Source organism: endosymbiont of Galathealinum brachiosum (assembly GCA_003349885.1).
GTDB lineage: Bacteria > Pseudomonadota > Gammaproteobacteria > SZUA-229 > SZUA-229 > SZUA-229.
Map to the genome: position 1 here is coordinate 634385 of QFXC01000011.1, position 57671 is coordinate 692055.

The following is a 57671-nucleotide window of genomic DNA, read 5'->3' on the forward strand; positions in this document are numbered from 1 at the left end:
AATGTGTGATTACTAATCAAATGACTAATATCGACGTGGAGTTTTTAATATGAGTGATGCACCAAATTGTAAATGTGTAATTTCTTTTTTATGGACCAATGCTTTAGTTGTGGGTGCGCTGGTATTTTTGATGTTTACTTTTATTGATCCAGCGGATATTGCAGTAGCCATGATGCTTGATATTGATGAAAGTGTATTTCGCATTCAGGCTTATGCATTTAGTTTTGGGTTTATGTGGTTGGCTTTTTCAGCATCTACTTTTCTGAATTGCTACTTTTCGCGCCTTAAATATAATATGAATAATACTGCAAAGTAGATATAACTGGATTTTCAAATAAGGCCGGCCCCCTGACAGGGGTCGGCCTTATTTTTTGCATCGACTTTTCCCTACCTTTATTACAGTGTATCCTATAGCGTTTAGATATATAGTCCTTAAGAATTTACTCTCTGGAGATTTAAGTAAATGACTGATCGCACTGCGAAAATCGCTCGCGACACGCTGGAAACTCAAATTATTGCCGAAATTAATATTGATGGCAGTGGTCAATCTGAATTTAATACGGGTGTACCTTTTCTTGATCACATGCTGGATCAGGTGGCTCGTCATGGTTTGATTGATTTAAATATTCAGGCTAAAGGCGATTTGCACATAGATGCTCACCACACAGTGGAAGATATTGGCATTACTCTGGGGCAGGCGTTTGATAAGGCGGTTGGAGATAAAAAAGGTATTCGTCGGTATGGTCATGCATATGTACCATTAGATGAGGCTTTGTCTCGTGTGGTTATTGATTTTTCTGGTCGCCCGGGCCTTGAAATGCCGGTGGAGTTTCCGCGCGCCAGTATTGGTGGTTTCGACGTTGATCTGTTTTTTGAGTTTTTTCAGGGTTTTGTTAATCACGCAAAAGTAACATTACATATCGATTCAGTTCGAGGTCGTAATGCACACCATGTTGCAGAAACAATTTTTAAAGCGTTTGGGCGAGCATTGAGAATGGCGTTAGAAGAAGATCCACGTATGCAAGGGGTGATGCCTTCTACTAAAGGTAGTTTGTAGTGACGCAAATTGTTGTTGTAGATTATGGTATGGGTAACCTGCGTTCAGTGGCAAAAGCAGTTGAGCACGTTGCCCCGGATAAAAGCGTTATTATTTCATCGGATAAGAATGAAATTGCTAATGCAGAGCATGTTGTATTTCCCGGTCAGGGTGCGGCACGTGATTGCATGCGTGAACTTGATGATCGTAATTTAACTCAGGTTGTTTTAACTGCCGCAAAAGAAAAACCTTTTCTGGGAATTTGTATGGGAATGCAGGTTCTGTTAAATCACAGTGAAGAAAATGATGGTATTGATTGCCTGGGTTTGTATGAAGGCAATGTGCGTTTCTTTGGTAAGGATTTGAAAAGTGATAAGGGCGAAAAACTAAAAATTCCACATATGGGCTGGAATGGTGTTGATCAGACAGTTGAACATCCTTTGTGGCATAACATAAAAAACCATAGCCGTTTTTATTTTGTGCATAGTTATTATATGGATCCTCAGGATAAAAATCTGGTTGCCGCAACAAGTGATTACGGTATCGAGTTTGTAACTGCAATTGCAAAAGATAATGTTTTTGCAGTTCAGTTTCATCCTGAAAAAAGTGCGCAGGATGGCCTGCAGTTATTAAAAAATTTCACTCAGTGGAATGGTAAGTAAAAACTAAAATATAAAAGGTAAATTAAGACATGTTATTAATACCCGCCATAGATTTAAAAGACGGACATTGTGTTCGTTTACGTCAGGGCATAATGGAAGATAATACGGTTTTTTCTGAAGACCCGGTCGCCATGGCTGGAAAATGGGTAGAAGCGGGTTGTCGCAGATTGCATCTGGTTGATTTAAATGGAGCCTTTGAAGGCAAACCTGTCAATGCGGAAGTGGTGCATGAAATAGTTGAAACCTATCCTGATGTGCCAGTGCAGATTGGTGGTGGAGTTCGTGATGAAAAAATCATAGAAACTTATCTTGATGCGGGTGTTAGTTATGTCATTATCGGTACAAAAGCAGTAACAGACCCTCATTTTATTAGTGAAATTTGTGCAGGTTTTCCGGGGCATATTATTGTTGGTCTTGATGCAAAAGATGGCAAGGTTGCGACAGAAGGCTGGTCAAAAGTTTCACGTCACGATGTTATCGATATGGCTCAGAGATTTGAAGAAGATGGTGTTGAGTCAATTATATATACAGATATTTCACGTGATGGAATGATGCAGGGTGTTAATGTTGAGGCGACAGTTAAGTTAGCGCAGGCAGTTCATATTCCGGTCATTGCATCTGGTGGTATTACTAATATGGATGATGTAATTGCATTATCAAAAGTTGAAGACGAAGGGATTATGGGCGCAATTACTGGCCGTGCAATTTATGAAGGGACATTAGATTTTGCTGCTGCACAGAAATGGGTAGATGAGCAGGAATAAAGTTAGTTGTAAATCTTAAGTTGTCAGTCTTAATTTGACAGAGTTATCGTTATTTTCGAATAGCGACAATAAAATATAAAGCTTGTAGGTATTCCTTCAGGTTAATACGTTAAGGTATAGAAAGTGTCACTTGCTAAAAGAATAATTCCCTGTCTGGATGTTAATAATGGTCGCGTTGTTAAAGGCGTGAAATTTGTTGATATCCGTGATGCGGGTGATCCTGTTGAAGTCGCACGTCGTTATGACCGTGAAGGTGCAGATGAAATTACGTTTCTTGATATCACGGCCAGTTCAGATGACCGTGACACAATTGTGCATGTGGTAGAAAAAGTTGCAGAAGAAGTTTTTATTCCATTGACTGTCGGTGGTGGAATACGGGAAGTTAAAGACGTTCGACGCATGTTAAATGCGGGCGCTGATAAAGTCGGCATCAATACTGCCGCTGTGTTTAACCCGGAATTTGTTAAAGAAGCCAGTGACCGAGTTGGTTCACAATGTATCGTTGTGGCCATTGATGCTAAAAAGGTAAGTAAAGAAGGCGAAGAAAATCGTTGGGAAATATTTACTCATGGTGGGCGAAAGCCGACTGGAATTGATGCAATCGAGTGGGCGGTTAAAATGGCAGACTTTGGTGCTGGTGAAATTTTGTTAACCAGTATGGATCGTGATGGAACAAAAATCGGCTTTGATCTGGAGCTTACAGCGGCAACAAGTGAGGCAGTCAGTGTGCCTGTTATTGCATCTGGTGGTGTTGGTAATTTAGATCACCTTGCTGATGGGGTTATTAAAGGCAAGGCTGATGCGGTGCTTGCGGCCAGTATTTTCCATTTTGCAGAGTACTCTGTAGAAGAAGCCAAATTACATATGCAATCGAAAGGCATAGAGGTTCGTCTGTAGCATATTCGTTTGCAGGGGTGCCTGTAATCGAAGGGCAAAGCACAGATTAATGTCAAAAGCATGTACATGCCACATATGTTAAAATACCCTGATGAACGATAACTGGTTAGATCAAATTAAGTGGACCGATGATGGTCTTGTGCCGGCTATAGCCCAGGATGCTGAAAGTGGGCGTGTGCTGATGTTTGCCTGGATGAATAGGGAATCACTTGGGTTAACGGTTGAAAAAGGCGAAGCGGTGTATTACTCCCGTTCACGTCAAAAGCTCTGGCATAAAGGTGAAGAATCGGGTCATACGCAAAAAGTAAAATCTCTACGTTTAGATTGCGACGGTGATGTTATTACCATGAAAATTGAGCAAACCGGCGGAATAGCTTGTCATACAGGTAGAGAGAGCTGTTTTTATCGAGAATTTCAAGATGGTGAATGGGTTGCCATTGATAAAGTAATAAAAGACCCCAAAGATATCTACTAGTGGTATCTATTAGAGATAGTTATTAAATCTATGAGTGATGTATTAAGAAAACTGGCTGAAGTACTTGAAGAGCGTAAGCAGGCTGACCCTGATTCGTCTTACGTAGCTAAACTGTACAGTAAAGGGCTTGATTCAATTTTGAAAAAAATTGGTGAGGAAGCGACCGAAACTGTGATGGCTGCTAAGGATGGTGATGCAGATCAAATTATTTACGAGACGGCTGATCTATGGTTTCACTCTATGGTTTTACTGGCGCATCAGGGTATAAGTCCTGATGATGTTTTAAATGAATTAGATAGACGGTTTGGTTTGTCAGGTCTTGAAGAAAAAGCTTCGCGAACTGAAAAATAAATCAGATTACAACAATTTTGCATGAGAGGAATTAGAGATGGGTTTTAGTATTTGGCAGTTAGCCATAGTTTTAGGTATTGTAATTTTATTGTTCGGTACAAAAAAACTACGTAACATTGGTGGTGACATGGGTTCTGCAATCAATAGTTTTAAAAAAGCTATGAAAGACGGTGCCAATGATGCTGATAGTGCTTCTGATGATAAGCTGGAAAGTAAAGACGGCAAAGTGATCGATGCTGAAGTAACCAGTAAAGAAAAAGATCAGGCATAAAATTTAATAACTGTAGATTATATTTGCTATGTTTGATGTTGGTTTTTTAGAAATTTCCGTAATTATGGTGCTGGGTTTGCTAGTGCTTGGTCCTGAGCGCCTGCCAAAAGTAGCAAAGAAAACAGGTTACTGGATTGGCAAGGCGCGTCGTTATATGGAAGGTGTTAAATCTCAGGTTGAAGCTGAGTTTGATACGAATGAAGTAAAACGATTATTGCGCAATCAGGAAGTTCAGATCCAGGAATTACAAAATAAAATTACAGATGCAGATCAATATATTAAGTCTGATGTTGCAAATCAATTTGACGATGATGATCCGGGTAACTCGCATGAAGAGGCAGTTGAATCTAAAGTAGAGTCGAAGCCTGCTGCGCCACAATATGACATCATTGAAGATGAGTTTTATTCAGAAGCCACAGAAGACAAAACTAAAGATGCTATGGATAGTGTTATGAGTGACAAGGCGCAATGAGTAAATCATCTGCAGGCAAAGCGTCTGAAGAAAATACATCCGAAGAAACACCTTTAGGAAGTCATGAAGGTGAAGAGCAGGGAATAGGTTTTATTGGTCACCTGATGGAGTTGCGTGATCGTTTATTACGTAGCGTTGTTGTTATTATCGTTATTTTTCTTGGCGCGTTTCCGTTCGCAAATGAAATTTACCATATACTGGCATTGCCATTAGTTAATAACTTGCCTGATGGCGGAAATATGATTGCGACCGGCGTGATATCTCCATTCTTAACGCCAATTAAACTCGCATTTATCATGTCGATATTTGCGGCATTCCCTTATATCATTTTTCAGGCCTGGGCTTTTATTGCACCGGGTTTGTATCGACATGAAAAAAAGCTGGCGATACCCTTAATAGTTTCCAGTGCAATATTGTTTTATATTGGTATTGTGTTTGCCTACTTTATCGTTTTGCCAAACGTGTTTACATTTATGATGTCGATGGCAATTGACGGTGTTACTCATGCACCTGATATTACTTATTATCTGGATTTCACGTTAAAAATGTTTTTTGCTTTTGGTATTGCTTTTGAAGTGCCGGTAGCAACGATATTACTGGTGCTAGGCGGTGTAACCACGCCACAAAGTCTTGCTGAAAAAAGACCCTATATTATTGTGGGTGCATTTATCTTTGGTATGTTGTTAACGCCCCCAGACCCTGCTTCACAAATTATGCTGGCCATACCTATGTGGTTACTGTTTGAGCTTGGCTTGCTTGTTTCACGTGCGATTAAAAAGAAAGATGTAGAAGATGATGAGTATCAGGCTTTAACTGAAGAAGATATGGAAGCTGAACTTGATCGTGCAGAAGCAGAAGATGATAACGGCCCGAGACTGTAATTTCCTTTAGGAAGGGTTAGCGGTTATATGATGTCCGTTTAAATCAGAGGTCGTTAGAGTCAGTGACTGACAAAAAATGATTTTTCATCTTCAAGGATATCATTTTCCAGTAAAACGCTAGCCTGCCTGTCGCTCTCTTGATATCCATCCCCACAAAGCCCTTAATATCGGGTATACTATGTGCCGAAAATAATGCACAGAACAAGAGAGAATCGAGCAAAATAATGGCTGAAAAGCGCAAGCGTAGTGTCCCCCGCCGTCCCACGGTGTTAGTAATACTTGATGGCTTTGGAGTTAATCCAAGTCGTATCAATAATGCAGTTGTCGAAGCAAATACCCCGCGTCTGGATGAATATTTTTCTAAAAATACTCACATAACACTTGATGCATCGGGTTTATCTGTAGGTTTACCGAGTGGTCAGATGGGCAATTCTGAGGTAGGTCATCTTACTTTAGGTTGTGGCACGATCATGAGGCAGGATCTTGTGCGCATTGATGACTCGATAGAGAGTGGTGAGTTTTACGAAAATGCTGCTCTGGTAGCGGCTATGGAAGACTCGGTTAAGCATGAACGACCAATGCATCTGGTCGGTCTGGTTTCAGATGGTGGTGTACACAGTCATACGAAACATTTGTGTGCTTTGATCTCTATGTGTGGGAAATACAAGGTAAAACCACTTGTTCACATGATTACTGATGGACGAGATACGGCACCTATGGCAGCAATGGGTTATCTGCAGAGTCTGGAAGATGCTTTAGATGATGCTGGTGGAGCAATTGCAACGGTATGTGGTCGTTACTATGCAATGGATCGTGATAATCGATGGGAACGAACTGAAATAGCCTTTAAAGCAATGGCCAACCTTGAAGGTGAGCAACATGAGGCTGCTCGTTATGCTATTGAGTCGTCTTATAATAAAGACATCACCGATGAGTTTATTATGCCCTGTATTTTTCCAGAGGCAGAAAAAATTGAAGAAGATGATAATGTAATCTTCTTTAATTTTAGAAATGACCGTCCACGCCAGTTAAGTGCTGCACTTAGTCAGACTGATTTTGAAGGTTTTGAGCGAGGCGCATACGATCCGGTTACGGTAACCTGTTTAACAGAATATGATCCACATTTTCTGCTACCAATCGCTTTTGCGCCTCAGCGCCCTACAACGACACTGGCTTCAGTTGTGAGTCGTGCAGGTTTTAAGCAATTTCATTGTTCTGAAACTGAAAAATACGCTCATGTCACTTTTTTCTTTAATGGTGGGCGTGAAGAAACCTGGGCGGGTGAAGAAAGAGTGATGATTCCATCACCCCAGGTTGCGACTTATGACGAATGCCCTGAGATGAGCGCAAAAGAAGTGGCAGATGCCATGATTGAAGCCATTGAATCTCATGAGCACGGTTTCCTTGTTGTTAACTTTGCTAACGGCGATATGGTTGGTCACACAGCAAAACGTGATGCGGTTATTGCAGCTGTTGAAGCAATGGACGAGCAGGTCGGTCGTTTACTGGATGTTGCGGTAAAAGAAGAATATTCTGTATTTCTGACAGCTGATCATGGTAATTGTGATGAGATGGTTGACCCTGTAACAGGTGAGCCACATACGCAGCATACGGTTTACCCGGTTCCCTGTATGATTATTGATCAGGAAAACTGGCGCTTGAATACCGGTATGGGATTAAGCAGTGTTGCACCAACTATTTTACAGCTTATGGGATTGCAGCAACCACCTGAAATGTTAGGTAAGAGTGTGTTGCTTGAAACATACGGCAGTTAGTTTTAAAAGTTAAGATCACCTGTCTCAGGTGGTCTGAGTAATATTAAATCAGTTACATTCTACAGACGTTTTCAGTCTTAAATTAGATCGTATATAACGAGATAAAATGTCTATACCAATGTTTAAAAATGCCGTGAAGGCAATTAATACCATGGCTTTATCAAGCCGAATATCTGAAATTGCACTATCGATATAAAAACCTAGAGTAGCAATTCCAAGAATTCCAAGAATTGCAGTCTCTCGCATAATAATTTCCCAGCGATAAAAAAGAAACGCTAGAAACTGCCCATAAATTCTGGGTAAAACTTCATAAAAATAAAGATTCAAACCTGAACTTAAGTCATTTCTTATGGTGAGATTATTGCTATAGCGACCCATTAAGTGAGCGATAATTGCACCGTTGTGTAAAGTAAGTGCAACCACTGCCGGTAACATTGAAGGCCCCCATAATGTTAAAAGTATGAAAGCTAGAATGTATTCAGGTGTTGATCGCATAATAACGAGAAAGCTGTGACCTGATAAACGACCTAACCGATTGAAAAATAATTTAGAAATGAGTGGAAACAAAAGTAAAGCAAGAATACCAGTCGTCACGAGAGCTAGTTGCGTTAGTAAAATAGTATTGATAATTCCGGGTAAAGCTTCGTTTAAAAATAGATCGCAAAACCAGTTCCATAGTGCATTAAATGATTCGCCATTGCGAACAGGGAAGGGGATAATATCATGGGTAAAAAAACGTTTAACATTATCAAAAGAAATTACAGTGTCATTAGCTATGATAAATGGAGATATGAGCACGTAAATAGGAAGGAGTTTAGGATGAACCCAATAACGAATGCTGGCAATCAACAGGTAAAACAGGATCAATAATGCCCAAACTTCAGAGTATTGACCTTCCAGAAAAGCTGTACTTAAATAATAACCAAGAGTTGGTAGGCCAACGAATCCTAATACGGCGCTAGAACGTAAACCACATTCTAATCTGTAACTTGTGTAAGTAACAAAATGAGACCATAAGTCAGGAAGTCTTGCATAAAAAAATGCTGAAATAACGCCTGAGTTCTGCCGAATAGAGTTATAAGCACGGTGATCGCTTTCTTCCGTTATTTCGGCATAAACTTTTGCAAATGTAGCTGCATAAGGTAAGCCTAAAGCAAGTAGGCCGGTAAGTGGGTGTAAGCCAAAAATTTGTAAAAAAATGAGTGCCCAGAATAATTCATGTACAGAACGCACTAGCGCACAAATAACTCTTATAAGTTTCCAGTGAAAAATTAAGGACAAAACAAACCCGGTTGCAGCTCCGAATGTAACACCTAGTAGAGCAAATGCAATGGTTTGAAGTAAGGCATCAAGCGGATTGTTTATATTAAGAAGGGAAGGGTTCGTTAGACCTGAAAAAACTCGACCGAGTTCTGTCATGGGATCATAAGAATGTATGTTTAAATCAGCGAAAGGGATGCAGGCAATTGCGATGAAAATAAATATCCAGCTCACATTCCAGCGTTGGGAATGATGATAAGTAAGAATATTATTCTTCATATAACTTGAGTAGTTGCTGGCGATTTAGATTTTCTGATCTGTCATCTATGACTACTCGGCCATGATCGAGACCGATAATGCGATCACAGAATTTAAGGGCGAGATCAACATCGTGTAAAGAAAAAATAATTGTATCAAATTGTTTACAAAGCAAGTTCATTACGAGTAGCGACTGCATCTCATCAAGTGAAGAAACAGGTTCATCAGCAAGTAGAAAATGACCATTGTGCATTAGTGCGCGCGCAATAGCTGTGCGTTGCTGTTGCCCACCAGAAAGTTGCGCTACGGGTTCAAATAGTTTTTCACTCAACTGCAGATTCTTTAGGATATCACTAACCTGTTCGACCTGTTCTGAAAAAGGCTTCATTAAATTAATAAGGTTATACAAGGTTGAATGTTGACCGAGTTGTCCCATATAAACATTATGGTAAACAGACAGGTTTTGTACCAGACCATATTCCTGTGGAACGAAAGCAGTATCGTTTGATAGTTTGTCAGTGGTTTCGTAGAGTAGGTTTAATAACGTAGACTTGCCCGAGCCGCTACGACCAACAAGTGCGAGTTTCTCCCCCTGACTTACGTGCAGGGTAATATCTGAAAGAGCTGTCTTTCCCTTGTACGCAACATTGGCAGATTTAAGATGAATCATGTCTAGTGTTGGCGTATGTGCTTAATATGTAAAGTTAATCAATTAGACCAATTTTTTTTGCGGTATGTAAGATCGGTAAATAATCATCATTGTCAGCGCTAATAAAAGCACTTCTGGGAAATGCTTCGAGTAGTGCTGGATCTTTCATATTAAGCAGTGCATTTTTTATTTTATTTTTAAATCCTTTTCCCCAGACTGTATCAATATCACCTCTTACAGACCATTGGTAGTCTGGGTAGGATGGTGTTTTCCATATGATACTTACCTTTTCGGGATCAATTTTTCCATTGCTTAATTCATTTTCCCAGACTTTATAATTAACGGCACCCAGTTGGTAAGCACCGGTTTGGACTAGTGCAATAGTACGAGAATGATTGCCGCTGAAACCAACCCGGTTAAATAATTCGGATGGGGATTTTTTGAACCGTTCACGTAAATAGAATTCAGGCATTAACCTGCCTGAGGTTGAACCTTTTGAGCCGAAAGTGAAATTTTTACCTGCAAAAGAATCGGGTAATTGCGCAGATTTTTTAAGCCCAGTACTGTGATGAGCGATAAAATAAGTAACGAATTCGGTATCTTCTTTACCCTGAGCAATTGCTTCAGAATCTACAACACTTGATCTGGCTCTAACACCAGATAGGCCGCCAAACCAGGCAAGCTGTACCTGATTATTACGAAAAGCAGTTATAGCAGCGGCATAAGATTTAACAGGAACATACTTTACCGGTATATTAAGTGTTGTAGAAAGATAAGTCGCAATTTTGGTAAAACGCTGATTGAGTTGAGACTGATTTTGGTCAGGAATAGCAGAAAAAATTAATGTCCGATCGTTAGCGTTAGCTGTGATTGTAAAAAATATAAAGAATAAAACTAAGAAGCTGCGTAATATATTATTGATCATTTTATCTCCTATGACCTGAATGCTGACAGGTCAATCCATAAGAATCGTATAACCCGATAATAACGGGAAAATACATTAAAAAATATACAACTATAGACGATGGTATATGCGGGGGAAGTATTTTATAAGGTATTATATAAGAGCTGTTAATTCAAGCCTTAATGCAGGCGAATTAACACTGAATTGTATGTTTAAATAATTACTAATTATTTAGCAGCTAAAGCTTTTAGTTTGTCTATTAATTCATCAGAGTCCCATTCAACACCACCAAAAAGGGTGTAACGAATTTTTCCCTGTGGATCGATAATGAAATTTGACGGTGCAGCAAATACTCTCCAGTCTGCAATGCTTTTACCCGATTCGTCCATTAAAATGCTAAATTCGGGTTTAACTTCATTAACAAATTGTGTTACTTCTTCCTTTGTTTCGCCCATATCAACGGCGAGAATTTTAAAAGGCACATCAGCCATTTTTTTCATCATATTGTTCATTGATGGCATTTCTTTGCGACAGGGGGTGCAATAGGTTGCCCAGAACTGTACTAAAACGATCTGGCCTTTGTAATCGTTTAAATCATGTGTTTTACCATTCAAATCGGTAAGTTTTAATGGAGGTGTTGGTGTGTTGGCTGTAAATGCTTTTAAATTTGCAGCATGGATATTAGTTATACCAAAAAATAAAATCGTTAATAAAAGTACTTTTTTAATCATTACTTTCTTCTTCCTCAAGATAAAATATACTAACTTTGATTAAACCGGCCATCTGTGAAGTTACAACATCTTCTGAACGATTTGCGTCTTTTCGTTTGAAAAAGTATCCGCGAACATTAGGAATAACTTTGGATTTTACATGGCTACCACTTTTTTGTAATTCATGGCTAAGGGTGTTTAGCCCCCATCGGTTTGGTGTGCGTTCGCCTTCAAGGAGTAATATTGGCAGTTGAGTTTTGCCTACAGCGTCCTGATATTCGGGTACTTCACCCGGTACAGGGGAGTCCTTGAACAGGCGAGGAAACATTAATACCGCGCCTGCAAGTTTTGTATGTTTGTCGTTAGCTTCCCACTGACTGGCGCCTCTTAAAATCAGTTCGGTGTCAGGTCCGCTGGCAATCAGGTAAACTTTTTTACCCGTTTTAGTCGCTTCGTTTATGATAGCGGTAAGCGAATCAGTAGAAATGTGTGAAAGGCTGCTGCGAACCTTAGGTAACATAAAACCAGATAACATATCGGGCATCCACACTTCTATGCCATCCTCAGCCAAAGACATGGCTGTTTTTTCCTCAGCAATGCTTTTACCCTCGTCGCAGGGGAAGCCTAATAAAAGTGTATCGCCTTTCGCGGGGAAGATACGAATATCTATTTCAGTATCGCTGCTTTCTATTGTTCTAACTTCTTTTGCTAAAGCTGTATTAATAGAAACATGACTGATAATGGTCAAAATAGCTAAAAACGTAAATTGTATTCTTAAATTCATAATAAATTGATCTGGTCTATTAAAATTAACAGGCTAGGGATGTTAAGCTACCTTCATGATTAAAAGACATTTTATAACAGCTAGCATTTTAGTGCTAACCAGCCTTGTTGTTCCTTGTGTATCGTCAAGTCCAGAAGAAATAAACGAGTCGTTAACGCTGAAGCCTGATTTGGACAGGGGTAAAAAGATCTATCCATTATGCGCTACCTGTCATATGAAAACAGGCTGGGGTAAAAAAGATGGTAGTTTTCCGGTTATTGCAGGTCAGCACCGTAATGTGTTGATTAAGCAACTGTCTGATATTAGGGCAAAAAATCGTGAAAACCCGACCATGTACCCATTTACCGACCCTAAATCTATAGGTGGTTCACAGGCTATTGCAGATGTTACAGCGTATATTGCATCAATGGATAAATCCCATGATGTAGGTGTGGGTAATGGTCAGCAACTGGCTTTAGGGCAGTCTATTTTTGAAAAACGTTGTATGGTGTGTCATGGAGATAAAGCTCAGGGTAATAATGACGCCTTTTTCCCCAGGCTTAGTGGGCAACACTACTCTTATTTATTTCGTCAGTTAAAGTGGATCAGGGATGGTTATCGAAAAAATAGCAATCCACAGATGGTTGCTGAAGTTAAGGCCCTGTCTGATAGTGATCTGGATGCGATAGCAGATTATTTATCTCGCTTATAACGTAAGTGTTCGAAATAAGTTGATTTAAAAAGCCATATTCTTATATGGCTTTTTTATTGATAGATATTTTAGTGTAATGCGTAGCATTACCTGTTTCTAGTGTATTTTATGCTAATCTTTTTATACGTTAGTTTTAAATCATGGACATCACGATGAGGAATGAGAATGAGCAATGAATCAACAGGTAGTAATCCGTATGAAAGCCCACAAACCTCTCCGAATATTGAGCAGTTAGCAGATTATAAACCCGTAATATTCAGTACAAAAGGACGAATAGGACGGTTAAGATATTTGGCGTACTCAATGATTTACAATTTCTTAATTATGTTTTTAGTTGGCATTTTGAGTGCAATATTGATCCCTATGATTGCTGGAAATGGTGAAGAGTCCGGCGTGATGATGGTAATGGTGATGGGCTTAATTTATTTGCCTGTGTTTGCGATTTTCTTTATTGTTGCCAGACGTAGATTACATGATTTAGATCGAACAGGATGGCTAACGTTATTAATGTTTGTACCATTGATTAACATAATTTTTGGCTTATATCTGTTGTTTGGACCTGGTAGCCCCGGGGCGAATAAATATGGGCCGGCTCCTCAGGCGAATACAGCATTAGAAATAATTATCGGGCTGATAGCGCCGATTGTTATTATCGGCATTCTTGCGGCAATTGCGATTCCCTCTTATCAGGAATATGTAGATCGAGCACAGGTGATAGAGCAGCAGGCACAGGAGGCGCAACAACGTGCTCTGGATGCACAACGACAGTAAGTATGATCACTCACTGATTGCACGATTTTTTAAATCGTGCAATTTTCCCTGCTAAGGTGAGAGAGTTTGTCAGTTTCTCGTTTTGGTTATCAATTGTCTCAGTGCAGGCTTTACAAAAGGGAGTGATGATTAATTTAGTGAGTAATCAATATTTTTAAATGGCCAGTCATTACTTAACCATATCTTTATATCGCCTAATAATAGATTGTGTAACTTTTGTTCAGGTAAATCCTGCCTTGTCCAGATAAAAACAGATGCGTCAAATTTTTTGTTAGACGATGGCTTGATATAGATACAGCCTAGTACTTTGTCTTCACTGCTGTTTAATACGGTATAAGTGAAAAATACTCTTTTGTTAAAATTACTCTCGTCATAACTCAGTCCTTTTCTATTTTCATCGATTGTAAAATCGTCATCGGGCCAGCTTGAATTCAGTTTAGTTCGAATATAAAAACGAGCGCTCATTAATGCGTCATAATCAAGTTCAGTGTATTTTGGACTGATTTTTTTAAGCGTATAAGTTGAGAATGTTTTTGAAGCAGGAACATTAAATGTTGCGTCAACTAAAGTAGACGCACTCGAAGATTGAAAGAAAAAGTTTATTACTACTAAAAGAACTAGCCGCTTGAGTTGCATGTGTTTATTGCCGGGAAAAATAATTTCAGGACATAAAAATTATTGCATTAAATCATTCATGTTAATAATAGGTAATAAAATGGACAGTACTATAATTAATACAATGCCACCCATTGCCACAATTAGTAGAGGTTCAAACAGTCCCATAAAAGTTGCAATCAGAAGTTCAAGTTCTCTCTCCTGTTGCTGTGCAGCTTTATCTAACATGTCTTCCAGGTTACCAGACTTTTCGCCACTGGAAATCAGATGTAATGTCATCGGAGGGAATAGTTTGCTGCGATCAAGCGCAGCGTATATGCTAGATCCTTCTCTTACTTTTTCTGCGGCAGTTAAAATGGCATCCTGCATAGGTAAGTTTGCGACTACGGGAGCGGCAAGTTGTAGAGCATCTAATACGGGTACACCGCTAGAAGAAAGTATACTGAGAGTGCGCGAAAAACGTGCTGTATTTAAACCTCTAACAAGTTTTCCCAGTACAGGTGTTTTCAAGAGTAATAAATGGAAGCGACGTTTGTTGTAGGGTATGGATAAAAATTTCTGAATTCCAAAAAATGCTGCAACGGCAAGTAATAATAATAACCCCCACCAGTTTTGTAAAAACTCGCTAATCCAGATCATCATTTTTGTGATGCCGGGTAACTCCTGACCGGATGTTTCAAATACTTCTACAATTTGTGGTACGACAAACATTAATAGACCGGTAACAACAAGAAAAGCCATAACTGTCAGGATGGCAGGATAGATTGTGGCCTGAGCAACTTTAGATGCCATTTGCTGTCTGCTTTCTGTGTAGTCGGCAAGTCTGTCAAGCACGATATCTAAATGCCCGGATGATTCGCCTGCTGCAACCGTAGCTCGGAATAACTGTGGAAATATTTTTGGAAAATCTGCCAGGCCTGCTGCGAGTGTGTGGCCTTCTAAAATTTTGGAACGTAATGCAAATACCATGCTTTGAATGCGTGGTTTCTCTGTTTGTTGACCAACAGCAGAGAGGGCCTCATCTAAAGGTATTGCAGCACGAACCAATGTTGCTAACTGACGGGTAAACAGGGCAAGATCGGTGGCACTGATACTACGACGTGAAATTTGTACGGGTTTGTCCTGCTGCTTTTTTTCAACATTGGCTGCAGTTTCTATTTGTAAAGGCATCATGCCTTTATCGCGCAACACCTGTCTTACCTGACGAGGTGTATCACCTTCTATAATACCTTTTTTCTCGCGACCTTTATCGTCGAGAACGATGTATTCAAAAGCTGCCATTACGATGTTGTTTGTTGAAAATTAGTCTTCACGGGAAACTCTTAAAACTTCTTCTAATGATGTTGTTCCTTCAAGTACCAGACGTTTTCCATCCGTACGCAAACTTGATGTAAATCCACGTGCATATTTTTCCATTGCCTGTTCACCTTCTCCATCGTGAATCATCTGTTGTAACCTGTCGTCAATAGGAATCAGTTCATATACACCTGTACGCCCCCCGAAACCAAGATGATTGCATTTATCACAACCTTTAGGTGTGTAAATTTGTGGAGCCTGTGAAGATTTAATGCTTAACCATTCGCACTCACTCTCTGTTGCAGTATGAGCTTCTCGGCAGTGTGGACAAAGTTGTCTAACAAGGCGTTGTGCTAATACACCAATTAAACTTGATGCTAATAAAAAGGGCTCAACACCCATATCACGTAAGCGTGTAACCGCACCAATAGCGGTGTTTGTATGCAGTGTTGATAATACCAGATGTCCGGTTAAACTTGCCTGAACGGCAATAGAAGCGGTTTCGAGATCACGTATTTCACCAATCATTACAACATCCGGATCCTGTCGTAAAATGGCGCGTAAACCTCGGGCAAAAGACATGTCAATTTTACTGTTAACCTGAGTTTGACCAATTCCATCTAGATAATACTCGATGGGATCTTCTACGGTTAAAATATTACGGCTATTATCATTCAGGCGGGTAAGACCCGCATAAAGCGTTGTCGTTTTACCTGATCCGGTTGGACCGGTGACTAAAATAATGCCGTGTGGATGATGTAGTAAATCACTTAAACGATCACGGTCATGATCAGACATGCCCAGGTGTTGTAAATCGAGACGCCCAGCCTGTTTATCTAATAAACGTAATACAATTCTTTCACCATGCCCGGAAGGTAATGTGGATACACGAACATCAACAGACCTGCCAGCAACTTTAAGAGAAATACGTCCGTCCTGTGGTAAGCGTTTTTCAGCTATATCAAGTTTTGCCATTACTTTAATACGAGAAATAACCAAAGGTGCGATATTTTTTGGCGGTTGTAATATTTCACGCAATACACCATCAACACGAAAGCGAATCCGCATTCTATTTTCAAATGCTTCAATGTGTATATCTGAAGCATTTATTTTTATTGCCTCTGTTAATACAGCATTTATTAACTTGATTATAGGTGCATCATCTTCAGCTTCTAATAGATCTTCGGGTTCTATTGTTTCGGCTAACTGGTCAAGGTCAAGTTCATCACTCACGCCTTCCATCATTGCCATAGCCTGATCAGAATTCTGTTCGTATGTTTGTGCAAGAAGGGCGTCGAATTGTTCGTTGCTAATGCTGGATAACTCAACTGGTCGACCGGCTATGCGTCGGACTTCAGAAATTGCCTGAGGGTTTAAATTGCCGTGATAAAATAACAGTGCTTTATCTTCATCTATTTGACCCAGCATAACACCATGACGTTTTGCAAAAGCATATGAAATACTTTGAGCCGTTAAGCCCATGTTTGGGGTTAACGGCTCATCCGATTCACTAGATGATAAATTACTCAAAGTCTTCGTCTTCAAGTTCAGAAGTTTCGTTCTTGTTATCTGCTTCTGTTTTATTTAGTGGAGATCGCAGTTTCTCGTCGGATGCATCTTCTGGTACAACCAGATTTTGTAACGGAGGTAATAAAGGATTTTTTTCATCTTTTAATAAACCAAAGCCATTTTCACCAGCACTTATTTGTTGAGCGCGTAAATAATTGTATTTCTGATTGGTGTGATATGCAGCAGCTCCCGCATCACGCATTATACTGGGGCGCATAAATATCATCAGGTTCTGTTTTTCTTTTGAGGTGGTATGTGAACGGAACAACCAGCCAAGTAGAGGGATATCACCTAAGATAGGAACTTTAGAAACGGTATCACGTAACGTATCATCAATTAAACCACCAAGTACTAATATCTCACCGTCTTCTACCAGAACAGAAGTTGTAATCTGACGTTTGTTGGTGACAATTCCGCCATTTGCTGCAGCACTTGCTGAAACGTTTGAAACTTCCTGGTCTATTTCAAGTTTAATAGTGTTGCCGTCATTTATCTGGGGAGTTACTTTAAGAGTGATACCAACGTCCTGACGTTCAACCGTTTGAAATGGATTGGATGCACCATCTGCCGCAGTTGTAAATGAACCGGTAAGGAAAGGAACATTTTGAGCAATTACAATTGTAGCTTCCTGGTTATCCAGAGTAACAACACTGGGTGTTGATAAGATATTTGTTGCCGCATCAGATGAAAGTGCTTTGAGTAAAAAAGCAAAACGCGTACCGCCATCACTGCCGAAACCAAAGGTAATGCCATCACCAATTGAACTACCTATGGTTGATGCATCACCGCTGAATAAACCAATTATGCCGCCCGCGCCACCAAAGTTACCAACACCTATTGGTACGCTATCGCTGGTGCTATCTTCAGGTGGTCCAACGACAAACTGTGAAGAAAATTCTTTACCTGTGTTATTCGAAATTTCAGCAATAATCGATTCAACCAGCACCTGAGCACGACGAATATCTAACTGACGTATAATGGATTTCATTCTACGAACAACATCCGGGCCTGCGGTTATTATTAATGAATTGGTTGCTTCGTCTGCCTGTATGTCCACATCAGCTTTTTTTGTAGAGGTAATTGCTTTGCTGGTCTTTTTGGTTGTTTTGGACTGATTTTTTTGAACACCTGTTAATATGGTAACAATGTCTTTAGCTTTGGCATACTTCAAATAAATAACATGTGTATTACCGGCTTCATTTTGCAAAGGTGTATCGAGATGGGCAATTGTTGCGCGAATTTTTAATCGACTGGAACGTTCACCACTCATTAAAATACTATTTGTGCGGTCATCAGCAGCTAAGGTTATTTTTTTAGTAGAGGGTGACTTTGCACCAATTCCACCAGATTGTAATGAATTAAGTATACGTACCAGCTCAGAAGCTGAGGCATGTTTTAATGGAATGATTTCAAGCTCGTCACTTTCAGGTCGATCGATGTGGCGAATGATTTGTACCAGACGTTTTATATTTGCTGCATGATCGGTAACAATCAGTGTATTAGTTGGGTTATAAGCCGCAAGATGTCCCTGCTGAGGAACCAGAGGTCGGAGAATGGGTACTAGTTGAGCTGCGGGCACATGATCAAGAGTAATGACCTTTGTAATAAGTTGATCACCTCTGTTTTTAGATCCACGTACAACGGGTAATGGTCCCTGTTTCGCATTGACCTGAGGTACAATTTTTATAATGTTACCGACAGGGACAGCCGCATATCCATGTACCTGTAAAACAGATAGAAAAACTTCATAAACTTCAGACTCAGACATGGTGTTAGAAGACACCACGGTTACTTTTGCTTTAACTCTCGGATCAACGACAAAGTTTTTGCCCGTGAATTTTGAAACGGTGCTGATTAATGCGCGTATATCTGCCTGTTTTAGATTCAGAGTGATTTGATTTTCTACGGCGATTACATTCTGAGTTGTAAATAAACCAGAGCCCAGTATGCAACAGATTAAAAATAATCGTATAAGACCAGACTTTGTCTGAATATGTTTATAATTTGTGCCCTGATATTTCAAAATAGTTGTCTCTTTAAGGTATATCAAAATGTAATGGCAGTTCTGCACCATTACGTAATACGGTTAAATCAATTGATTTTGCTCGTTGTAATGAACGTAAAGCTTTAAGTCCCTTAGTCGGGTTATTTAGTTCAACCCCATTTACCGCGATAATGACATCGTCAGGGTCTAAACCGACAGCATCAAATAACGAGCGATCTCCCTGAGGCTGTAATCGATAGCCGACTGTACGACCATTTTTGTTAACAGGTACTGGAATAGCATATTTACCAAATGAGGTTGGATTTTTTAGTATCTGTTTACGAATGTCGGAAAGTACGGCGCCCGGGCCTGTTGCAGGCTTTGATTGTCTAGTGCTTGATTGAGGAGCCGATTTGATCAAATTATCACTTTTGTCTTTCGGCATGCGAAGGGTTTCAAGTTTACCGCTGCGCTCCAGAATAACCCTGTCAGCATATATTTCTTTTACGGTGGCACTGGATACCTTGTCGCCTATTGAGTAGGTTTCTTCTTTGCCATTTTTCCCCATTGCTATAATGGCATTGCCATATTCCATTGGTTTGGTGGCAAGTACACCTTTTAGAACCAGATTTAAGCGGGTTTCAGGAGCGATGGTCTGAGTGGGTTTGCTTGTGCTCTTCTGAAAAACACCAAAAAGATGCGCATTCGTAATTTCATTATAATTTCTGTTTTGCAGCTTTTTAGCATTGCCAGATTTGAAATTGCGGGGAGCAGATTGTTCTTCTTCGCCCGGGACTAATAACCAGGTAATTTGTGAAAGGGTGTAACTACAGGCGATAATTAGAATAATTGTGAAAACAGGAGGAAATACCCGATTTAACTTTATCAGGTTAACTTCGCTGAGATTTAATGATTTGGGTAATTTATCTGCCAGAGTATTCATATTTAATGCATTATAGAGAGTAGCGTTAGCAGTTCCAAATAGCTTAGGGGGTTTTTATACCTATTATGTCTCGAAAATGTATAATAAATATGTAACAAATGTTCATTTTGTAGTGTTTTTTTTGTCATTAAAGCAAAAACGGAGCCATATGACACATGTTTATTGCCACGTAGCTCCGTTTTGATAAAGCATAAGACAGGGCTTAAACCATATCTTTCAGGCCTTTAAGTGGTAATACTTTAACCACTTTACGTGCAGGCTTTGCTTTAAACATCATTTCTTCGCCAGTGAAAGGGTTAGTTCCCTTACGAGCTTTAGTAGCAGGCTTCTTAATGACTTTGATTTTTAACAGACCGGGTAGTGTGAAGAAGCCGGGTCCACGTGCCTTGATATTTTTCTCGATCAAACCAGATAAACTATCCAGTACCGCAGTTACTTCTTTACGGCTCAGATCTGTTTCAGCAGAAATATGATTCAGAATCTCACTTTTGGTTGGTGGCTTTTTAACAGCAGATGCTGCTACTTTCTTTTTGGCTACTTTTTTCTTTGCAGCTTTCTTTTTAACCGCCATACTAGGATGCTCCTAAAGTTATTTAATTTCATCAATTGGAAGAATAATTACAATTAATTATTCGATGACCTGATTGTTAGTGCTTTTGCACTGTAATACAAGGGTTTTTATTAAAAAGTTTAAGAAAAATGCATGAATTTACTTATATAACAGCATTTACCGTTGGATTAATGGGCGGAGTGCATTGCGTTGGCATGTGCGGTGGCATTGTTGGTGCTTTAAGTTTTGCCAGTCGAAGTGATAACAATACGGGAACTGCCGCATTGTTTAATTTATTGCTTGCCTATAATTCTGGCCGGTTAATCAGTTATACAATAGCCGGTGGATTGATGGGGGCATTAGGCTGGCTGGTTACTATCTGGACAGATATACAATTCATGCAGGGTTTATTGCAGTTATTAGCTGGCGTTTTTATGTTAATGATGGGCTTGTATATTTCGGGCTGGTGGATGGGGTTGCACAGGCTTGAAAAAGCAGGCTCAGTTGTATGGCAAAAAATACAGCCTTTTGCACAAAAATTATTACCGGTTAAAACGCCTATACATGCTCTAGCGCTTGGGTTGCTGTGGGGATGGTTACCTTGCGGTTTAGTTTATAGTGTTCTGGTGTGGTCAGTATCAGCTGGTAGTTTTCAGCAAGGAGCATTGCTTATGTTGAGTTTTGGTCTGGGAACTTTGCCTAACCTGCTGGCGATGGGGTTTTTCGCAGAGCGCCTAAAACAGTTTGTACAAAAACAGGCCGTAAGAAATCTGGCCGGCGGTCTGGTGATACTGTTTGCATTATGGAGTTTGTTTTTAGCGACAAATTTGTTGATGTCGAATTAATTTCATGTCTTATCGTGGATATTTAGTTAGCCGTAAATAAAATGGCCTGTGTACGCATTTAGAAAGTAATATAAATGCGTGGTATTATTTTTAATATATGTTTTTTGAATAAAATCTAGCTTTACTTTCTCCTGTTACCAGATTGCCTGTTTTTGTTTTCTGTTCCTGTTCTTTGCCACATCTGAAATGCTTCACCCTGTACGGGATGAAGCATTTTATTATGCTGCATCCAGCGTTCAGGTTTAATGGAGCTTCGGCCAAGAGGTATATTGTCAGGTTTAATAGTTTGTTTAAGTTTAAGTTGATCGGTGTTCGATTTTTGTATATTCAAAATTCTGATATTAAGGTGATTTTCAGGTGTCATTGAATTGTCATCTATATCGAGAGAGTGAGTAGAACCCTTGAGTCGTAAAACTGCTTTGTCCTGTGCATGCATTTGTATTAACCAGTTTTGTGTTTTTCCGACAAAGGGTAAATCTATATTCATTCTTACAAGATTCTTTTCGCCACTAGAAGGCGTTACTCTAGTTGATACAATTGTTTTAGCATTGACGCGATAACCGGAAACTGCAACGGTTGTTCCTGGTCTCGGTAACGAACCACTACCTATGGGTTGTATAATAGTTTGTCCGTTAATAATAAAACTAAATGTTTCAGCTTTAGTTTCTTCAACCTTTCCTATGATTTCATGACGTAGATTAATGCTTACGGCATGAGTATGGTTGTTTTTGTCTAAAGTAAGGACTTCAACAATGTCACCAATTTTTAGCTGATTAATAGATCCGGGTTTGCTATCAATAGTGAAGGGAGTTTTGTCATTGTATTCAATCTCAATACCATTAACAAAAATACTGCCATAACCTGTTATTTTACCGATAATTCCTGTGCCACCCAGGCCGTTGTCATTATCTTCATTATTCTTACTTAATAAGCCAGTACCACCGAGTCCGATATCACTGTCTTCATCATTACCCGCATTTATTTGTAATGGTGTTATTGTGCAGGCAGTAATGCTGATAATAAGTAAAAAGCTAAAAATCAGGCGAAGTGCTTTCATTTTTCAGCTCCTCTGTCTTCATTAAGTTCAGCTTGATACCAGTAAATACCTAGTCGCATTCTATAATTGGCATCATCCTTATGTTTGTCTGTTTCATGGAATTTTAATGCCTGTTTATTTAAATTCTGTAGTAATTCATTGCCCTTTTTATCTGCAATACTACGTAACTTTTTCACCGAGTTTTTACTTAGCGATGCATAATAAACACTGCGCTCCAACATGGGCGTTTGTTCGTCGAGTATATTATTGACACAGCTAGCCATGTGATCATGGATGTGATGGCCGAGATAATATGTCATCTCTTTAAATTCTTTATTGGTTATAAAAGCAGATTTATTTAACACAATATCATCATCTTTTAATCGCACAATTTTAAGGCGTAGCCATTCTTCAAGAATGACTTTGGGGCGGACGTCTTTGCTTACACCTGAAACCAGCTGTTCAAAACCCGGTTGATTATTATTTGTGTTTTTGGATAGTATTCTGGGTTTGCCTTTTTCATCGAGGTATTCAGGTAAACCACTCCATCTGGCAATAATTTCACCACTGAGTGAAGCACTGCTGGTGATGGTTGATTTTTCCTGTTGAGTGTTTTGACGAATTCGTTTGATGTCTTTTCGGTGTACCCCGGTAAGTACAAAAATTCGACTGTCACTGGGTTTTTTATCATCCAGTGAAAACTGTTTATCAGCTACATCTACATAGAGTTCTTTAATCAGATCGCGAAACTGGGGAAAGGTCATGCCTTTCTCTATCATCAGGCGAACCAGTGGCCTGCAAAGCATCATTACTGCTTTAACCAGTGCAGCCTGTGTTTTGTTATAAGCGTTCTGACTCATAGCGGTTATGTCTCTATTTTTCCCGAGGAGTGGTTTGTTAAGCCGATCACAGATTATTGATCTGGGTCAGTTTCCCGTTGAGTATAGCTTGACGTGGGAATAATTACCACATAATCTATTTAGATCGTGGGAATATTTCCCACTTATAGAGATTAAGGTGACTTGATCAGTAAATAACAGGACAAATTATGAAAACAGTTAAATTTAAAAATCAGATAAGTCGGTTGATAAGCGCGCATAACAGACAGCTTTTGGTTGTTTGTTTAAGTGGTACGTTGATGCTGGGTTTGAGCGCATGTAATGAAGATGCGGTGAGTGAAATCAGTGAACTAATTGATGATGCAGAAAACTTATCAAAAACAAATTCAGCAGATCTGAGCCAGTTTCAAACAGCTCATAAACACCATGGACCATTTGGTTATAGACAGCCGGGTTATGTTAATCAGGACGCGTATATTACAGAAAATGTTTATGGGGTAGAGAATCTGGCTTATTACGGTGATTGGGACTCTAACCGGGTTTACATCATTGATGTTGATAATATGGAGTTGTTAAAAACAGTAGAAAATACAGGTGATGGTCCTTACGGGATTGATCAGCAGGGTGCAAATAAAGCCTATGCATTGACGCGTAAAACTGAATCTTTAACGGTAGTTGATAATTACACTATTGAAAATAGCGGGTTGATTGAGCTAGAGCACAAGCCTCGTTCAACAAATTTTAATGCCAATACATTGCTATCACTTGTTTCTGGCGGTGATAAAGCCATGACCAGTATTATCCGTACAGATATGGACAGGGTTACTCAGGTTGTAGGAGAAAATATATTAACAACACCCCATGATTTTGGTGGTTCTTTATCAACAGGGCATCCGCTCTGGGTGAGTGACCATCACTTTTTTATGCTTGATCGTGCAGCACGTGAAATTCAGTTATGGAATCGAGCAGGTGAAAAGTTATCAGTTTTAGATACACCAACTTCGATTCATCATATTTTTCAACCACCAGCTTCTACTATGGATTTGGCAGATAAAAACATTTTTTATGCAGTGGTTGAAGGTAACCAGGCAGAAAATATATCACCCGGCTTGATTCGTTTTAGCATTAGAAGAAACTCACTACATCAAACAGCGCAGGTTGATCTGCATGATTACGATCCGATAAATCTGGATGTTACAAAAATGGGTTCACATCACGCTGATTTTCATCCGGATGGTGAGTTAATTTATATAGGTTCAGCTGAAGGTCATGTGTTTGTAATTAATAAAAACACGATGCAGATTGAAGCAATGGCAGAAACCGGTTCTGGTGCTGGGCATACCACATTCCTGCCGATGCGTAATCAGGCCATTATTACAAATCATAATGCTACGTATATGAGTGTAATTGATACGATTAATCATGAGTTAGTTAGAAATATTGTAGTTGCAGATTCTGCATCACCAGATTACAAGTCACAGGCGCATACATCGGGTGTGAGTCTTGATATGAAATATTTTTACAGTGCAGCCAGTCATGATGGTGTGTTTTTCAGAATTGATCTTGATACCTGGGAAGTAGATAAAACCTATATAGGAGGAAATATTTTAATGGGGAGTTTCATCTGGAATGGTGAAGGCATAAATATGTAATTTATTTTTAACCGAATAAGTAAACTTTATAAATAATAGAGGAAGATGTTATGAAAAATTTTAAAAAATTATCAACTTATAGTGTAGCGATATTAATGTTTGTGTCGGTGAGTGCAGCGGTTGCTGAAGAGGGTGATATGACCCGTACTCGTACACAAACTCAAGCGCAGGAACATGAGTATTCAGGTGACTCTTCGCAATCACAAAAACGTGCGCAAAACCAGAATAGATACAACTACAGAAACAATTTTCAGACACAAACGCCATCAATGAGTAGCGGATCTATGAGTCGTCAGATGAATGGTAGTCGTTCAGGGGGAGGCGGGCGTCGATAGTCGATGCTAAGGAACATATCCATCGGGGAAAGATATCTGCTTTTTGATGTCTGTCCCCTGTTTTGATACCACAGGAACTGTACAGAGTAGTTCATCACTCTGCCAAACTTATCGGAATTACTACAGGGGACAGAGAGACAAAAATCGGCGGTCTATCCCCGAGTGAGATGTTCCACAGCAGTGCACATTTTAATCAGTAATTTAAATTGAAATAAATCTGTTTCAGCTTATCAAAAATTATTTAATATAAAAGAAGGCAGAATCTTCGGTTTGGAAATTCTAAAGCGTTTTTCACGACACGCTTCTCTGCTTAACAGTTCAACCTGCGATTTACTTACTTTAAAATTTTTTGCTAAAAATTTTTATCAAATGCTGATTCGCCTTTCCGTCTACTGGAGGTGCTGTAATTCGTATTTTCAGGTAATTACCCATCACTTCACAAAATTCATCTTTACTTGCTTTAGGTTGTACTTTTACACGCAAAATAAGCTCTTTATTTTTCCATTCGTAAAAGTCGTTATTCAAAGGCTAATGCCAAAAACCGTAGCAAATATATAACGAACAGAATACTGTACAAACATTAAAGCAATAATCGCAAATACAGGTGAAATATCCATGCCACTCATGGGTGGAATAAGGTTTCTAAAATGTTTGAGTATCGGGAATGTCAGGCTGTTCAGTAGTGCGACAGCAGGATTGTGAGGGTCAGGGTTTACCCAGCTTAGAATGGCCTGAATTATAATTGAATACAGGAAAATACTTATAACGAGTACAAGTGTTTCACCAAGAGCAATAAGGCCTACGGTTAATGGTTCAATTGTCTGATATATCAGCATGGCTTTAATTGCCAGCACTAAAAATGCGAGTAACAGTGTTGCAACATCAATGCCACCAAAACCGGGAATGACTTTTCGTAAAGGTAATACAGGAGGGTTAGTTATTTTTACAATAAACTGTGAAACAGGATTATAAAAATCGGCACGAACCCATTGTAATAAAAGCCTGATGAGTAATGCAGTCGCGTATAGCTGAAATAAAATATCTATTAAAAATATAAATGGGTTCATGATTAATCTTTTCCTAATTCATCCGCTAGTTCAATTGCACGATCTCGTGCGGCAGTGAGTGCCTGGTTGATTATGTCGTTGAAATTATTATTCTCAAATGATGCTAAAGCCGCCGCCGTTGTACCACCTTTTGAAGTGACTTTTTCTCGTAGTGTTGTCGGGTCGTCGTCACCTTCCAGTGCCATACGTGCGGCACCCAGGGCCGTTTGTTTTGCAAGTTTTGCTGCGGTGCTTTCATCCAGTCCAAGTTGTTTTCCCGCTGCCTGCATGGCCTCCAGAAACAGGAAGAAATAAGCCGGTCCAGAACCGGAGACTGCTGTCACTGCATCGAGTTGTGCTTCGTTATCTACCCAAAGGGTAATGCCCGCTGAACTTAATATTTGATCAGCGATGTTTTTTTGATTATCACTGGTACTTGTATTGGCGAATAAACCGGTAGCACCAGCCTGTATCAGTGCCGGTGTATTGGGCATGCAGCGAACTAAAGCGTTATTACCTCCTAACCAGCGATCAATATCAGTGGAGCGTATACCGGCAGCAATAGAGATCAATAGAGGTTTTGTTTTAAGTGTGGCAGTTTTGATGTTGTCGCAAACGACTTTAAGTACCTGTGGTTTTACTGCCAGTACGATTACATCTGAAGCTTCAACAGCTTTAAGGTTATCGATTTCGGTGTTAATGGAAAACTGACGTTTAAGCTGATCCAGCTTTTGCTGGTCAGGGTCGGTAACGGTAATTTTATTAGTCGGGTATTGATTACTAATCAGGCCGCTGATTAAACTGCCAGCCATATTGCCGCCGCCGATAAAACATATATGATTTGTCATAATTTTTCTTGTTTGTGGTTGTTATGGTATTAATTTATTAATAGTTTGTTTTTAGTCAGACGTAGAAGTTTTTTGCCCTGTTATGGCTCATATCCATCCCCGAAGGAGATGTTCTACAGCAGCACGCATTTTTACCAGTAATTTAAACTGAAAAAGACCACTTCAGGATTAATAATTATTTCATTATAACCCCACAACGTTTCTGGCACCAAAAATTGCAGTGCCAATTCTAATCATTGTACTGCCTTCTGCTATAGCTGCTTCCATATCTCCCGTCATACCCATTGATAAAGTATTAATTTGCGGGTGTTTTGTTTGTAATATTTGAAGAAGTGATTTCATTTCAGCAAAAGCTTTGCGTTGTGCTTGCAGGTTTTCGGATTTGGCAGGGATGGCCATCAGGCCTCGCAGGTTTAAATTGGGTAAAGCTATAACTTCATCAACTACAGTTTCAATCTCGTTTATTGTGAAGCCGGATTTTGATTCCTCTTCACTAATATTGACCTGCAGGCAGATATTTAAAGGGGGGAGTGCATCTGGCCGTTGATTACTCAGCCTTTTTGCAATTTTAAGTCGATCAACACTGTGTACCCATGCAAAGTTTTCGGCAAGTTCACGTGTTTTATTAGACTGGATGGCTCCAATAAAGTGCCATTCGATATCAATATCGCTCAATTCGTGTATTTTGCTGATTGATTCCTGAAGATAGTTTTCACCAAAACAGGTTTGCCCTGCATCAAATGCCTTGCGAATATCCTCTGCAGGTTTTGTTTTACTTACCGCGAGTAATTTCACATCTTGTGGATTACGTTGATATTTTAGACAATATTCTGAAATATTAAGCTGGATTTGAGTTAAATTCTCTGCAATATTGGACGAGTTGGAAGACGTTTTGGTCATTTGATTGAAGCCTGCTAATTTATTGACTATAAATAGGAATACTATTGTAGTTTTATAATACATACCAGATTAAACAAAAAAGGCCACAAATATAAAAGGGTCTGAGCTCTACATCGTAGTAATGTGGGGTGTTAAGGGGAGAATTAATGGATATTGCACAATTATTGGCGTTTGGTGTAAAAAACGGCGCATCAGATTTACACCTGTCGGCAGGTCTGCCGCCCATGATACGTGTTGATGGTGATGTGCGACGTATTAATATAGATGCGATGCCTCATGAAGAGATTCACGCCATGGTGTATGACATCATGAATGATAAGCAGCGAAAAACCTTTGAAGAGTACTGGGAAGTGGATTTTTCCTTCGAGATTCCTGGTCTGGCTCGATTTCGTGTGAATGCGTTCAATCATAATCGGGGGGCGGGTGCTGTATTTCGTACCATTCCTTCAAAAATTCTGACACTGGAAGAACTGGGTGCGCCAAAAATATTCGAGGATATATCGAATACACCTCGCGGTATAGTGTTAGTAACCGGGCCAACCGGCTCGGGTAAGTCTACAACTCTGGCAGCTATGGTAAATCATGTAAACGAAAATGATTATGGTCATATTCTAACTATCGAAGACCCGATTGAATTTGTTCATGAAAGTAAAAAGTGCCTGATGAATCAGCGGGAAGTTCACAGAGATACGATGGGGTTTAGTGAGGCGTTGAGATCCGCACTACGTGAAGACCCTGATGTTATTCTGGTGGGTGAGATGCGTGACCTTGAAACCATACGTCTTGCATTATCAGCGGCAGAAACCGGACATCTGGTGTTTGGTACATTGCATACCAGCTCAGCGGCAAAAACAGTCGATCGTATTGTTGATGTGTTTCCAGCAGCAGAAAAAGATATGGTTCGAGCTATGTTGTCTGAGTCATTACGTGCAGTTATTGCGCAAACGCTGCTGAAAAAAATTGGTGGTGGTCGTGTGGCTGCACACGAAATTATGATTGGAACGCCGGCAATTCGTAATTTGATTCGAGAAAATAAAATAGCGCAAATGTACTCATCTATTCAAACAGGTCAGGGCATAGGGATGCAGACATTAGATCAAAATCTAAAGGAGTTGGTTGAACGTGGTATTATTACTAAAGATGATGCTAAAACAAAAGCAGTTAATAAAGACGCTCTGTAAGTTTTGAGTGACTGAGTTGTTAGTTTGATTTTTAAAATGGTTGTCGTAGTAAATAGATAACTGACATTTATAATTAAAATATTACTGGAGTTTGGGAATGGATAGAGATAAGGCCATCCGATACATGCACGATTTATTGCGCATGTTAGTGCAGAAAGATGGTTCTGATTTGTTTATTACAGTGGGTGCTGCACCATCAATGAAAGTTGATGGAAAAATGACTCCCCTGTCAAATCAGGCGCTTTCACCGGCACACACTCAAACCCTGGTTAGATCTATTATGAATGACAAACAACTGGGTATGTTTGAAGCTGAGCAGGAAGTCAACTTTGCGATTAGTTTGCCAGGTGTTTCACGTTTTCGTGTGAATGCATTTACCCAGCGTGGCTCAATGGGAATGGTGTTACGTGTCATTCGTTCTGAAATCCCAAGTTTTGATGAGCTTAGTTTACCATCCGTATTGCAGGACATTGCCATGACTAAGCGAGGTCTGGTTATCTTTGTTGGAGCAACAGGCTCAGGTAAATCAAGTTCACTCGCTTCGATGATTGGTTATCGTAATGAAAATTCGTTCGGACATATTATTACAATAGAAGACCCTATTGAATTTGTGCATCAGCATAGAAACTGCATTGTTACTCAACGAGAAGTTGGTGTTGATACAGAAAACTATGAAGTGGCCTTGAAAAACACATTAAGACAGGCACCAGATGTTATTTTAATTGGAGAGGTGCGTGATCGTGAAACAATGGAATATGCAATTGCTTTTGCAGAAACAGGTCATTTATGTTTAACCACTTTACATGCTAATAGTACAAATCAGGCACTTGATAGAATAATTAACTTCTTCCCTGAAGAGCGACGTACTCAGTTGCTTATGGACTTGTCATTAAATCTTAAATCATTAATTTCTCAAAGACTAGTCCCATTGAAAGGTGGTGAGGGTCGTATCCCTGCTGTAGAAATAATGCTGAATACGCCCTTAATGTCTGATTTAATATTTAAGGGAAATGTTCATGAAATAAAAGAACTTATGAGCAAGTCTAATGAGTATGGCATGATAACATTTGATCAGGCGTTGTTTGAATTGTATGAGGAAGGTTACATAACATATGAAGATGCATTACGTAATGCAGATTCCATTAATGACCTGAGATTGCGTATTAAGTTAAAAGGTAAGGACGCTAAAAATACAGATCTAATGCAGGAAGTGTCAGGGCTTAAAATGGAAGAAGATGTCTCTGATAACAAAAACCTTTTACGTTAAAAATAACTAAAGTTGAATTAAATTGAATTTGCAGCCCTATCTAAAACTAATGGCCGAACGTGGTGGTTCCGATATTTTCTTTACCACCGGCGCGCCGGTGAGTATGAATATTGAAGGCAAAATGCACCCTATTGGAAAAACACCATTAGAGCCGGGCATGACAAAAGAAATTGCCTACAGTGTTATGGATGAAAACCAGAAAATGGGTTTTGAAGCGACCATGGAAATGAATCTGGGTATGTCTTTAAAAGACATTGGTCGTTTCCGTATCAATATTTATACACAGCGCGGTGAAGTCTCTATGGTAATCCGATATATTAAATCGGATGTGCCTACGCTTGATAAATTAAATTTACCTCCAAAGTTAAAAGATCTGGTTTTTAATCGAAAAGGCCTGGTGTTGGTTGTTGGTGCGACGGGATCAGGTAAATCAACAACACTGGCGTCGATGATTAATCACCGAAGTCTGAATATGCCAGGGCATATTTTAACTATAGAAGATCCTATTGAATATATGTTTGATCATCAAAAGTCCATTGTTGGTCAGCGAGAAGTAGGTCTTGATACCCTGTCATATGAAAATGCATTAAGGGAGGCGATGCGAGAAGCGCCTGATGTTATTATGATTGGTGAAGTGCGCGACCGTGAAACCATGGAAGCAGCAATACAATATGCTGACACTGGGCATTTATGTTTAACAACTTTACACTCGGTAAATGCGAATCAGACATTAGATAGGATTTTAAGCTTTTTCCCACCCGATGCGCGTAATCAAATTTTGATGGATCTCTCTCTAAATTTGCAGGCCATTGTATCTCAGAGGCTGGTTGAGGGATTAAAGGGAAAGCGAGTAGCTGCAATTGAAATATTAATTAATTCACCTTATATTTCTGAATTGATTCGTCGCGGCGATTTTCATGAAATAAAAGAAATAATGGAAAAAGGCGAAGCTGATGGTATGCAAACATTCGATCAGTCATTGTATCAACTGTTTTCAGATGGAAAAATAGATATTAAAACGGCGTTATCTTATGCGGATTCACGTAGTAATCTTGAGTGGAAGATTAACTTCGGTGGAGGCGTGAAAGAGATGAGTGACGAAAAAGAAAATGAGACATTACAGTTCTCAACTAACCCGGATGATTTGCCGGAAGTTAAGTGAATTAATTATAACAAACCAGTATATTTTAGTAAAAATACTGGTTTGTTTAATTGTAAACAATAACTAAAACATAACCCCAATATCTAATCTATAAATAATAAAGTCAGGTGTGCTTCCGGTTGTCTTACCAAAATCAATCCATTGTTTTCCTGCGCTGCCTTTTAAAAATAATTGGTCATTAACGTCAAAGCGTAAACCGGCAATAGCGCCATAAGTTAGTTCAGTTGTGGTTTTTGTGGGTATAAATGTGTCGCATACATAGCCCCACCATGGGTCGTACCAGCAAACAGTTTGCGGAAGTCCGTCGGGAATATTTGTGTCAACAAAGGTCCAGCCCACGGAAGCGCCTACAAAAGGTGTAAAGCGTTTTGCAAGAAAATTATAGGTGGTACCGAAATTCATACTGCTGGTATATATGTTGCCTGAAACTGATTCTGGTGTGTCGTTATCATCTATACGAGTACCGGAATAACCTGCATCACCCCATCCCATATCAAAATTAAATGCCCAGTGCTCGGAGTAGTTGTATCCCAGACCAATTGCCCAGTTGATGTCTTCATTGAGGCTGGCGCTTGCTCCACCTTCAAACTCTAAATCAATTGACTCAAAATAACGGGTTTGAAATGATAACTCCCAGCGATCCTTACGGTCACTGAGAGACATCAGGTTGTCAGCTATTGCTGTAATCGTGAAGAAGCTTAGGAATGTTATGTGGGTGAAAAACTTTAATAAACTCATGCCTTTATACATCAATAATTACTCTTATTAAAAATATTTAGTCAAAACTGGAATAAAGAAAACCGGTTACTTAAGAGGTGAAGTGAAATTTAAGCATAATACAGAGCAATAAAATTATTGCTCTGTATTATGTTTTTATTTAGGTAGTGAGCCGAGCATACTTTTAACTGCGTAAGCCAGACGATTTTTTGCCGTGTCTCCGGTATTACCCTGTATGTCTGCTTTTGCCGTGCTTGCCCAGATAACAACACCTGTATCTGCGTCTATCATTAAGATAACCAGCGCGCCTTTTGGAGCTGCTTCAAGTGTTTTAAATGACTTGTCTGGGTTTGACTTGTATTCAATGTTAGTCATATTAATGCCCAGTGCATAACCAATAATTACATCAGGTTTACGGGCTGCTTCAGTCATGCCTTTAGAGCGTAACTGGCTATCAATAAGAAATTTAATTTCAGCATTGGCATCAAAGCCCGGCGCTTTCCATTGAGCGGTTGGGTCATTCATAATAGAAGCTGAACCCATCCATGAATAAGTTTTATAACCTTTGAAATTGGCTTTCGGATCTATTTCAGTTTCAAATTTAATGTCATTGTTTGAAGCGGATGAGCCCATAGTTGAGCAGCCATTAAGTGAGATGAATAAAACTAAAGTTAGAGCGGTTAAGAATGTTTTCATAATTTTCCTTTTATGGGCTTTTTAAAAAAATTTTATAAGTAAAAGTAATTCAGCTTAATCTGGTGGTTATTTAAAACCGAAATCGTAAGCCGGCATTAACATCATATTGTCTCATAAAGCCACTGCCAGTCACGACGCACTGTCCACCGCTACCGCAGAATGTTTCGGTGCTGCCTAATGAAGAAAAGTATGCGCGAAACTCAAATCTTAAACCAATGTATCTGGTGATTTTATAAACCACACCACCTCCCAGGCTCATGGCAAAGCGTGATTTAGATGACAGGGATGAGTCATTCGGATCTAAATGTATAGCGCCTAGTGTAGCGCCAAAAAATTTATCTACTTTTTCCTCTACCCATATCTGGCTTCCACCCACCTGAAAATACTCAACATCTATGTTAGCTAATTTTGTTTGGGGTGCTGTGTTTGTATCGTAGAGGTCGGAATTCTGAAATGAGTATAAAAATTCCATTACATGTTCAGGGCCGTAATCAGTACCGATAATAATGCCGTAACTGTCTGTTTCATCAAGAGAAACCTTATTGCCTGTATTGGCATTTTCCAGTTCCCCTCCCGTTCTATAGCCGCTGAATATGTTAATCTCAGTCCCTTCAGCCATTGGCTGGGAAGATATTAAAGTAAAAATCAGGAAAGCGAGTATTTTTTTCATATTGAAGTCATAATCATTTATATTTTCGGATAATGTAGCAAATATCAATCTTTTTTTAAATGATTAAAATCACTCTGTCGAAGTTAGTATGAGCAAAGAAGGTTATATAGGTGTTTTTAACTAACGTAAACGTTATGATTCGAGCAATATCACTAAACTACAAAATGGATGGGTTGTTGTAATGCGTTTATCAGTAAGTTTCTTAGGTTTGTTGGTTACAGTTGTAACAGGTCTAAACGGTTGTGCCAGTTTTACAGATTTATCGCAAGGCGGTGCCGAAATGGCACAGGTTGCGATAACAGAAAAGCCGAGTGGTAAAAGATATCCCGGAAAATTTGTCTGGCATGATTTAATTACGCCCGATTTTAAGTTGGCAGGAAGATTTTATGAAAAATTATTTGGCTGGCAAATTGAGTACCGTGATAGATACGCAGTCGTACGTAATGGCAATAAACTGATTGCGGGTATATTACAGCTTGAATCAACAGATGAATTTGCCAGAGAAGGAGTCTGGTTACCTTCAGTATCAGTGACGGATGTAAAAGCTGCTATTAACAGAGTAGAAGCAAATGGTGGAAAAATTTTAAAAGGCCCAGTTGAAATGCAGAGACGAGGTGAAGCTGTTTTAATTAGTGATCCGCAACGTGCTGATCTTGTATTGCTGAAAGCAAAAGGCGGAGACCCGGTTGATGTTGAAGCAGCTATAGGTGACTGGTTGTGGGACGAGTTATGGACCAATGATGCTGAGAAACTGGAGTTATTTTATCAGCGTGTGCTGGGGTACGATGAGACTGTTTTAGGTGAAGGTTATGATGTATTTAAAAGTCAGAAAAAGTGGCGTGCAGGAATACGTCATGTAGCTGACGATGTGAAACATATGCTCTGGGTGCCCGTTATTAGAGTTGTAGACCCGGAGTTAATCGTTCAGCGTGTTGAAGAGCTTGGGGGTGTTGTCTGGATAACGCCTGAAGAGGCACCCGGAAACGGGGATATCGCTTTAATTAGTGACCCTACAGGGGCGCTTTTGTTGATTCAGCGCTGGGCATCAAAGAATGTTTCTACTGAAACTGTTAAAGAGGAGCTGTAAGTTATGATGCGCAGTTTTAAATTACTATTCACACTTCTGGCGGTTTTGTTATTAAATGGTTGCGGAACGTCAGGATCTGCATCCGGTTCAGTTCATGTTAGTGCGGTTTATGGGGGCTATGGTTATCCGTATTATAATTATGGATACCGAGGATGTTGTTACGGATCCCCCGGCCGCCCTGATAGGCCAAATAGACCTGTTAAACCTGATCGTCCGGCTAAACTGCCATCGACCAGACCCAGACCGTCAGGTGGTATGGGCCGCCCGGCTCGAATGCCGAGTGGGCGAAGACGTTAAGAAAGAAGATGCATTAGTATTGTTTTTAACGGCGTCCACCCGCTCTGGGTCTTGCAGGCATGTTAGAGGGCGGAGGGTTAATGCCGGGGCGATTAATCGGTGGACGAGGTACAGGTTTTGTTCCGTATTTGCGGTTTGATCCGCCTGCGTTAATGACTGGTCTATCTTCTTCAGATGCTGTTTTATTCGGAGCCTGTTTTTTTGCTTTTGGCTCAGGGGTTAAGTCAATTTTTTCAGCCTGATTTATGTTTTTCCGGGCCTGCTGCTGTGCAGCATCAATTTCACTTGCGCTGGGGCCTGCTTTTATTGGTACTTTCGTAACAGCCTGAGCACCGGCTACAGGTTTGTCAGAGTAGGTGACATTACCAGCGCTATCAACCGACTTCACCGGGCTGTTTGCAAATAAACTAACAGGAGAAGTGATTAATATACATCCCAGTAAAATTTTATAAAAACTATCTGTTTTGTTAAGATTCATTTTAGGTGTCCCTTTTAGATGTTTAACTGAATTTAATCATAATCTATCGAAATTTCAAACTTTACATTTTTTATCGGGTAGAGGTTGAGCCGACAGAAACATGCCAGGCGGTATTCTCAACTCTGAGTTCTATCTAATTTCATATCTAAGTCATATATCAAATTATTTCATTGTGAGAACCTGCACCAGTGAATCGCGATATATAATAAGGAAAAGAGTTTGATAGCTACAGTTTTTATTTAATACTTAAATGTAGCATAAATTTGAACACCGTCATGAGACCAGCCAAGTGCGGTGCTACCAATAATGCCTATTGCTTCAACATCAAGTTCAAAGGTTGCGATTGAAACACCTATTCCCCAGTTGTTATTGAAATAATATTCAGTGCCTGCTTCTAAACTTAATATACGACCACTTATGTCATTAACCAGAACATCAAGGTAACGAAATGATGCATGAGTGCGCCAGGAAGGCATTATTTCGTAATTAACTGAAAGTCCAATCAGAGGCATAGGTGCCTGAAGTTTCTGTTCAGAAGAAAAGTCCGATTTAAATACAACTTCATCATCACCTTCTGCCTGAACTTCACCCGCAGCTAGAACTTGAGTATTATTGAGTAGCCAGTAAATACCGGCTGAAAATCCAATTTCCAGTTGGGGTGTTTTATGAAAGTTATAAATATAACTAAAGTCGATAATATCTGATTTTGTTTTTGTTGATATCGAAGCGCCCGCTTTTATAGTTGTATCATCGATAATAATGTCGTTAACACTTTGTGTTAACGATGTGCGACTAATGGGTATATAGGTAAACCTTATATGGTGCAGGTCACCAACTCTGTAGCGTGCACTTATCCAGCTTGAATTAACCTGATTGGTCATACCAAGGTCATCCTCAAAACTGATAGTTTTATCGAAAGATCCACTAGACGAATTTAATGTAATATCCGAATTGTAATTTGATATGTTAGTACCTACAGATAATCTATATACTTCATCAATATCTGCAAGAGCAGTGTCAGTCGTTGACAGGTGAAAAACACTGACATATAAAAGTACGCTTAATATTTTGTTAGAAAGCATAAGCTAACCCAACACTAAAGCCAGAATTGGTTAAATCAAAAACATTATCAGCACTTGTTTCACCATCAAACAAATCTAGTTGCACTTGAGAGTTAAGTTCAAGTTGAAAAGAAACCTTATCTGTAAAAGAGTGGGCCCAGCCAATAGCCAGAAAGTAACCATCGCCATCTGTTGAATCAGAGCTGGTTCCACCTGGTGACCCTGCTTCAAAAAATTCCTGAACATTTAATTTTGTATCGTATAAAAGAATCCCGGCTTTGCCATAAATTTTATTGCGTTTAGAAAATGTATACTCTGGACGTAACCCTATTGTTACACCATAGGTTTTTACGCTGGCCTGATAAGTGCCAACAATATCCGTTCTGGGTTCATCAAAAATTTCTTCACTAAAGAAAGCACCAGAGGTTACCGCTAACCAGGGAAGGTAATAGTAGTTGTAATTAATGTGAATAATTTTACCCGTATGAAAATCATCAGATCCACCCGCGTCCGGAATAGTGTAAAGAATATTGGTATCTACAAACATGTCTTCAGCGTATGACATCTTTGACAGCAGTAAACAGGTTATAACAAATATGAATTTTAATAGATTTAACATTTTAAAAATATATCATGTTTAGTTTGGTGTGTAGGTAATTGTGATGTCAGCGCTACGGCTGCCAAAAATGTTTCCGTTAGTTGTTGGAGAATCAAAAGCCCCCTGTCTTTCGCGAAACAGAAACAGTTGAATCTCACATGGGCTGTTTATAGGGTTTATAACGGGGAAATAATTAAAGAACTCATCAACGGGCTCGCCATTACTTAATTTTATCAGTAACTCCTGTAATGCTGCTCGCGATTCATCAAGTATAAAATCAACATTCAGATTTTCGTCATTAATATCATAAATAAACTGATCAATACTTATGTTTTCAGTTCCATCATCTGATGTATCGGCAAGTGTTGCAGAGGTGCCGTAAGTGCTTGTTCTATCACCGTCAGTGCAGCTAATTGCCGAGCGAACTCTCATTGTGTCGCCAGCAGATTCAGGAGTCCATGTGATGTCAAAAGTATCACTAATGGATGAGAAATTAGTGCCGCTGATGGAAATGTTTAAAGGTGTAGGTGGCAGTGTAATAGTCGCAGAAGCACCAACAAGCTCACCGGGACCGTGATCTATATTAAATATATCAGCGGGGAACCAGCGTCCCTGTCTGGCTTCAACCGGGGCGTGAACCATTAAAAAGTCAATTTGATCTAAATTTAAATCATTCTCCAGACTAGCAGCATAACTACCATTATAAATGCCGTTATCGAGAAGCAGTATCAGGTCTTCCGTAGTGCTAGCCTGAACCACGTCACCGCCTACGAGATTAACGGGTGAGCCATTGTCAGAGATAGCGATGGCTACCTCAACGCTTGGAGTATCAATATGCTGGTTAGCTACAACAGTTGCAAAGCGGCCTTCAGGTGGAACACCGGGTACATTATTATCAACATCAATATCGCAGGCGGTAAATATCTGTGTTACCAGCAAGATGAATGAAATTTTAAAAAATAATTGCTTGCGTATCATTGTGTCTGCTTCTCATTTATACGCACGAATATACCAGATTATTAAGTATTACATAAAGTTAACTATGAGAAGTACCACCAGGTTACGGTGACTGCTGCGATAAACCCAGCAAGATCAGCTATTAAGCCAGCCTGTATTGCATAAGCAGTATTTTTAATTTTTACAGCACCGAAATAAACCGCCAGTACATAAAGTGTTGTTTCGGTAGAGCCAAACATAACAGCAGCGGTTTTAACAATTATAGAATCGTCACCGTGGGTATTAATCAGTTCAGCAAGTACGCCTACTGAGCCGCTGCCAGTAAGAGGGCGCATAAGCCCCATGGGTATTACTTCGGCTGGAAAACCTAAAAAAGTGGCCAGGGGGGTTAATAAGGTAAGAATAAAATCCAGAGCACCGCTTGCACGAAATATAGCAATGGCGAATAACATGGCGACCAGATAAGGGATGATATTGACGGCAATTGTAAAGCCTTCTTTTGCACCCTCTACGAATTCTTCATATACGGCAATACGTTTTATCAGGCCATAACTGATGATGAGTAAAATAAGCAGGGGTATGATGAGGCTGGTTAACTGTTGCATGTATTAGCCCCTTTTTTATTGCGACGAGCGTAGAATTTTGCAACGATCACAGCTGTAAGAGTTGAGCAACTGGTCGCAAGAATAATGGGGACGATTAAATCAGAGACCTGTGTGCCCATAAGCGCAATTAAGGTGACTGGAGGCAGCAATTGTACGCTTGATGTGTTTAATGCCAGAAACATGCACATCTCATCACTGGCTTTGCTTTTATCAGGATTTAACGTTTGCAGTTGTTGCATGGCTTTAATACCGAGAGGGGTTGCCGCATTTCCAAGCCCGAGAACATTAGCTGCCATGTTCATACTAATGCTGCCAAAAGCCGGGTGGTCTTTTGGGATGCCTGGAAATAACCAGTATAAAAGTGGTTGAACGACTTTAACCATGTGTTTAATAAGGCCGCTTTTTTCAGCAATCTGCATTAAACCGAGCCATAACGCCATAATGCCAATCAGGCCGATAGCCAGTTTAACGGCAAACTCAGCCATATCAAAAGCAGATTGAGTGACAGAGCGCAATTTATGCCAGTGTAACTCGGGTAGTAATAGTGTTAATTGGGTGTTACTTTTAGAAACAATATCTGCAATGAGTAAATCTTTTTTTCCATTAACAGCAGCTATGTGCCGTAGATAGGCCGGGCTTTGTTCAGTGAGATAAATATGGAGTTGCTGGTTGTTTTGAATATGAGCATTTAATAACTCATTATTAAGAGTCAGTGTAATACCTGTAGAAGATTTTCCTACAAAAGAATATGTCGTATTTTGGGCGATACCATTATTATAAGTGTTAGAAAATTCATCGCGGATATCCTGTCCTAGTGCGAACAGAATTCCAAGAATAATTAGACTTGCCCAAATTTTATTAAGCATTAAAAAACATCCTGAATGATTCTAGGATAATAAGGTAATTTAAAAAAATGTACAGACTGCTATGGATATTAAGTGCAATAATTTTTGTTAATCAGGCGTATGCAGCTAAAGATCGTAACTGGTCTGAAGTGGTAAATAGTGTCACTGATTCAATTGTGACTATAAGGGTCGATGCAGTGAGGTCTTTTGATACGGCACGAAATAGTTCAGCGCAGGCTACAGGTTTTGTGGTGGATGCTGAAAAAGGCATCATTTTAACCAATCGTCATGTGGTTCAGTCCGGGCCAGTAACCGCAGAAGCGTTATTTATAAATCGTGAAGAGATTGAATTAAAACCCCTGTATCGTGATCCGGTTCATGACTTTGGTTTCTTTCAGTATAAACCCTCAGAATTAAAGTTTGTTAAACCCAAAAGTTTACCGATAAAACCAAAAGAAGCTGTTGTTGGTAGAGAAATAAGAGTGGTCGGGAATGATGCAGGTGAACAATTATCAATACTAGCGGGCACATTGGCAAGAACAGATCGTAAGGCGCCCTATTATGGCCGGGGTAAATATAATGATTTTAATACCTTTTATTATCAATCCGCTTCAGGTGTTTCAGGTGGTTCTTCCGGGTCACCGGTCATAGATATTCGAGGTAATGTAATTGCATTAAATGCAGGTGGATCGGTTAAAGCTTCATCCAGTTTTTTTCTACCACTACAGAGAGTTAAGCGCGCATTAAAGTTAATTCAGAACAATAAAGAAGTTACCAGAGGTACATTGCAAACGACATTTGATTACAAACCGTATGATGAGTTAAGGCGCTTAGGTTTAAGGGCAAAAATGGAGGCTAAGCTACGCAAAATAAATCACGGAGTAGGTTTGATGGTGGTGAGACGTAGCTTGCCAGAAACGCAGGCATCTAGTCTGCTCGAGGCGGGAGATATAATTGTTAAAGGAGGGCAGTTAAAGGGAAAACTAAAATGGTTGAGGAGATATGAAGAACTGGAATCTTTACTGGATGAAAATGTAAATAAAAAAATTAAATTACTGGTTGAGCGTAATGGGCATTCAGTAGAAGTAAAAATAAAAGTTGATGACTTGCATGCATTAACGCCAGATCGATATATAACGTTTGGCCAGTCAATAATCCATAATCTTTCATATCAACAGGCGCGTCATTTAAATCGCTCTGTTGAAGGTGTGTATGTGGCAGAACCAGGTTATGTTTTATCAACAGCAGGTATTCCTACAGGTGCTGTAATTTTATCAATTAATAATAAAAGTATCAAAAATATAAATGATGTAGAAGAAGTGTTAAATGAATTGTCTGATCGTGATCAGGCAGCAATAAAATACATAACGTTTAAGGAGAGCAAACGTATACATGTTTCTATTATGCGCATGGACAGAAGATGGTTTCCACTGAAGAAATGTTATCGAAATGATGAAGAAGGAATATGGCCATGTGAAGTTATGATCGATAACAAAGCTGAAGAGACATTAGATAAAGCAGAAGTTAAATTTATAGAATATAAAGATGAACGTGCAGATAAACTCTCACCTTCTATAGTTTCGGTGCAATTTAATATACCTTATAACATAAATGGTATTGAGGACTCTCACTATGCCGGGGCGGGTTTAATTATAGATAAGAAAGATGGGTTGGTAATGGTTGATAGAAATACAGTGCCAATGAGTCTGGGTGATGTTCGAGTTGTTTTTGCAGGAGCGCTGGATATTCCAGCGAAAGTTATTTTTGTTCATCCATTGCATAATATTTCAATTGTTCAATATGACCCTGAATTGTTAGGAGATACTGAAGTTGAAGAAGTTGAGTTTATAGATGAAAAGCTGGAGTCAGGGGATAAGGTATGGCTCGTGGCTTTAAAAAATGGTCAGGAATTATTAGTAGAAGAGATGAAGATATCTGCAATAGACTCACTGGATTTTTCGGCGCCTAAAATACCTATGTTTAGAGAAACCAATCTTGATGCGATTAGCCTGAATAATCCACCGGCAAGTAGGGGTGGTGTGTTGAGTAATGAAGACGGTGAAGTTATGGCTGTCTGGTTAAGTTTTGCATATGGTAGTGGTAGCAAAATAAAACAGTATGAATGGGGTGTGCCGGCAGAAATTGTAATGGAAATACGTGATCAGTGGCGGTGTTGTAAGCAATTTAATATCCGTTCACTTGAAGTTGAACTTTCAACTTTATCGATTGCACAGGCGAGAAAACTGGGGCTGTCAGATGAATGGACAAAAAAATTACAGACAGATGATGCGCGTCGACAGGTTTTGGTTGTATCAAGGCGAGTAGCTGGTTCTGATGCTGAGAAAATCTTACGAGAAGGAGATTTAGTTCTGGCTATTGATGGTAAGGTGATACGAAATTATCGCGACGTTGAGAAAAATACCCAGAAGGAAGAGGTTAATGTAATTATTAATCGTCTGGGTAAAGAATTACACGTTACAGTTAAAACAAGGTATCTCAATGGCTTGGGAGTGAGTGAGGTTATGCAGTGGGCAGGAGCGTTAATTCAGGAACCTTACAGAGAAATAGCACTTCAGCGCGGCATAAAACCGAAAGGCGTATATGTTAGTTATATTTTTCATGGGAGCCCGGCTAATAGAAGTAGTTTAAGTACCTTGTTAAGAATTGTTGAGTTAAATGGGGAAACAGTAGAGAACCTTGAAGGGTTTAAAAAATTGACGAAAAAATATAAAGGTGAAAAATTTATACAATTAAAAGTGCTGGACTTAATTAATCGTGAATCAGTAATAAGCCTTAAACAGAATTTATATTATTGGCCTGGAAGAGAGATAATTAAAGTTGATAATGAATGGATGAGTCGATAACACCGTATTGTTATTAACATAAACAGATAAAAATAATATGTAATGACTTGTAGGTTGAGTCGAGAAGAAAGTGAGCGAGAAAAATATTTGCTTGCTATGGTCAGGGATGGGGCTCGATTTTTGAACTCCGCCCCTGTTTTGATTTTAATCTGATTGTTCGGGAGATGAACAATACTGTTTAGATATATAAAAAATTATATTATTGTTTAAAAACAGTGTTACCTTTGATAAAAGTACGCATTACTTTTCCTTTGAAATGCCAGCCAGAAAATGGAGTGTTTCTGCCGTGACTTAACATTTCATCAATATTAAATACCCATTCTTTTTCAGGATCAATTAAACATAAATTTGCGGGCTGACCTACGGCCAGGTGTCCTGCATTCAGGCCTAAAGTGTTGGCTGGGTTGCAGGTAATACTGGCGATGGCTGTGTTCAAAGTTAAGCTGCCATTCTCAACCAGTTTTAATGTCAGTGGTAATAAGGTTTCAATGCCTGAAATTCCTGGTTCAGTAGCAGGGTAGGGAGCCAATTTTGCATCAGGTTCATGAGGCTGATGATCTGAACAAATGCTATTGATAACGCCCTCGGCTAAACCGTGGCGTAAAGCATTCATATCACGCTGTGAACGAAGTGGTGGAATAACATGATAAAGGCTGTTAAAACTGCTGATATCCATATCGGTAAGGTGCAGCTGGTGTACTGCTACATCGGCTGTTACTTTTAAACCATTTGCTTTAGCGTCACTGATTAGTTCAATGCTTCTTGCGCAGGATAAGCGACCAAAGTGAATACGAATATCAGTGTCTCGAATTAATTCTAAAATTTGAGCAATCGGTACGGTTTCCGCTGCGTAGGGTATGGAATTTAAACCCAGTCTGCTAGCAATAGCGCCTTCATGCGCGCAACCATTTTCACTTAAGTGTTTGTCATGGGCCTCAATAAAAACAGTAATGTTGTGTGTGGATGCATATTCAAATGCACGACGCAGAATTAACGGGTTCTCAATTGCGTTGCGTGCATTACTAACACCGACACAGCCCGCCTGTTTCAAACTGAACATTTCACTTAGATGTTCACCTTTCAAACCGGCAGTTAGTGCACCCAGTGTGTATACGTGTGTTTTTCTGGCCAGTTTTGCTTTTCGTAAAATTAATTCAACAACCGCCGGTTCATCAATAACCGGGTCTGTATCAGGTGGTATGCATAAAGTTGTTATGCCAGCGCTGGCGGCGGCATTGGTTTCTGTTTCTATATTGGCTTTTTGTTCAAGGCCAGGTTCACGCAAGCGTGCGCTAAGATCAACAATGCCGGGAATTAACCAGTGATTATTTGCGTCAATTGTTTCATCTGCTGTAAAATTTTCAGGTGCACTCCCCAGAGCGGCAACTTTCTGATCGCTTATGTATAAGTCTGTTTTTTCATCCAGATTATTTTTCGGATCAATAATTCGAGCATTTTTAATCAGGATATTATTCATTATTTTTTCTCCTGATCTTGAGTGGTTATATTGCCGCCTAGCGTCATTGACATGACCGCCATACGCACGGCAATGCCGTAGGTTACCTGATCTAAAATAACAGAACGATCCCCATCGGCTACACTGGATTCGATTTCCACACCACGATTAATGGGGCCGGGGTGCATAACAATGGCATCTGGTTTGGCAAGTTTAAATCGCTCTTCAGTTAAACCGTAGAGCTCATAATATTCCTGTTCGCTTGGTAGTAATGCGCCTGACATACGTTCTTTTTGCAGGCGTAACATAATGACTACATCGGCATCTTTAATGCCTTTTTCTAAATCATGAAAGACACTTACACCCATAGACTCAATGTCTTTTGGAATTAATGTTTTTGGGCCAACAACTCTTACTTCACCAGTGTTTAATGTATTTAATGCATGTATTTGAGAGCGTGCAACACGAGAGTGCATAATATCGCCAACAATAGCGACACGTAATTTACCAAAGTCAGCGCCTTTGTTACGGCGAATGGTAAACATATCAAGCATGGCCTGAGTGGGGTGTGAGTGTCGGCCATCACCGGCGTTTAATACGCGTATGTGTGGTGCTACATGATTAGCAATAAAGTGTGCCGTTCCCGAGTCTGCGTGACGCACTACAAACATATCGGTTTGCATGGCTTCCAGATTTCGAAGAGTGTCGAGCAGGGTTTCGCCTTTACTGGTTGCAGATACACTGATGTTCATATTAAGTACATCGGCAGAAAGGCGTTTTGCAGCAAGTTCAAAAGTAGTGCGAGTTCGAGTGCTAGCTTCAAAAAATAAATTTACAATGGTTTTGCCGCGTAATAAAGGGACTTTTTTAACTGATTCATTTACCCCGGCAAAACTTTCTGCCGTGTCGAGTATCTGATTAAGTATATTTGTGCCCAGACCTTCGATGGTCAGGAAGTGCTTTAATTGCCCCTGATCATCCAGTTGAATGTTCCAGAGGTCCTGGCCAATTAAATCATCAGTACGGCGGGTGGCTTTGTTAACCATTGTCTTCGATTTTCCTCTATTTACTGATATTTATCATTCGGATTTTATAAGTTCCCAGGCTAATGGTTCTGGCCCGGTTAATTTAATTTGTTCGTCATCTGAAAGTTCAAGTACCTGTCCGACTACATCAGCTTGAATGGGAATTTCTCTTCCCGGTCTTTCAATTAAGCATGCCAGGGTAATTGAAGCGGGACGGCCGTAATCAAAAATTTCATTCATCGCTGCACGAATGGTGCGGCCAGTCTGTAGTACATCATCGACCAGAATAATATGTCGGTCCTCTACCTGTGGTGGCAGACTGGATGGTTTAACCTGAGGATTCATGCCTATGCGTGAAAAGTCATCACGATAGAAACTGATATCGAGTGTTGATAAATCATCTTCGAGATTAAGTCGTTTATGAAGTTTCTCGGCAAGCCAGACACCACCAGTGTGAATGCCAACCATTAAAGGTTTTTCTATAGAACGGTGTTCTAACAGATTTTCGAGGTCGGTAGCCAGTTTTTCCAGAAGTTTGTCTGGTTCGGCAGCGTGGGTCATGTGTTTTGCTCCAGCCAGCTTTGAACAATGATTGCGGCGGCTATCTTATCAATGTCCGGTTTATTGTGCTTCTTTTTTTTTTCCTGTAAAAACTGTTCTGCCTCAAAAGAGCTAAGTGCTTCGTTGTGAGTATAAACTGGCAGTTTAAATCTGCCTTCAAGTTGACGGGAAAACTTTTCAGCTCGTTCGGTCATTTCGCTTTTGCCGCCATCAAGATAAAAGGGTAAACCAACAATCAGTGCATCCGGTTTCCATTCAGAAATTAGTTGCTCTATTGAAATCCAGTCGGGTTTGTTGTTTTTTGATGTCAGTGTGGTTATGGGGTTTGAGCTACAGGTGATTGATTGACCGGAGGCAACACCAATGCGTTTTTCACCGAAGTCGAATCCTAATACCTGTTGTATGCTCATGCATGACCTGTCTGGTTGCTTAGAAGTTGTAGATCAATACCTAACAGCATGGCAGCAGCTGTCCAGCGACTTTCGATGGGGGTGTTGAATAAAATATCTTCTGTTGCAGGGCAGTTTAGCCAGGTGTTTTCAGATATTTCATATTCTAGTTGTCCCGGACCCCAGCCCGCATAACCCAGTGCAAGTAATGATTGATCCGGGCCACTGCCATTTGCAATAGCCTGCATAATATCCTGTGAAGTAGTGACGGCAATATTATCCGTTACTTTCAGGCTTGAGTCCCACTTGCCAACAGGTGTATGTAATATAAAACCTCGGTCTGTTTGTACCGGGCCCCCACTTAGAACGGTCTGGTTTTTTATTTCATTGTTTGAGGTGGTTATTTGTAACTGTGAAAAAATCTCAGCCAGACTGAATTCTGACGGACGATTAATAGTGATACCAAGTGCACCATTGTCATCATGTTCACAAATAAAAGTTACTGATCTGGAAAAATTGCCATCTTCCAGGCTTGGCATGGCAATTAAAAAATGGTTTGCAAGACATGTTTCTTCAGTCATTAATAGCTTCTTAGTTGATCACTCTGAAATTCCCAGCTTCTGGTTATATGTATGATGTCAGCCTGTTTAAGTAATTTGCTTGGGAAGGGCGCAAATGGTGATGACATTTTTACTATCCGTTTTGCCGCATCATCTAAAATTTGATGACCGGAAGAGCGGCGTAAATTAATTTCTTTTAACGTGCCGTCTGCATTAATCACTACATCGAGAATAAGCGTACCACTTAGTTTTGCTCGTATTGCAGCATCCGGATAGTCGGCGTTACCCAGGCGTTCAACTTTGTCGATCCAGCCGCGCATATAAGTTGCAGCAATGTATTCTTTTGTTCTGGAGTTTAAAAATTTCTCTTTAGGTTTCTGTGAAAACTCCTGAAATGTTAAACTGAGTTCTTCGGCAAGTCGGGCAGCACGTTCATTTTTTTGTTGAGGTTTTAGTATTTGCTCAAGCACTTCTTTGCTGCTTAATTTTTCCTGTGATTTTATTTTATAACTGGATTTGTTTTTAGTGATGAATGTTTTTTTTGATTCCTGCTTTTTTACCGGTGTTTGCTGAACTGTCGACTGCAATTGAGCCATGCCCGGTTGTTTGGACAATGTAGGTGCAGAGAATAAATCGGTGCGACGCACTTTTTCTTCGCTATTGCCGCCGCCATCCTGGGATGTTTGTGCCAGATAATCTGCTTTGTCAGGCGTTTCTGAATTTGAGGTGTTAACCAGTATGACATCCAGTGAAGGAGGTATTTTCTGTTTTGCAGAGGGCGCAGAAACAAAGGTAATACCTAAAATAACAATGCCATGAAATAACAGGGCAAAGAAAATTGTCATGCCAAGGCGGTCGCTTGAAGTGACCTGAGGCGGAGCTACTGGTCGTCTTGTCATATCAGTATTATAGGTCTGTCGCGGTTAATATAGTAGTGTCAATTTGTGAATTAAATTTTAAACGTTTTTTCATGGCAGGAGTAACATGCACAACACCCTTGCTGTCAATTAGCATAACCTGTTTTAAATGAAGGTTGTTTGCTATTTCCTGCCACTTATCAGGGCCTGCTACAAATAGCGCGGTTGCTGCTGCATCGGCTAATCCAGAGTCAGTGTGTAAAACCGTAACCGATTGAACTCCTTGAGCCGGGTAGCCTGTGCGCGGGTCGAGTATGTGATGGTAGCGTTTTCCCTGATACTGATAAAAACGTTCATAATCTCCGGATGTGAAAACGCTTTCATCATTACTAGCTTCAATTTTGGCAATCCAGGTATCTAAGCGCGGGTGTCGTATGGCGATATACCAGGGGCGATCACCATGTGATCCAATGGCTTTTAAATCACCGCCAGTATTGATAATGGCATTTTTAATACCTCTGTTTTTTAGCATCTCTATTTCAAGGTCAATAGCATAACCTTTTGCAAACGCGCCAAAATTTAATAAGACATGGGGATTGTCTGTCTGAATTTTTACACCCTCTATTTTAATGTCGTCAAGTCGGGGGTTGTTCTTTATGAGCTGCTCAATGAGTTTGTTTTCGGGTGGTTTTATGTCTGGATCATCATGTTTATGAATTTGCCAGAGATTAATGAGTTCACCGATGGCGGGGTTAAATAACTGTTCAGTATTGTTTGCTATAGCAGCTGATTTTTTAATTAATTCCAGCACGCCAGGCCCAATAGAAAAGGTGGCGCCCGTTTTTAAAAGATTATTGGTGCGGCCTACAGAGCCTGATTCCCATGGAGACCATGCTGAATGCATGTAACTGAAGTCTTTATCAAGCTGTTTAAATGCTTCATCGGCCTGAGATTCACTTACATCGTAGAGTGTAATATCAATTAAGGTGCCAAAGTGTAAGCTGCTGTGGTGATATTCCTGCACTGTTTTTTCACAGGCAGTGAGACTAATAAATACCGTGATTAACAGGAGGTTTTTTAACATTTAATCTCTTCGATGCAGTCCATGAGTTGGCCGGCAATATCAAGATTAAACTGTTTATCAATTTCACGAATGCAGGTCGGGCTGGTCACGTTAATTTCGGTCAGATAATCGCCAATAACATCCAGACCGGCAAATAAAATACCCATTTCCTTAAGCGTGGGCCCTACCTGATCGGCTATCCACTGCTCTCTTTCTGTAATTGGTATGGCTTTACCCGAGCCGCCCGCTGCAAGGTTGCCTCTGGTTTCTCCCCTGGCTGGAATACGTGCGAGGGTGTAGCCAATTGCATCACCATTAACCATTAAAATACGTTTGTCACCCTGTGTTATTTCAGGAATAAATTTTTGCGCCATTATGGTGTGTTGGCCATAATTGACCATGGTTTCAAGAATGACAGAAAGGTTGGCATCTGTCGGGCTTACTCTAAATATGGACTGTCCGCCCATGCCGTCAAGAGGCTTAAGAATGACGTCTTTAAATTGCGTGACAAACTGGCGCAGTTTGTCCGGGTCTCGGCTAACCAGAACATCTGTGCAGCACTGAGGAAAACGAGTGGCGAATAGTTTTTCGTTAGCATCCCGAAGGCTAGCGGGTTTATTGACAATCAGACTGCCCTGTTGTTCTGCCATTTCCAGCATGTAGGTCGTATAGATATACTCCATATCAAAGGGCGGATCTATTCGCATTAGAATAACATCCAGATCTGCTGCATTCATTGTGGCAAGTTCACCGGTTTCGAACCAGTGACTGTTGTCATCAAACACTTTTATCGGCTTAAAGTCTGCTTTGATCGAATTATCTTTTAGATAAAGTCCGCTTTGTTGTATGTAGTGTAACTGCCAGCCTTTGTTCTGGGCGGCGAGCATCATTGCAAGGCTGCTATCTTTGTAGGGTGTGATGGATTCTATGGGATCCATTACGATACCAATGTTGATAGTCATCTTCAGTGTGCCCCTTGCGTTATTTGTTGCAGTAATAATTTTATATTACACCAAAAAAACAATAAATGCTTAATAATCATGGTGTTAGTATAAATTCTTTAGCTATTTACACAGGTTTTTGGCGTAACTGGTTTATTTGGGGGATATTTTTATTTGCGAAACTGTATAACATAAGCTACATTCACAAATATTGAGTGTACTAAATATAGCCTGATATATGACTCAGGCAGACCTAATTTTGGGGAAGAACGGGACGGCTATGGCAGAAGATTCCGCAGGGCTTAGTAACCTGAAAGTAATGGTGATTGACGATAGTAAAACGATTCGTCGTACCGCTGAAAATTTACTAAAAAAAGAAGGTTGTGATGTAGTAACCGCGGTAGATGGCTTTGAAGCCCTATCGAAGATTGCTGAACACAAACCTGATATTATTTTTGTCGATATTATGATGCCACGCCTTGATGGATATCAAACGTGTGCGCTGATTAAACATAATCGAATGTTTAAATCCACGCCTGTAATTATGTTGTCCAGTAAGGACAGTATTTTTGACCGCGCGCGTGGAAGAATCGTAGGTTCAGAACAATATTTAACCAAGCCATTCACTAAAGATGATTTGCTCGGTGCGATAAAAGAATATGCGTCAAATTAAGCAATTTAAAAAAGTTGCAGTTAATGAACATTTTAAGAGGTTGGAAAAAACTGAATGGCTAATATCTTAATCATAGATGATTCACCCACAGAGGTTCATGTGTTTAAGACCATGTTGGAAAAAAATGGTCATACTGTACACGTGTCTGAAACAGGTGAAGCAGGAATTGTGAAAGCGAAGGATATTATCCCTGATCTTGTTTTAATGGATATTGTAATGCCTGGCATTAATGGTTTTCAGGCGACTCGTCAGTTAGCCACAATTGAAGAGACATCTCATATCCCTGTTATTATCGTAACAACTAAAGATCAGGAAACTGACAAGGTATGGGGAATACGTCAGGGTGCAAAGGATTATATTGTTAAGCCGGTTAAGGAAAATGATTTAATGGCTAGAGTTAACTCGGCGCTTGCCGGTAAGTAAGGCTGGGATTAAATAATGCAAGGTGCTTTTAACAGACTAAAAGAAATAGAACAAAAATGTCTGGAAAGAGTAAAGGATATGCCATCGGTTGATGGTGTTACGGATGAGTGGACGGGTATCGGATTTAAAATTGCGGGTGTCAGTCTGCTTTCAAGTATGGCAGAAGTGACAGAAATACTGGATGTGCCCGCATTCACACGTGTACCAGGTGTTAAACCCTGGGTTGTCGGAATTGCAAACGTGCGTGGTGGTCTTTTGCCGCTGATGGATTTAAAGCGATTTGTTACCGGGCAACCAGTAGACAGTATGAATACGGCACGTGTCATGGTGGTAGACCATAATGGATTGCATACGGGCCTTGTTGTTGAAGAGGTGCAAGGGATGAGGCACTTTTCATTAGGTGAGCAGGCTTTTGAGTTACCAGATTTGGATAACCGTCTGAAGCCATATATAAAGCAGGCGTTTAAAAAAGATAATAATTTCTGGCCCGTGTTTAGTCTGCACGTACTGGTTGATGATGAGCGTTTCTTACATGCATCTTTGTAGGAAACAAAGCGAATACAGATAAGCCGGAATGATTATTTCATTTTGGTAGTAGCTTGGAGAATATAATAATATGAGCGCAGCAAAACGAAATCCGTTTGCTATAGGTGTAATTAGTAAACCCATTTTGATATTGGGTGTGCTATTGATGCTATCCATCGGTGCGATGGCAGCCAGTCTGTTTTATGCGGCAACTCAGCAAGCTTATCAACAACAATATATTGAAATAGTTTCTGAACAAAAACTACTTTCTCAGCGACTGGCGACTTTATCGCTAGAGTCTGCTGCAGGTAGAGATTCGGCTTTCACGCAATTAGAACAATTTCGTAACCGTTATGATGAAACGCTGAATATTTTTAAGAATGGTAATCCTTTAACGGGTTTGCCTTCTTTACCTGGCTCAGCAAAAACTCAGTTTAAAGCGGTAACGCAAGTTTGGTATGGTGACGGTTCAGGTGTTGGTCCGGATACTTACCGTGGCAATATTGGTAATATTCTTGATGGTAAATTAGCGATCTCAGAAGTCGGTGAGTTTGTTCTGGTAATTCAGGAATTTATTCCGCAGTTACTGTCTTTCTCAGAAGAGGTTGTTGATCTTTTAGTGGAAAGAAATGCGACACCACATCAGGTGTTTATGGCATCTCGCCAGTTAATGCTTACTCAGCGTATAGAAAATAACATGAACCGTGTTTTATCAGGTGGTGATGGCGCTGCTGCTGCAGCTGACCGTTTCGGTCGAGATGCTGCCCGTTTTGGTGCCGTGCTTGAAGCCATGTTAAAAGGTTCGAAAGCGTTACGTATTAAAAAGATTAATGATGAAGTTGTAAGAATTAAATTACGTGAAGTCGCAATGCTGTTTAGCTCGGTTTCAGATCACGTAGAAGCAATACTTGAGTTATCTCCTGACCTGTTTGATGTTAAAAACTCTGCTGGTGAAATAGAGTCACTGGGTGTTCAGTTACTGAAAGAAACAGAGAGTCTGGAAAGAGAAATTGTTAATCACGGTAAGTTCCTTGATATCGTTCGTTTTGTCGGTATCGGTGCAGGTGGTTTAGCGGTAATCGTTATTATCATCGCCGGTGTGTTGATGGTGCGTGACTCGGGTGAACGTGAGGATGCGGCACTTGAGCAAAACAGAAGAAACCAGCGAGCTATATTACGACTACTGGATGAAATGGCTAACCTGGCGGAAGGTGATTTAACTGTACACGCAACCGTAACCGAAGAAATAACGGGTGCGATAGCCGACTCCGTTAACTATGCGATTGACGCACTCCGCTCACTAGTAACCACAATCAACAGTACAGCGGTTGAGGTTTCTTCCTCGGCTGAAAAAACACAGGCAATTGCAACACGCTTAACCGATGCATCAGCTCACCAGGCGCGGGAAATTGCTTCTGCCTCTGCAGCGATCACAGATATGGCTGACTCGATGAAAGCGGTATCCAAAGATGCAGAAGGCTCGGTGGATGTAGCACATAAATCACTGGAAATTGCACAGAAAGGTGCGGGCATTGTACGTAAGAGTATTTCAGGAATGGATACGATTCGTGAGCAAATTCAGGAAACATCTAAACGAATTAAACGACTGGGTGAATCATCTCAGGAAATCGGTGACATCGTTGGGCTGATCACAGAAATCGCGGACCAGACGAATATCCTGGCATTGAATGCTGCGATACAGGCATCCACCGCGGGTGAAGCGGGTCGTGGTTTCGCGGTTGTTGCGGACGAAGTACAGCGACTGGCGGAACGAGCCAGTAACGCGACTAAACAGATTGAAGCACTGGTTAAAACCATCCAGTCCGATACTAACGAAGCGGTTAGCTCAATGGAAGCGAGTACAACCAACGTGGTAAGCGGTGCAAAAATGGCCGAGGATGCGGGTGACGCATTGATCGAAATTGAAAATGTATCGGATGAACTGGCGGAGTTAATCACCGGCATTTCAACTTCTGCAAATAAACAGGCATCGGTTGCGATGGATGTATCAAATACCATGAACGTTATTCAGGAAATCACCCTGCAAACGTCAGAAGGTACTGAAGAAACATCTGCTTCTATCGGTAACCTTAGTGTTCTGGCGAACGAATTACGTAAGTCAGTTGCCGGCTTTAAGCTGCCAGACAGCGATGAGCAGGTAGAAACAGTAATATTAAACGGTTGAGGCTAGAGTTTGTCTGAGATGAAAACAGAGGATACTGTTGAATATAATTCGTTACGTTGGGTCAAGAAAGAACTTGATCTGATATTACAGGAAGCCCAGGCTTCTCTATCGGCATATATTGAAGATACCGATGAAGAGGATCGTCTGCGTGAATCTGTTGAACATTTGCATATGGTGCAGGGCACTTTGCAAATGGTTGAATTATATGGCGCAGCACAATTAGCTGAAGAAATGGAAAAAGTTTCTGAAGCGTTGCTCAATGGCAATATTGATAAAGTTGAAGATGCATATGATGTTCTTATGCGCTCGATGCTGCAGTTGCCTGATTACCTGGAAAGTTTGCAGTCGGGCAGAAAAGATGTGCCCATGGTATTGCTACCACTGCTTAATGATTTACGAGCATCTCGTAGTGCTAGTTTATTATCTGAAAATGTTTTATTTTTCCCTGATGTAAATACTGAAAGCGGACAGTCAGAAACAGAAATTGAGGCTGGTCAGCTTGTCACTAACGCTAAAAAATTACGTCCTCATTTCCAAATTGGTTTGTTAGGCTGGTTTAAAGGTCAGAAGGTTTCAGCCAGTTTAAAACGTTTACTTGCCGTTCTGGGCGAGCTTGAGAAAAAAACCGCACAACCTTCAATTCGTCGTATCTGGTCGATTAGCTCCGCCCTTGTTGAAGGTCTGGGTAAAAATGGCATAGACAGCAATGTCAGTATTAAAATGTTGTTGGGTCAGGTTGATAGAAGCATAAAGCAGTTAATCGATACCGATGAAGATGTTTTTGCTAAAAACACTCCTAACGATCTATTAAAAAATCTTCTTTATTATGTTGCACGTATTACAACTGATTCGCCCCGAGTCAAAGAAATTAAAACTACCTATCGATTAGAGGAGTTATTACCTGGTGATAATGAGCTGGAAGAAGCTCGTTCAGGTATGGGTGGATTAAATGCAGAATTACTTGAAACAGTTTCTGCTGGTATTCGTGAAGATCTGTTAGAAGTAAAAGACGCACTTGAAATTTTTGTTCATAGTGAGGTTCAGGATCTGGGTAGGCTGGGTAACTTGCCTGCTTTATTGAATAAAATTGCAGATACACTGTCAATGTTGGGTCTGGGCATGCCGCGGGAAATGGTGCTTGAACAGCATGATGTAATTGAGCAGATTATATCTAAGTCAAAAGAGGCAACAGATGAACTCATTATGGGTGTTGCAGGTGTATTGCTTGCTGTTGAATCGCAACTAAATAGCTTTATTGCAAACCGCTCATCAATGGGTGGTGAGAATGAGCCCGCGCATCGTGTTGGTGATCTGGCTGATATGCCAGAGAGTGAATACCTTGAAGTGCTTTCAGCTGTAATACGCGAAGCGTTACAGGACTTTAATGATGCAAGGCTGGCAATTCTAAATTATCTTGAAAACCCGGTTGATAAAAATTTACTTGAAATTGTATTGCAACGTCTGGAAGAAATTGACGGTGCAATGTTTATGTTGCCTATTCAGAAATTGAAACACCAGACTGATTCATTACGTAATTATGTTTCAAAGGTTATGTTGAATGCAGGTCAGGTACCTGAAGCATCAGTACAGAATGATCTGGCAGATGTTGTAACGAGTATCGAATATTACCTGGAAGCTATTTTAGAAGGCAGGCCTGATTTAGAGTTATCGATGAATTCTGGTAATGCAGCTGCTGATAGATTATTAGAAATAGCATCTGAATCTGGTGTTGAAGTCGCAGAGCAGGAGGCTGTATCTGAAGAGATAATAGCGGAAGAAACTGAAGTTGCTGAAGAAGTCGTTTCAAATGAAGTGATAGAAACAGAAGATCCTGTAGAAGAACCAGTTGCAGAAAAGGAAGAGCCTGCATTAGAAGAATCAATAGCAGTAATTGAAGAACCAGTACAAGAAGCTGACGAAGTAGAAGAAGAGCGTTACATCATTCTAAGTGATGATGCAGATGAAGAAATTTTAGAAATCTTTATTGAAGAAGCAATGGAAGAGCTTGCGTCATTAAATGAACAAATCCCAGTCTGGGAGCGTGATCATGGTAATCAGGAATCACTGAGCACAATCCGTCGTTCATTCCATACTTTAAAGGGAAGTGGACGTTTGATCGGTGCAGAACTGATAGGCGAGTTCTCATGGAATTTTGAAAACATGCTGAATCGTGTCATTGATAAATCACGACCACTTAATCAGGATGTATTTGATATTCTGCATGAGTCTTTAGGTGTGTTGCCTCAGCTAATCGAGCAGTTAAAAGGAAATAGAGAGCCTATTCCTAACATCTATAAGTTAATAGACAGGACTGAAGCGCTGGGAAAGTGGAAAAAGCCGGAGGCAAATAAAGTAGCAGCTTCGGCTAGTGAAATAATAAAAGAAAAGTTAGTTGAAGAAGTTGAAACTCCTGTTTCAGAAATTGAAGAGCTGCAATTTGAAGAAGCGGAAGTTGATGAAACTGAAACAATAGAAATTTCAGAAGATGAAGTAATGGATGAAATTTCTGATGATGAACTTGTCCTTGAAGAGTCGCCTGATGAAGTTGCAGATGAAAGTGTTGTCGACAATGAGTTGTCAGAAGATTTAGACGATGATTTCGGTGATGAATTTGATATTGATTTGACGGATGAGTTAGAAGCTCTGCAAATAGCATCATCAGATGAAGCTGACGCAGTATTAGAGCTTGAAGAAACCTCAATAGAAGAAGATGAAGTATTAGAGCTTGAAGAGGTTTCTATAGATGAAACTTTAAATGAAGTGGTTATAGATGATCTTGCTCTGGATGAAGCTGAAGAAATAAAAATAGAAGATGAACTTTCTTCAGAAGACACCCTGCAAATTTATATAGATCCCGTTCTGTTTGATATATTCAAAGGTGAATCCGAAAACCATCTGCAACAGATAAAAAGTTTACTTGATAAGCATAATCAGTCAATAGAACCACTAACAGCTAATGCGGAATTGTTACGTGCATTACATACATTATTCGGAAGTGCACGCACTGCTGAAGTTGATGAAATAGCAGAGTTATGTGGTGGATTAGAAAAATACGTTCGATTATATCTGAATAAAGATGACTTAAGCATTTCAGATACAGGTGTAACGCTTATTTCGGATGTTGCCAGCAAAGTGTCTGGTATGCTTGCGGCTCTGGAGCAGAAAAATCACAAACTTGAATCGGATGATATTTTATTAAGTCGAATTAATAGTTTAAGCATTAAAAAACAAAACGAATTAGCAACCGAAGATGTAGCTGCAGTAGATGATACTGATACATCTGAAGATATTACGTTAGAAATTGAAGATAATAAGATTAGCGTAGAAGAGTCTTTAGTAAGTTATTCAGATGTCGATGACGAGTTAGTTGAAATATTCCTGGAAGAAGCAGAAGAGTTGTTAGATAGTTGTGAAAATAGCTTGCAACGCTGGAACTCGAATAATAATGATGAAGAAAGCGTTCAGGATCTACAGCGTCATTTGCACACTCTAAAGGGTGGTGCACGCATGGCTGATCTCAGTCCTGTTGGCGATTTAACGCATGCACTTGAGTCACTAGTTATTGCAGTTAATGATAAGCACCTTTCATTCACTAAAGAAATATCAAATGCATTTCATGATGCTCTCGATCAATTGTCAGATATGTTGTCTAAAGTAAAAGAAAGACAGCCATTATCGTCTGGTAATGCTCTTATTTTGCATATCGATGCACTTAGAGAGGGAAAAAAAACTTCAAATAACGTAGAACCATCATCTACTGATGAAGGTGAAGACCCGGAGCCCGCAAGGGGCTTAGATAGTGTAACCATAGACGATACTGAAGATGCCGATACCTTTGCAGTAGAACTGACTGAAGAAGCTATATTATCTGATGATTTTGATGTTGGATTAGACGAAGACTTTGGTTTTGAAATTCCCCTAGATCCCGATATTGATTCCCCATCAGAAGATGAAGGTATAGTTTTAGATTCAGATGCTGATTACCAGGTTGAACTAAGTTCAGAATCTATTCTGGAAGAAACTGAAGACTTAACTGATCAGGTTTCAGTGAGTCTGATTGATGAGATCGAAGAAGAGGAAGAAGTTGAATCCACTCCTGAAGAAACAGTAGAAGAGGGAGAAACTCCAACATTTGTTCTTGAAAAAAATGAAGCTCTTCAGGAAAATGTTAAGCCTCAGCAAAAAGATAGCATAGCAACTGAGCAGGTGCGTGTACGATCTGATTTATTAAATGACCTGGTAAATCATGCAGGTGAAGTCAGTGTTTATCATGCGCGTATGGGTCAACAAATATCAAACTTCTCATTTAACCTTTCTGAAATGAATCAAACCGTTATACGTTTACGTGAACAGTTGCGTCAACTTTCAATTGAGACTGAAGCTCAAATATTATCCAGATATGAAAAAGAGTCTGATCAGTATGATGAAGATTTTGATCCATTAGAAATGGATAGATTCT

Annotated in this window: 60 protein-coding genes and 1 pseudogene (1 of these 61 cut by a window edge); 27 read left to right on the forward strand and 34 right to left on the reverse strand. The window is 39.9% G+C overall.

Features of this window, described 5'->3' with window-relative positions:
* The first annotated feature begins 49 nt into the window (after positions 1-49).
* The 11 genes from DIZ80_11325 to DIZ80_11375 all read left to right on the forward strand — a co-directional run bounded on the left by DIZ80_11325 (position 50) and on the right by DIZ80_11375 (position 7584).
* The gene (locus DIZ80_11325; protein RDH82855.1) at positions 50-316 is read left to right on the forward strand and encodes a hypothetical protein; all 267 of its coding nucleotides are present in this window, start codon (positions 50-52) and stop codon (positions 314-316) included.
* Between the two features lie 147 nt (positions 317-463).
* Complete coding sequence (locus tag DIZ80_11330; GenBank protein ID RDH82856.1) at positions 464-1057, forward strand: imidazoleglycerol-phosphate dehydratase HisB; 594 nt, start codon at positions 464-466, stop codon at positions 1055-1057.
* A 29-nt stretch (positions 1058-1086) separates the two neighbouring features.
* On the forward strand, positions 1087-1698 hold the full coding sequence (locus DIZ80_11335) for an imidazole glycerol phosphate synthase subunit HisH (protein RDH83160.1): 612 nt from the start codon (positions 1087-1089) through the stop codon (positions 1696-1698).
* A gap of 29 nt (positions 1699-1727) precedes the next feature.
* Complete coding sequence (locus tag DIZ80_11340) at positions 1728-2462, forward strand: 1-(5-phosphoribosyl)-5-((5-phosphoribosylamino)methylideneamino)imidazole-4-carboxamide isomerase (protein RDH82857.1); 735 nt, start codon at positions 1728-1730, stop codon at positions 2460-2462.
* Positions 2463-2585: 123 nt separating this feature from the next.
* Positions 2586-3359: an imidazole glycerol phosphate synthase subunit HisF gene (locus DIZ80_11345; GenBank protein RDH82858.1), complete on the forward strand. Its 774-nt coding sequence runs from the start codon at positions 2586-2588 to the stop codon at positions 3357-3359.
* A gap of 91 nt (positions 3360-3450) precedes the next feature.
* Positions 3451-3834 (forward strand): phosphoribosyl-AMP cyclohydrolase, encoded by a 384-nt coding sequence (locus DIZ80_11350; protein RDH82859.1) that lies wholly within the window; start codon positions 3451-3453, stop codon positions 3832-3834.
* Positions 3835-3864: 30 nt separating this feature from the next.
* Complete coding sequence (locus tag DIZ80_11355; protein RDH82860.1) at positions 3865-4185, forward strand: phosphoribosyl-ATP diphosphatase; 321 nt, start codon at positions 3865-3867, stop codon at positions 4183-4185.
* A gap of 37 nt (positions 4186-4222) precedes the next feature.
* Positions 4223-4456, forward strand: a complete 234-nt coding sequence (locus DIZ80_11360) for a twin-arginine translocase subunit TatA (protein ID RDH82861.1) — start codon at positions 4223-4225, stop codon at positions 4454-4456.
* 28 nt (positions 4457-4484) lie between these two features.
* The gene (gene tatB / locus DIZ80_11365; GenBank protein ID RDH82862.1) at positions 4485-4928 is read left to right on the forward strand and encodes a twin-arginine translocase subunit TatB; all 444 of its coding nucleotides are present in this window, start codon (positions 4485-4487) and stop codon (positions 4926-4928) included.
* The gene (gene tatC / locus DIZ80_11370; GenBank protein RDH82863.1) at positions 4925-5809 is read left to right on the forward strand and encodes a twin-arginine translocase subunit TatC; all 885 of its coding nucleotides are present in this window, start codon (positions 4925-4927) and stop codon (positions 5807-5809) included. Before tatB ends, tatC begins: the two co-directional genes overlap by 4 nt.
* Positions 5810-6033: 224 nt before the next feature.
* A complete protein-coding gene (locus DIZ80_11375; protein RDH82864.1) occupies positions 6034-7584 on the forward strand; it encodes a 2,3-bisphosphoglycerate-independent phosphoglycerate mutase in 1551 nt (516 codons plus the stop codon).
* A 48-nt stretch (positions 7585-7632) separates the two neighbouring features.
* Here DIZ80_11375 and DIZ80_11380 read toward each other — a convergent pair whose 3' ends face one another.
* The 5 genes from DIZ80_11380 to DIZ80_11400 form a co-directional block, all read right to left on the reverse strand.
* A complete protein-coding gene (locus DIZ80_11380) occupies positions 7633-9123 on the reverse strand; it encodes an ABC transporter permease (GenBank protein ID RDH82865.1) in 1491 nt (496 codons plus the stop codon).
* On the reverse strand, positions 9113-9772 hold the full coding sequence (locus DIZ80_11385) for an ABC transporter (protein ID RDH82866.1): 660 nt from the start codon (positions 9770-9772) through the stop codon (positions 9113-9115). Before DIZ80_11385 ends, DIZ80_11380 begins: the two co-directional genes overlap by 11 nt.
* Before the next feature lie 34 nt (positions 9773-9806).
* A complete protein-coding gene (locus tag DIZ80_11390) occupies positions 9807-10676 on the reverse strand; it encodes a putative selenate ABC transporter substrate-binding protein (protein ID RDH82867.1) in 870 nt (289 codons plus the stop codon).
* Between the two features lie 206 nt (positions 10677-10882).
* Positions 10883-11386 (reverse strand): TlpA family protein disulfide reductase, encoded by a 504-nt coding sequence (locus tag DIZ80_11395; protein RDH82868.1) that lies wholly within the window; start codon positions 11384-11386, stop codon positions 10883-10885.
* Entirely contained in the window at positions 11379-12149 is a 771-nt protein-coding gene (locus tag DIZ80_11400) for a hypothetical protein (GenBank protein ID RDH82869.1), read from the reverse strand. Before DIZ80_11400 ends, DIZ80_11395 begins: the two co-directional genes overlap by 8 nt.
* 55 nt (positions 12150-12204) lie before the next feature.
* Here DIZ80_11400 and DIZ80_11405 point away from each other — a divergent pair, with 55 nt between their 5' ends.
* Both DIZ80_11405 and DIZ80_11410 read left to right on the forward strand, forming a co-directional pair.
* On the forward strand, positions 12205-12840 hold the full coding sequence (locus tag DIZ80_11405) for a cytochrome C (protein RDH82870.1): 636 nt from the start codon (positions 12205-12207) through the stop codon (positions 12838-12840).
* A gap of 159 nt (positions 12841-12999) precedes the next feature.
* Positions 13000-13611 (forward strand): DUF805 domain-containing protein, encoded by a 612-nt coding sequence (locus DIZ80_11410; GenBank protein ID RDH82871.1) that lies wholly within the window; start codon positions 13000-13002, stop codon positions 13609-13611.
* A gap of 129 nt (positions 13612-13740) precedes the next feature.
* Here DIZ80_11410 and DIZ80_11415 read toward each other — a convergent pair whose 3' ends face one another.
* From DIZ80_11415 to DIZ80_11440, 6 genes are all read right to left on the reverse strand, one after another.
* Positions 13741-14247 carry a hypothetical protein gene (locus DIZ80_11415; protein ID RDH82872.1) on the reverse strand — a complete coding sequence of 169 codons (507 nt, stop codon included), beginning with the start codon at positions 14245-14247 and terminating at the stop codon, positions 13741-13743.
* Between the two features lie 39 nt (positions 14248-14286).
* On the reverse strand, positions 14287-15507 hold the full coding sequence (gene gspF / locus DIZ80_11420) for a type II secretion system protein GspF (GenBank protein RDH82873.1): 1221 nt from the start codon (positions 15505-15507) through the stop codon (positions 14287-14289).
* Positions 15508-15528: 21 nt separating this feature from the next.
* Positions 15529-17004, reverse strand: coding sequence for a type II secretion system protein GspE (gene gspE, locus DIZ80_11425; GenBank protein RDH83161.1), 1476 nt, complete (start codon positions 17002-17004; stop codon positions 15529-15531).
* Positions 17005-17044: 40 nt separating this feature from the next.
* A complete protein-coding gene (gene gspD / locus DIZ80_11430) occupies positions 17045-19165 on the reverse strand; it encodes a type II secretion system protein GspD (protein ID RDH82874.1) in 2121 nt (706 codons plus the stop codon).
* A complete protein-coding gene (gene gspC, locus DIZ80_11435) occupies positions 19128-20018 on the reverse strand; it encodes a type II secretion system protein GspC (GenBank protein ID RDH82875.1) in 891 nt (296 codons plus the stop codon). Before gspC ends, gspD begins: the two co-directional genes overlap by 38 nt.
* 202 nt (positions 20019-20220) lie before the next feature.
* Positions 20221-20589 carry a DNA-binding protein gene (locus DIZ80_11440; GenBank protein ID RDH82876.1) on the reverse strand — a complete coding sequence of 123 codons (369 nt, stop codon included), beginning with the start codon at positions 20587-20589 and terminating at the stop codon, positions 20221-20223.
* A gap of 128 nt (positions 20590-20717) precedes the next feature.
* On the opposite strand from DIZ80_11440, the gene DIZ80_11445 reads away from it, so the two are divergent.
* Positions 20718-21413: a hypothetical protein gene (locus DIZ80_11445; protein ID RDH82877.1), complete on the forward strand. Its 696-nt coding sequence runs from the start codon at positions 20718-20720 to the stop codon at positions 21411-21413.
* 121 nt (positions 21414-21534) lie between these two features.
* On the opposite strand, the gene DIZ80_11450 is transcribed toward DIZ80_11445, so the two are convergent.
* Together DIZ80_11450 and DIZ80_11455 are read right to left on the reverse strand one after the other, a co-directional pair.
* Positions 21535-22470 carry a hypothetical protein gene (locus DIZ80_11450; GenBank protein RDH82878.1) on the reverse strand — a complete coding sequence of 312 codons (936 nt, stop codon included), beginning with the start codon at positions 22468-22470 and terminating at the stop codon, positions 21535-21537.
* Positions 22467-23309 carry a hypothetical protein gene (locus DIZ80_11455; GenBank protein ID RDH82879.1) on the reverse strand — a complete coding sequence of 281 codons (843 nt, stop codon included), beginning with the start codon at positions 23307-23309 and terminating at the stop codon, positions 22467-22469. Before DIZ80_11455 ends, DIZ80_11450 begins: the two co-directional genes overlap by 4 nt.
* Before the next feature lie 188 nt (positions 23310-23497).
* On the opposite strand from DIZ80_11455, the gene DIZ80_11460 reads away from it, so the two are divergent.
* A complete protein-coding gene (locus DIZ80_11460) occupies positions 23498-24940 on the forward strand; it encodes a hypothetical protein (GenBank protein RDH82880.1) in 1443 nt (480 codons plus the stop codon).
* 50 nt (positions 24941-24990) lie between these two features.
* Positions 24991-25275 carry a hypothetical protein gene (locus DIZ80_11465; protein RDH82881.1) on the forward strand — a complete coding sequence of 95 codons (285 nt, stop codon included), beginning with the start codon at positions 24991-24993 and terminating at the stop codon, positions 25273-25275.
* Between the two features lie 230 nt (positions 25276-25505).
* On the opposite strand, the pseudogene DIZ80_11470 reads toward DIZ80_11465, so the two are convergent.
* The 4 genes and pseudogenes from DIZ80_11470 to DIZ80_11485 form a co-directional block, all read right to left on the reverse strand.
* Positions 25506-25707: pseudogene (locus DIZ80_11470) on the reverse strand (hypothetical protein).
* 89 nt (positions 25708-25796) lie between these two features.
* The gene (locus DIZ80_11475; protein ID RDH82882.1) at positions 25797-26342 is read right to left on the reverse strand and encodes a YggT family protein; all 546 of its coding nucleotides are present in this window, start codon (positions 26340-26342) and stop codon (positions 25797-25799) included.
* Between the two features lie 2 nt (positions 26343-26344).
* Positions 26345-27172 carry a pyrroline-5-carboxylate reductase gene (locus DIZ80_11480; GenBank protein ID RDH82883.1) on the reverse strand — a complete coding sequence of 276 codons (828 nt, stop codon included), beginning with the start codon at positions 27170-27172 and terminating at the stop codon, positions 26345-26347.
* A 180-nt stretch (positions 27173-27352) separates the two neighbouring features.
* Entirely contained in the window at positions 27353-28069 is a 717-nt protein-coding gene (locus DIZ80_11485) for a YggS family pyridoxal phosphate-dependent enzyme (protein RDH82884.1), read from the reverse strand.
* 146 nt (positions 28070-28215) lie between these two features.
* Here DIZ80_11485 and DIZ80_11490 point away from each other — a divergent pair, with 146 nt between their 5' ends.
* From DIZ80_11490 to DIZ80_11500, 3 genes are all read left to right on the forward strand, one after another.
* Entirely contained in the window at positions 28216-29250 is a 1035-nt protein-coding gene (locus tag DIZ80_11490) for a twitching motility protein PilT (protein ID RDH82885.1), read from the forward strand.
* Between the two features lie 124 nt (positions 29251-29374).
* Positions 29375-30517, forward strand: a complete 1143-nt coding sequence (locus DIZ80_11495; GenBank protein ID RDH83162.1) for a type IV pili twitching motility protein PilT — start codon at positions 29375-29377, stop codon at positions 30515-30517.
* Between the two features lie 22 nt (positions 30518-30539).
* Positions 30540-31679, forward strand: a complete 1140-nt coding sequence (locus DIZ80_11500; GenBank protein ID RDH82886.1) for a type IV pili twitching motility protein PilT — start codon at positions 30540-30542, stop codon at positions 31677-31679.
* Positions 31680-31742: 63 nt separating this feature from the next.
* On the opposite strand, the gene DIZ80_11505 is transcribed toward DIZ80_11500, so the two are convergent.
* The 3 genes from DIZ80_11505 to DIZ80_11515 form a co-directional block, all read right to left on the reverse strand.
* Positions 31743-32429, reverse strand: coding sequence for a hypothetical protein (locus tag DIZ80_11505; GenBank protein ID RDH82887.1), 687 nt, complete (start codon positions 32427-32429; stop codon positions 31743-31745).
* A gap of 123 nt (positions 32430-32552) precedes the next feature.
* Positions 32553-33092 (reverse strand): hypothetical protein, encoded by a 540-nt coding sequence (locus tag DIZ80_11510; GenBank protein ID RDH82888.1) that lies wholly within the window; start codon positions 33090-33092, stop codon positions 32553-32555.
* A gap of 70 nt (positions 33093-33162) precedes the next feature.
* The gene (locus tag DIZ80_11515) at positions 33163-33810 is read right to left on the reverse strand and encodes a hypothetical protein (protein ID RDH82889.1); all 648 of its coding nucleotides are present in this window, start codon (positions 33808-33810) and stop codon (positions 33163-33165) included.
* Positions 33811-33943: 133 nt separating this feature from the next.
* Here DIZ80_11515 and DIZ80_11520 point away from each other — a divergent pair, with 133 nt between their 5' ends.
* Together DIZ80_11520 and DIZ80_11525 are read left to right on the forward strand one after the other, a co-directional pair.
* Complete coding sequence (locus DIZ80_11520) at positions 33944-34849, forward strand: hypothetical protein (protein RDH82890.1); 906 nt, start codon at positions 33944-33946, stop codon at positions 34847-34849.
* Between the two features lie 3 nt (positions 34850-34852).
* On the forward strand, positions 34853-35146 hold the full coding sequence (locus DIZ80_11525) for a hypothetical protein (protein RDH82891.1): 294 nt from the start codon (positions 34853-34855) through the stop codon (positions 35144-35146).
* A 25-nt stretch (positions 35147-35171) separates the two neighbouring features.
* Here DIZ80_11525 and DIZ80_11530 read toward each other — a convergent pair whose 3' ends face one another.
* The 6 genes from DIZ80_11530 to DIZ80_11555 all read right to left on the reverse strand — a co-directional run bounded on the left by DIZ80_11530 (position 35172) and on the right by DIZ80_11555 (position 39330).
* Positions 35172-35624: a hypothetical protein gene (locus tag DIZ80_11530; GenBank protein ID RDH82892.1), complete on the reverse strand. Its 453-nt coding sequence runs from the start codon at positions 35622-35624 to the stop codon at positions 35172-35174.
* 239 nt (positions 35625-35863) lie between these two features.
* Positions 35864-36706 carry a hypothetical protein gene (locus tag DIZ80_11535; GenBank protein RDH82893.1) on the reverse strand — a complete coding sequence of 281 codons (843 nt, stop codon included), beginning with the start codon at positions 36704-36706 and terminating at the stop codon, positions 35864-35866.
* On the reverse strand, positions 36696-37304 hold the full coding sequence (locus tag DIZ80_11540) for a hypothetical protein (GenBank protein ID RDH82894.1): 609 nt from the start codon (positions 37302-37304) through the stop codon (positions 36696-36698). The genes DIZ80_11535 and DIZ80_11540 overlap by 11 nt, the downstream gene beginning before the upstream one ends.
* Positions 37305-37322: 18 nt before the next feature.
* Positions 37323-38261, reverse strand: a complete 939-nt coding sequence (locus DIZ80_11545; GenBank protein ID RDH82895.1) for a hypothetical protein — start codon at positions 38259-38261, stop codon at positions 37323-37325.
* Positions 38262-38323: 62 nt separating this feature from the next.
* Positions 38324-38845: a spore maturation protein gene (locus tag DIZ80_11550; protein RDH82896.1), complete on the reverse strand. Its 522-nt coding sequence runs from the start codon at positions 38843-38845 to the stop codon at positions 38324-38326.
* Entirely contained in the window at positions 38833-39330 is a 498-nt protein-coding gene (locus DIZ80_11555) for a nucleoside recognition protein (protein ID RDH83163.1), read from the reverse strand. Before DIZ80_11555 ends, DIZ80_11550 begins: the two co-directional genes overlap by 13 nt.
* A 428-nt stretch (positions 39331-39758) precedes the next feature.
* Between DIZ80_11555 and DIZ80_11560 the strand changes: the two genes are divergently transcribed.
* On the forward strand, positions 39759-42554 hold the full coding sequence (locus DIZ80_11560; GenBank protein RDH82897.1) for a hypothetical protein: 2796 nt from the start codon (positions 39759-39761) through the stop codon (positions 42552-42554).
* Positions 42555-42753: 199 nt separating this feature from the next.
* Here DIZ80_11560 and DIZ80_11565 read toward each other — a convergent pair whose 3' ends face one another.
* From DIZ80_11565 to DIZ80_11600, 8 genes are read right to left on the reverse strand one after another with little or no spacing between them, the layout of a single operon-like run.
* Entirely contained in the window at positions 42754-44031 is a 1278-nt protein-coding gene (locus DIZ80_11565) for a dihydroorotase (protein ID RDH82898.1), read from the reverse strand.
* Positions 44031-45056, reverse strand: coding sequence for an aspartate carbamoyltransferase catalytic subunit (gene pyrB, locus DIZ80_11570; GenBank protein ID RDH82899.1), 1026 nt, complete (start codon positions 45054-45056; stop codon positions 44031-44033). Before pyrB ends, DIZ80_11565 begins: the two co-directional genes overlap by 1 nt.
* A gap of 33 nt (positions 45057-45089) precedes the next feature.
* The gene (locus tag DIZ80_11575; GenBank protein RDH82900.1) at positions 45090-45596 is read right to left on the reverse strand and encodes a bifunctional pyr operon transcriptional regulator/uracil phosphoribosyltransferase PyrR; all 507 of its coding nucleotides are present in this window, start codon (positions 45594-45596) and stop codon (positions 45090-45092) included.
* Positions 45593-46006 (reverse strand): Holliday junction resolvase RuvX, encoded by a 414-nt coding sequence (locus DIZ80_11580; protein RDH82901.1) that lies wholly within the window; start codon positions 46004-46006, stop codon positions 45593-45595. Before DIZ80_11580 ends, DIZ80_11575 begins: the two co-directional genes overlap by 4 nt.
* Positions 46003-46566: a YqgE/AlgH family protein gene (locus DIZ80_11585; GenBank protein RDH82902.1), complete on the reverse strand. Its 564-nt coding sequence runs from the start codon at positions 46564-46566 to the stop codon at positions 46003-46005. The genes DIZ80_11580 and DIZ80_11585 overlap by 4 nt, the downstream gene beginning before the upstream one ends.
* Positions 46566-47444, reverse strand: coding sequence for a hypothetical protein (locus tag DIZ80_11590; protein ID RDH82903.1), 879 nt, complete (start codon positions 47442-47444; stop codon positions 46566-46568). Before DIZ80_11590 ends, DIZ80_11585 begins: the two co-directional genes overlap by 1 nt.
* 7 nt (positions 47445-47451) lie before the next feature.
* Positions 47452-48486, reverse strand: a complete 1035-nt coding sequence (locus tag DIZ80_11595; GenBank protein RDH82904.1) for a thiamine biosynthesis protein ApbE — start codon at positions 48484-48486, stop codon at positions 47452-47454.
* Entirely contained in the window at positions 48480-49427 is a 948-nt protein-coding gene (locus DIZ80_11600) for a glutathione synthase (GenBank protein RDH82905.1), read from the reverse strand. Before DIZ80_11600 ends, DIZ80_11595 begins: the two co-directional genes overlap by 7 nt.
* 259 nt (positions 49428-49686) lie before the next feature.
* Between DIZ80_11600 and DIZ80_11605 the strand changes: the two genes are divergently transcribed.
* The 5 genes from DIZ80_11605 to DIZ80_11625 form a co-directional block, all read left to right on the forward strand.
* Positions 49687-50079, forward strand: coding sequence for a pilus assembly protein PilG (locus DIZ80_11605; GenBank protein ID RDH82906.1), 393 nt, complete (start codon positions 49687-49689; stop codon positions 50077-50079).
* A 54-nt stretch (positions 50080-50133) separates the two neighbouring features.
* Complete coding sequence (locus DIZ80_11610; GenBank protein ID RDH82907.1) at positions 50134-50502, forward strand: two-component system response regulator; 369 nt, start codon at positions 50134-50136, stop codon at positions 50500-50502.
* Between the two features lie 15 nt (positions 50503-50517).
* Complete coding sequence (locus tag DIZ80_11615; GenBank protein ID RDH82908.1) at positions 50518-51048, forward strand: chemotaxis protein CheW; 531 nt, start codon at positions 50518-50520, stop codon at positions 51046-51048.
* A gap of 70 nt (positions 51049-51118) precedes the next feature.
* On the forward strand, positions 51119-53212 hold the full coding sequence (locus DIZ80_11620) for a chemotaxis protein (protein RDH82909.1): 2094 nt from the start codon (positions 51119-51121) through the stop codon (positions 53210-53212).
* Between the two features lie 18 nt (positions 53213-53230).
* Positions 53231-57671, forward strand: the 5' portion of a protein-coding gene (locus DIZ80_11625) for a histidine kinase (protein RDH82910.1). Its footprint extends 1568 nt past the window's final position; only the first 4441 of its 6009 coding nucleotides appear in the window; the start codon lies at positions 53231-53233; its stop codon lies off the right edge, out of view.

Bases quoted from the DNA above. Each gene is read 5' to 3' on its own strand.
- DIZ80_11325 (RDH82855.1), top strand. From the start codon at position 50: ATGAGTGATGCACCAAATTGTAAATGTGTAATTTCTTTTTTATGGACC.
- DIZ80_11330 (RDH82856.1), top strand. From the start codon at position 464: ATGACTGATCGCACTGCGAAAATCGCTCGCGACACGCTGGAAACTCAA.
- DIZ80_11335 (RDH83160.1), top strand. From the start codon at position 1,087: ATGGGTAACCTGCGTTCAGTGGCAAAAGCAGTTGAGCACGTTGCCCCG.
- DIZ80_11340 (RDH82857.1), top strand. From the start codon at position 1,728: ATGTTATTAATACCCGCCATAGATTTAAAAGACGGACATTGTGTTCGT.
- DIZ80_11350 (RDH82859.1), top strand. From the start codon at position 3,451: ATGAACGATAACTGGTTAGATCAAATTAAGTGGACCGATGATGGTCTT.
- DIZ80_11355 (RDH82860.1), top strand. From the start codon at position 3,865: ATGAGTGATGTATTAAGAAAACTGGCTGAAGTACTTGAAGAGCGTAAG.
- DIZ80_11360 (RDH82861.1), top strand. From the start codon at position 4,223: ATGGGTTTTAGTATTTGGCAGTTAGCCATAGTTTTAGGTATTGTAATT.
- tatB (RDH82862.1), top strand. From the start codon at position 4,485: ATGTTTGATGTTGGTTTTTTAGAAATTTCCGTAATTATGGTGCTGGGT.
- tatC (RDH82863.1), top strand. From the start codon at position 4,925: ATGAGTAAATCATCTGCAGGCAAAGCGTCTGAAGAAAATACATCCGAA.
- DIZ80_11375 (RDH82864.1), top strand. From the start codon at position 6,034: ATGGCTGAAAAGCGCAAGCGTAGTGTCCCCCGCCGTCCCACGGTGTTA.
- DIZ80_11380 (RDH82865.1), bottom strand. From the start codon at position 9,123: ATGAAGAATAATATTCTTACTTATCATCATTCCCAACGCTGGAATGTG.
- DIZ80_11385 (RDH82866.1), bottom strand. From the start codon at position 9,772: ATGATTCATCTTAAATCTGCCAATGTTGCGTACAAGGGAAAGACAGCT.
- DIZ80_11390 (RDH82867.1), bottom strand. From the start codon at position 10,676: ATGATCAATAATATATTACGCAGCTTCTTAGTTTTATTCTTTATATTT.
- DIZ80_11395 (RDH82868.1), bottom strand. From the start codon at position 11,386: ATGATTAAAAAAGTACTTTTATTAACGATTTTATTTTTTGGTATAACT.
- DIZ80_11400 (RDH82869.1), bottom strand. From the start codon at position 12,149: ATGAATTTAAGAATACAATTTACGTTTTTAGCTATTTTGACCATTATC.
- DIZ80_11405 (RDH82870.1), top strand. From the start codon at position 12,205: ATGATTAAAAGACATTTTATAACAGCTAGCATTTTAGTGCTAACCAGC.
- DIZ80_11410 (RDH82871.1), top strand. From the start codon at position 13,000: ATGAGAATGAGCAATGAATCAACAGGTAGTAATCCGTATGAAAGCCCA.
- DIZ80_11415 (RDH82872.1), bottom strand. From the start codon at position 14,247: ATGCAACTCAAGCGGCTAGTTCTTTTAGTAGTAATAAACTTTTTCTTT.
- gspF (RDH82873.1), bottom strand. From the start codon at position 15,507: ATGGCAGCTTTTGAATACATCGTTCTCGACGATAAAGGTCGCGAGAAA.
- gspE (RDH83161.1), bottom strand. From the start codon at position 17,004: ATGGGCTTAACGGCTCAAAGTATTTCATATGCTTTTGCAAAACGTCAT.
- gspD (RDH82874.1), bottom strand. From the start codon at position 19,165: ATGGTGCAGAACTGCCATTACATTTTGATATACCTTAAAGAGACAACT.
- gspC (RDH82875.1), bottom strand. From the start codon at position 20,018: ATGAATACTCTGGCAGATAAATTACCCAAATCATTAAATCTCAGCGAA.
- DIZ80_11440 (RDH82876.1), bottom strand. From the start codon at position 20,589: ATGGCGGTTAAAAAGAAAGCTGCAAAGAAAAAAGTAGCCAAAAAGAAA.
- DIZ80_11445 (RDH82877.1), top strand. From the start codon at position 20,718: ATGCATGAATTTACTTATATAACAGCATTTACCGTTGGATTAATGGGC.
- DIZ80_11450 (RDH82878.1), bottom strand. From the start codon at position 22,470: ATGAAAGCACTTCGCCTGATTTTTAGCTTTTTACTTATTATCAGCATT.
- DIZ80_11455 (RDH82879.1), bottom strand. From the start codon at position 23,309: ATGAGTCAGAACGCTTATAACAAAACACAGGCTGCACTGGTTAAAGCA.
- DIZ80_11460 (RDH82880.1), top strand. From the start codon at position 23,498: ATGAAAACAGTTAAATTTAAAAATCAGATAAGTCGGTTGATAAGCGCG.
- DIZ80_11465 (RDH82881.1), top strand. From the start codon at position 24,991: ATGAAAAATTTTAAAAAATTATCAACTTATAGTGTAGCGATATTAATG.
- DIZ80_11475 (RDH82882.1), bottom strand. From the start codon at position 26,342: ATGAACCCATTTATATTTTTAATAGATATTTTATTTCAGCTATACGCG.
- DIZ80_11485 (RDH82884.1), bottom strand. From the start codon at position 28,069: ATGACCAAAACGTCTTCCAACTCGTCCAATATTGCAGAGAATTTAACT.
- DIZ80_11490 (RDH82885.1), top strand. From the start codon at position 28,216: ATGGATATTGCACAATTATTGGCGTTTGGTGTAAAAAACGGCGCATCA.
- DIZ80_11495 (RDH83162.1), top strand. From the start codon at position 29,375: ATGCACGATTTATTGCGCATGTTAGTGCAGAAAGATGGTTCTGATTTG.
- DIZ80_11505 (RDH82887.1), bottom strand. From the start codon at position 32,429: ATGTATAAAGGCATGAGTTTATTAAAGTTTTTCACCCACATAACATTC.
- DIZ80_11510 (RDH82888.1), bottom strand. From the start codon at position 33,092: ATGAAAACATTCTTAACCGCTCTAACTTTAGTTTTATTCATCTCACTT.
- DIZ80_11520 (RDH82890.1), top strand. From the start codon at position 33,944: ATGCGTTTATCAGTAAGTTTCTTAGGTTTGTTGGTTACAGTTGTAACA.
- DIZ80_11525 (RDH82891.1), top strand. From the start codon at position 34,853: ATGATGCGCAGTTTTAAATTACTATTCACACTTCTGGCGGTTTTGTTA.
- DIZ80_11530 (RDH82892.1), bottom strand. From the start codon at position 35,624: ATGAATCTTAACAAAACAGATAGTTTTTATAAAATTTTACTGGGATGT.
- DIZ80_11535 (RDH82893.1), bottom strand. From the start codon at position 36,706: ATGCTTTCTAACAAAATATTAAGCGTACTTTTATATGTCAGTGTTTTT.
- DIZ80_11540 (RDH82894.1), bottom strand. From the start codon at position 37,304: ATGTTAAATCTATTAAAATTCATATTTGTTATAACCTGTTTACTGCTG.
- DIZ80_11545 (RDH82895.1), bottom strand. From the start codon at position 38,261: ATGATACGCAAGCAATTATTTTTTAAAATTTCATTCATCTTGCTGGTA.
- DIZ80_11550 (RDH82896.1), bottom strand. From the start codon at position 38,845: ATGCAACAGTTAACCAGCCTCATCATACCCCTGCTTATTTTACTCATC.
- DIZ80_11555 (RDH83163.1), bottom strand. From the start codon at position 39,330: ATGGCTGAGTTTGCCGTTAAACTGGCTATCGGCCTGATTGGCATTATG.
- DIZ80_11560 (RDH82897.1), top strand. From the start codon at position 39,759: ATGTACAGACTGCTATGGATATTAAGTGCAATAATTTTTGTTAATCAG.
- DIZ80_11565 (RDH82898.1), bottom strand. From the start codon at position 44,031: ATGAATAATATCCTGATTAAAAATGCTCGAATTATTGATCCGAAAAAT.
- pyrB (RDH82899.1), bottom strand. From the start codon at position 45,056: ATGGTTAACAAAGCCACCCGCCGTACTGATGATTTAATTGGCCAGGAC.
- DIZ80_11575 (RDH82900.1), bottom strand. From the start codon at position 45,596: ATGACCCACGCTGCCGAACCAGACAAACTTCTGGAAAAACTGGCTACC.
- DIZ80_11580 (RDH82901.1), bottom strand. From the start codon at position 46,006: ATGAGCATACAACAGGTATTAGGATTCGACTTCGGTGAAAAACGCATT.
- DIZ80_11585 (RDH82902.1), bottom strand. From the start codon at position 46,566: ATGACTGAAGAAACATGTCTTGCAAACCATTTTTTAATTGCCATGCCA.
- DIZ80_11590 (RDH82903.1), bottom strand. From the start codon at position 47,444: ATGACAAGACGACCAGTAGCTCCGCCTCAGGTCACTTCAAGCGACCGC.
- DIZ80_11595 (RDH82904.1), bottom strand. From the start codon at position 48,486: ATGTTAAAAAACCTCCTGTTAATCACGGTATTTATTAGTCTCACTGCC.
- DIZ80_11600 (RDH82905.1), bottom strand. From the start codon at position 49,427: ATGACTATCAACATTGGTATCGTAATGGATCCCATAGAATCCATCACA.
- DIZ80_11605 (RDH82906.1), top strand. From the start codon at position 49,687: ATGGCAGAAGATTCCGCAGGGCTTAGTAACCTGAAAGTAATGGTGATT.
- DIZ80_11610 (RDH82907.1), top strand. From the start codon at position 50,134: ATGGCTAATATCTTAATCATAGATGATTCACCCACAGAGGTTCATGTG.
- DIZ80_11615 (RDH82908.1), top strand. From the start codon at position 50,518: ATGCAAGGTGCTTTTAACAGACTAAAAGAAATAGAACAAAAATGTCTG.
- DIZ80_11620 (RDH82909.1), top strand. From the start codon at position 51,119: ATGAGCGCAGCAAAACGAAATCCGTTTGCTATAGGTGTAATTAGTAAA.